This window comes from Streptomyces sp. NPDC005784, assembly GCF_042871525.1.
In the GTDB taxonomy this organism is placed as follows: Bacteria; Actinomycetota; Actinomycetes; order Streptomycetales; family Streptomycetaceae; genus Streptomyces.
On record NZ_JBIAIQ010000014.1, the window covers coordinates 173,015 to 221,208 of the forward strand.

Consider the following 48,194-nt stretch of genomic DNA (forward strand, 5'->3'; position numbering starts at 1 on the left):
GAGGCCCGGCGCGCCTCCGATCGCATCACGACCATCCTGGAGGCCGACAGACTGTGAGGGACGCCCCCTCGCGGGCGCGGCCGCGGGCGGGGCGCCTGTCCGCGCCGCTGCCCAAGAGGTCGGCGGGCCTCGTCGTCCGGTCGTGGCCTCCTGTGCGACCGCGGAGGGAGCCGGACCCGGCGGTCGTACGGGCTGGTCCCTGCCGGAGCGGTGAGACCAACAGGCCTGCGGGAAAGGGCCGTTCGGCCCAGGGGGCACGGTCCTACGGCACCCGGCACGGCGCCCGTCGGGTGGGGAGAGTAGTCGGTGTCGGGTACCAGCCCGGCCTTGTCCTTCTCCCCGAGGGGATCAGCATCATGGCAGTCCACGAGCAGCCTCACCGGCACACAGGGTTCCACTTCCCGTCGCTGCGCGGGACCCGTTCGGCGCAGGCGCCGGGTGAGGCCGTGACCACGTCGGCCACGGCGGTCGGCTCGTACGCCCTCGCGGCTCTGCGGCTGCTGACGGGGTTCGTCTTCCTGTGGGCCTTCCTCGACAAGACCTTCGGGTTCGGTTATGCCACCCCGTCCGGCAAGGGCTGGATCGACGGCGGTTCGCCCACCAAGGGATTCCTCGGCGGGGTCGCGGCCGGGCCGATGGAGTCGACGTTCCACTCCTGGGCCGGCGCCGGCTGGGTCGACTGGCTGTTCATGGCCGGCCTGCTCGGTGTGGGTATCGCCCTGGTCGCCGGTGTCGCCCTGCGGTTGGCCGCGGTCGCGGGCACGGCGATGATGGCGTTCATGTGGCTCGCCGAATGGCCGCCCGCCCGGCACCTGTCCGACGGCTCGCCGAGCATGTCGCCCAACCCCTTCACCGACTACCACGTGATCTACGCGGTCGTCCTGATCGCTCTCGCCGCCGCGGGCGCCGGCGCCACCTGGGGACTCGGGAAGCTCTGGGAGCGACTCCCCTTCGTGAACCGCACCCCCTGGCTCCGATAACCGCAGGAACGGAGATTCCGGAGTCGGCGCCGGACGGCGTCGCCGCGGAGCATCCGTCCGTGGATCCGCGCCGACGGACCGAAGAGGGCACTGCCCGGCGGGTGTTGCCGGACCCCTCCGCCGACGCCGACCCGTTCGTCCTCGGCGCCCACCACCGCGACGGCCACTTCGGACGTCAGCTCGGCCGCGTGGCCCACGCGGCCCCGCACCACTCGGCACGCCCCGGCGCCGTCGTACCGCACCACGCGCCTGCCGAGGCCGCCGAACGAACCGGCGGCTGAAACCCACGCCCGGCAAAGGAGTACAACGTCATGACCGTACGCGTCGGCATCAACGGCTTCGGCCGCATCGGCCGCACCTATTTGCGCGCGGCACTGGAGCGCGCCGAGGCGGGCACCCAGTACGTCGAGGTGGTCGCGATCAACGACATCGCGCCGCCCGCCACCCTGGCCCATCTCCTCGAGTACGACTCGACGTTCGGACGGCTCGGGCGAGAGGTTCTGCACGACGACAGCTCGATCACCGTCGACGGCCGACGCATCGCCGTCACCGCCGTGCCTGAGCCGGCGGCCCTCCAATGGTCCGACAACGGCGCCGACATCGTCATCGAGTCCACAGGCCGCTTCCGCGACCGCGCCGCCGCCGCCGCGCACCTCAAGAGCGGCGCCCACACGGTGCTTCTCTCGGCACCCGGCAAGGACGCGGACGCCACCATCGTGATGGGCGTCAACGACAAGACCTACGACCGTGCCACCGACCACATCGTGTCCGCCGCCTCCTGCACCACCAACTGCGTCGCCCCGATGGTGAAGGTGCTCCACGAGGCGTTCGGTATCGACCGCGGCATGATGACCACCATCCACGGCTACACCAACGACCAGTCCCTGCTGGACGGCCCGCACAAGGATCTGCGCCGTGCCCGCTCCGCGGCGCTCAGCATCATCCCGACCAGCACGGGCGCGGCCCGCGCCGTCGGGCTGGTGGTGCCTGAGCTGGCCGGCGCCCTGGACGGCATCGCGGTCCGGGTGCCCGTCGAGGACGGTTCGCTCACCGACCTCGCGGTGGTGCTGCGCCGCGAGGCGACGGCAGACGAGATCAACGCCGCGTTCGCCGCGGCGGCAGAGGGCCCCCTGAAGGGCATCCTCCGTGTGTCGCAGGCGCCCATCGTCTCCCGCGACGTCATCGGCGACCCGTCGTCCTGCGTCTTCGACCCGGCCCTGACCCAGGCCAACGGAACGCTGGTGAAGGTCTTCGGCTGGTACGACAACGAGTGGGGGGGTACACCAACCGGCTGCTCGACCTCACCGCGCTGGTCGCTGACGACTGACGCGCGCGGAGGTGTTGCCGGTACCGGAGGACGGCCCCATCCGGACGGACGCGGGGATCGGGGCCGACCGGCCCATGGGGCGCACCCGGTCAGCCCATGGGACGGGCCTCCGGATCGCCGGATGCTCGAAGTGTCGACAGGTTTCGAGGAGGCCAGTGATGACGGACGACGACCGCCCCCCGGTGCACGCCTTGCTCCAGGACGGCACCACGGTATGCATACGTTCGGTGCGGCCCGGTGACCACGAGCAACTGCAGGGCCTGTACGAGGAGATGTCCCCGGACAACCTCCGGCTGCGGTTCTTCACCGCGAGCCACCGCTCCGCCGAAATGGCCGCCGACCGGGCATGCGCCCCGACGCGGCCCGGCTACCGGGCGCTGCTCGCCGAGGCCCACGGCCAGGTCATCGGCCTCGCCGAGTACGCCACCAGCGACGGGACCAGCGACGGGACCGGTGACGCGACCGGTGACGCGACCGGTGACGACGTGAGCACGGCCGAGATCTCCATCGCGGTCGCCGACGGGCTGCACCACCGCGGCGTGGGCACCCTGCTCGTCGAGCACCTGGTCTCCGCCGCCCGCGCGGAGGGCGTCCGCACGTTCACCGCCGACGCGCTGTCCGAGAACCACGAGGTTCTGCGGCTCTTCGCCGACCTCGGACTGCGCACGGCCCGGCACTTCGAGGGTCCCGAAGTTCGCTGCACCATCGAACTGGCCGAGGACGACACCTACCTCACGGCCGTCGAGACGCGCGGCCGGGGCGCCGGCGTGGCGAGCCTGGAGCCGCTGCTGCGCCCCGACACCGTGGCCGTGATCGGCGCGGGACGCCGGCCCGGATCGGTGGGCCGGGCCCTCCTGCACCATCTGCACGCGGGCGGCTTCACCCGGCGGCTGTTCGCCGTGAACCCCGGCGTGACGTCGATCCTCGGTGTGCCGTCCTTCCCCTCGGTGAGCGCACTGCCCAGGATTCCCGACCTCGCCGTTCTCGCGGTCCCGGCCGGCGCCGTTCCCGGCATCGCCGAAGAGTGCGGCAAGGCCGGCGTACGGGCGCTGCTGGTCGTGACGGCCGGGCTGGACGCCGGCGAGGCCGAGGGACTGCTGGGCGCGTGCCGCACGTACGGCATGCGACTCGTGGGACCCAACTGCCTCGGCGTCTCCAACACCGACCCGGAACTCGCCCTCGACGCCACCTTCGCCGCCGGCCATCCGCGCCCCGGGACAGCGGGGGTCGCCGTGCAGTCGGGCGGCGTCGGCATAGCCCTGCTCGACGGGCTCTCCCGGCTCGGCATCGGCGTCTCCTCCTTCGTCTCGCTGGGTGACAAGTACGACGTCAGCGGCAACGACATGCTCCAGTGGTGGGAGAGCGACGGCCGCACCGATCTGGCCCTGCTGCACCTGGAGTCGTTCGGAAATCCGCGCGCTTTCTCCCGCACCGCGCGCCGGGTGACCCGCCGCATGCCGGTCCTGACGGTCGACGCGGGCCGCACGGACGCGGGCCGCCGTGCGGCCGCCTCGCACACCGCGGCCGCCGCCACCCCGACGATGACCCGGCAGGCCCTGTTCACCCAGGCGGGTATCACCGCGACCCGTTCGGTGGGCGAACTCATGGAAACGGCCGCCCTGTTGCACGCCCAGCCGCTGCCGGCCGGCGGTCGCGTCGCGATCGTCACCAACGCGGGCGGTGCGGGCGTCCTCTGCGCCGACGCCTGCGCGGAGGCCGGACTCGTCCTGCCGGCCCCGACGGCCGAGCTGACGGACGATCTGCTCGGCGTGCTGCCGGAAGGCGCCGCCGTGGGCAACCCCGTCGATGCCACCGCCGCCGTCGACGAGGACCGGCTCAGGGAGTGCGTGGACCGGATCACCCGGCATCCCGGCATCGACGCCGTCCTGGTGGCGCTCGTCCCCACCGCCGTCGCCGCGGCGACCGGCGACGATCTCGTCCGGGCGCTCACCGGCGGGCCCGCCCGAAGGGAATGTCCGGTCGCCGTCGTACGACTGGAGCAGGCCCTGCCGGTCGAGCTGCTGCCCGCTGTGGACGGCGGAACCATCCCGTCGTACGCCGAACCGGGCGCGGCAGCGCGCGCGTTGGCCCACGCCGTCCACCGCGCGGCCTGGCTGAGCCGGCCCGCCGGGACCATCCCGGACCTGGCGGACATCGACACCGGGCGCGCCCGGACGGTCGCCGAGAACTTCCTCGCCGCGCACCCCGACGGCGGCTGGCTCGACCCCCGCACCTGCGCGGAACTGCTCGCCTGCTACGGCATCCCCCAACTCGACTGGGCCTGGGCCGAGACCGAGGACGACGCCGTCATCGCCGCCGAACGGCTGCGCGGCCCCGACGGCCGTGTCGTCATAAAGGCGCACTGGCCGGGCGTGCTCCACAAGTCCGAACAGCACGCCGTGCATCTCGATCTCCAGGGCGACGCCCAAGTGCGCGCCGCCTTCCGGGACTTCGAAACCCGGTTCGCCGGACTCCTGACCGGAGTGGTCGTCCAGCCGCTCGCCGCGCGCGGCACCGAACTGTTCGCCGGGGTTGTCCAGGACGAGGTCTTCGGACCCCTCGTGCTGTTCGGCCTGGGCGGCACGGCGACAGAGGTGCTGGCCGACCACGCGGCCCGCCTCGCCCCCCTGACCGACCACGACGTCCACGACCTGATCACCTCGCCGCGCTGCGCGCCCCTGCTCTTCGGCGCGCACGGCGGCGGGCCGGTGGACCTGGAAGGTCTGGAACAGGTGCTGCTGCGCCTGTCCCGCATGGCGAGCGATCTTCCACAGCTTGCCGAGGCCGACTTCAACCCCGTCCTCGCGACCCCCGGCGCGGTCGTCGTGCTCGACGCACGCGTCCGCCTGCTGCCGCGCCGCGTCCAGGACCCCTACCTGCGCCGACTGCGCTGAGGAGGAAGGGACATGAAGCACAACAAGGTCGGATCCGTGATGACGACGGAGGTCGTCCGGGCACCGTACGGCGCCCCGTTCAAGGAGGTGGCACGGCTGCTGGCCGACCACCGCATCAGCGGGCTGCCGGTCGTCGACGACGACGAGAAGGTCATCGGGGTGATCTCCGAGTCCGATCTCCTGGTCCGACAGGCACAGACCCCCGATCCGTACGCCCCGAAGCGCCGCTTCCGGCTCGTCCTGCCGACTCGCGGCGCCCGGCGGCAGGTGGCCAAGGCGCGGGCGCGCACGGCCGGGCAGCTGATGTCCGTACCGCCCGTGACCGTCCACGCGGAGAGCACCATCGCCGAGGCCGCCCGGGTGATGGCGCAGAACCGGGTGGAGCGGCTGCCGGTGGTGGACGAGGAGGACCGGCTCGTCGGCATCGTGACCCGCCGCGACCTGCTCCAGGTCTTCCTGCGGCCGGACCGGGAGATCCGCTCCGAGGTGATCGACGAGGTCCTGGTGCGGTCGTTGTGGCTGACACCGCAGGCCGTGGCGGTCAGCGTCTGGGAGGGGGTGGTCACGCTCGACGGCATGCTGGAGCGCCGGAGCGAGGCGGAGATCGCGGTCGCCATGACCCGGCGGATCGACGGCGTCGTAGGTGTCGTCGACAAGCTCACCCATCGCTTCGACGACGCGCACCTGCGCCCCGACCAGCCGGTCGTGCACGGTGTCACCGAGGACTGGCTGCGCAAGCTGTGAGAGGAGGCGTACCACCATGCCGAACAAGATTCTGGTCGCCTATGGAACGACCAACGGATCGACGGCGCGGATCGCGGAGACCGTCGCCGAGGTGCTGTGCAAGGAAGGAATGTCCGCCGAGGCGCTGCCCGCCGGCTCCGTGACGAGCGTCGAACCGTACGACGCCGTGGTGGTCGGCGGCGGCCTGTACGCGGGGCGCTGGCACAAGGACGCCCGCCGCTTCGTGCGTCGGCACCGCCGCGCGCTGGTCGGGCTGCCCTTGTGGTTCTTCAGCAGCGGCCCGCTCGACGCGTCTGCCTCGGAACGGGACATCCCGCCCGTACCCGGCGTGAAGCGGGCCATGGCCCGGCTCGACGTGACGGAACACGTCACGTTCGGCGGGTGCCTCGAAGAGGGGGCGAAGGGATTCATCGCCCGGAAGATCGTCTCCTCCGGCAAGGGCGGCGACTTCCGTGACTTCGAGCGGATCGAGGCGTGGGCGGCCGGTATCGGCGCCGAGTTGACGACACGGGCCCCGAACGGCTGATTCCCGGCCTCGCGCCACCGTCGTGGCGGCGGGCGCTGTCCCGGTCCGACCGTCACGGCCCCGGACGGCGCCGGCAGCCCGGTCCGGGCGGCGAGGTGTTGTCGTGGTGCGCGCGAGCCGTGGCAGGGGCCGCCCGGTACCCCGGTGGGGACCGATCGGCCCAAGCGGGAGGCATCTGCCCCGGTCAGGCTGGAGCTACCAGGTCAAGTCACGACTTGAAGGGGTTGTCATGAAGGCACTCGTGTTCCACGGCCCGGGAAGGTCGGCGTGGGAGGACGTGGCGGATCCCGGTGTCCAGGAGGCAACCGACGCCATCGTGCGCGTGGACACCGTCACCATCTGCGGGACGGACCTGCACATCCTCAAGGGTGACGTACCGGAGGTCGCCCCCGGCACGGTCCTCGGCCACGAGGCCGTCGGCGAGGTCGTCGAGGTGGGCGCCGACGTGCGTACGGTCCGGCCGGGCGATCGTGTCCTGGTCTCCTGCATCACGGCGTGCGGCCGCTGCCGCTTCTGCCGGGAGGGCGCCTACGGCCAGTGCCGCGGCGGCGGTGGCTGGATCCTCGGCCATCTGATCAACGGCACACAGGCCGAATACGTCCGTGTCCCGCACGCCGACCTGTCCACGTATCTTCTGTCCGGGGCCGTGGACAGCAAGGACGCAGTCCTGCTGGCCGATATCTTCCCCACCGCCTACGAGGTGGGCGTGCTCAACGGGCGGGTGCGCCCCGGCGACACCGTCGCCGTCGTCGGAGCGGGACCCATCGGACTCGCCGTGATCGCGACGGCGCGCCTCTACTCGCCGGAGAAGATCATCGCCGTCGATCTCGCCACGGCCCGCCTCGACGCCGCCAAGCGTCTCGGTGCCGACGCGGTCGCCACGGCGGGCGAGGAGGCCGAGCAGCTGGTCTCCGATCTCACCGACGGGCTCGGAGCCGATGTCGTCGTCGAGGCGGTGGGTGTCCCGGAGAGCTTCGAGATGTGCACGCGCATGGTCCGGCCCGGCGGACACGTCGCCAACGTCGGCGTGCACGGCAGGCCCGCGACCCTGCACCTCGAAGACCTGTGGATCAAGAACGTGACGATCACCACCGGCCTGGTCGACACGCACTCCACCCCCACCCTGCTGCGCATGCTGGCCGCAGGCCGGCTCCCGGCCGCCTCGCTGGTCACCCACACGTTCCCGCTGGACCGCATGGAGGAGGCGTACGACGTCTTCGCACGGGCCGCCGACACCGGCGCGCTCAAGGTGGTCCTCGGCGAGCCTCAGCACGACGTCCTGACGGTCAGGACGCCTTGACGGAAGGAAGCCAAGGCCATGTCCGGAAACACGCGAAAGGGCATGCCCGGCGGGACACCGCAGGACGAGGGCGCACCAGGGGCGACGTCCGTCGCGACGCCCGACTTCGGGCGGACGGCCCGGTCGACGGTGTCCACGGCGGCCTCGGCCGCGACAGCACCGGGCGACATCGGACGGCGCATCGCCTCGCGACGCGAGGCGCTCGGCCTGACCCGGGAAGACACTGCCGCCCGCGCGGGCACGGTCGTCGGCTACCTCCAGTACCTGGAAGAACAGTCCACTGCCACGCCGGGGACCAGCGTCCTGATCCGGCTCGCAGACGCCCTCGGTACCAGCGTCGCCGCCCTGCACGGCGGCGAATCCGACCTCCCGCCCGGCCTCGGACAGGCAGCCGACCACTCCGAGCTGATCGAACTCGGTCCCGAGGAGTGTCTGGCACGGATGTCGACGCACGGCGTCGGAAGGATCGCCACCGCCACCGCGGGCGGGCTTGTCATCCTGCCCGTCAACTACAGCGTCGTCGATGGCGCGATCATCTTCAGGACAGCGCCGGGTTCGACGATCGCGGCAGCGGTCGGATCCCACGTCGCGTTCCAGGTCGATCACGTCGACGAGGCCCTCAGCCAGGGCTGGAGCGTACTTGTCCAGGGCAGCGCCCGGGCCGTGACCGACCCCGATGCCAGGCGTCGGCTCGACGCCCTCGCCCACAGCCGGCCCTGGGCCGGCGGCGCGGAGCGCGACCTGTGGGTGCGCGTCGAGCAGGACCGGATCAGCGGACGCCGGATCGCCGTGCGGTGATCCGGGCGACGCGCGCCGACTCGAGGAAGGAGTGACCTTCTCCGTCCGCCGGAGAGCACCGAGGCCGATGGGCCTTGGTCCCGCATGCTGTCTCGCCGCAGGCAGAAGCGTTGCTTGTGGCCGAAGCGCTGTACCGCGTGAGAGTTGGCTCCGCCGATGAATCCTGACGACGGCTTTCGTGAACTCGGCCGGCAGGAGTGCCTGGACCGGCTCGGCGACGCGCTCATCGGCAGGGTCGTCCACACACGGGACGCCCTGCCCGCGGTGCTGCCGGTCAATTTCTGTCTCGACGCCGAGTCCGCCGTCGTGCTGCGGACGTCGGCGGACTCGGAACTGGCCCGCTCCATCGACGGTGTGGTGGTGGCGTTCGAGGCCGACGCGGTGGACGCGGCCGGGCACTCCGGCTGGAGCGTCGTCGTGACGGGCCGCGCCGTGGTGGTGATCGATCCCGCCGAGCACGATCGCCTGACCCGGACAGGACCTCGTTCCTGGGTGGCCTCGCCCCACGACGTCTTCATCAGGATCGCGTCAGAACTGGTCACCGGCCGGGAACTCGTCGGCGGCCGCACGCTGTACGGGGTGGAGCGGCACTCCTGACCTGGGCAGGTGCGGTACTTCCGGAGGTCGGTCTCGGCATCCGGCGGTGGTCGGCCTCACGGAAGAGACACGCTCTGTTCCAGCGGGCAGCTGGTCAGCAGCGTCGCCTGGTCCGCGTCGGCCGGGCGCGGGACGGTGCGGTCCGCGGGCGGACGACCCTCGCCGGCCAGCCATCGTTCCAGCGCCATGAAGGCTGAGTGGTGGCAGGGAACCATCGGTCGGAGCTTGTCGGGGAAGGCGTCGACGAGCGAGTCGGTGTGCGTCCCGTCCTCGATGCGGTAGTAGCGCAGCAGCCCGCCCCGTCCGGCAGCGCGCACCATGCGGGCGTAGACGTCGGAGTCCTGACTGATGGGCAGCAGCACGTCGAGTGTGCCCTGGATGGTGATGAGGGGCTTGCCGATCCGTCCGGTCAGCGCGATGCGGTCGACGGCGCGGTGGACCGCGTCCGGCCGGGTGGCGTAGTCGTAGTCGGCGTCGCAGCCGGGGGTGCCCGAGGCGCAGTACGGCGTTCCCGCCTCGGTCGCGCCGTCGTAATCGGGGTCCAGTTCCTCGCGGTAGATGCGCTGGGTCAGATCCCAGTACACCTTGTGGTGATACGGCCACAGGAACTCCGAGCCGGCCGGGTAGCCCGCGGCGTGCATGGCCTCCTGGGCCTGCTCGGCACCGGCGCCCCCTGCCTCGTACACGGGGTAGTCGCGCAGCGCGGGCGGCAGGAAGGTGAGCAGGCCGGGGCCGTCGGAGCGCCACAGCGTGCCCTCCCAGTCGACTCCTCCGTCGAACAGTTCGGGATGGTTCTCCAGCTGCCAGCGAACGAGGTAGCCGCCGTTGGAGAGGCCGGTGGCGATGGTGCGGGCCGGGGGCCGGTGGTAGCGCTGCCCGACGAAGGAGCGGGCGGCCCGGGCGAGCTGGGTGACGCGCGTGTTCCACTCGGCGATGGCGTCGCCGGGCCGGCGGCCGTCGCGGTAGAAGGCGAGGCCGGTGTTGCCCTTGTCGGTGGCGGCGTAGGCGTAACCGCGGGAGAGCACCCAGTCGGAGATCGCGCGGTCGTTGGCGTACTGCTCGCGGTTGCCCGGTGTTCCCGCGACGACCAGTCCGCCGTTCCAGCGGTCGGGAAGGCGTACGACGAACTGTGAGTCGTGGTTCCAGCCGTGGTTGGTGTCGGTGGTGGAGGTGTCGGGGAAGTAGCCGTCGATCTGGATCCCGGGCACTCCGCCGGGCGTGGGCAGGTCCTTGGGGGTGAGACCCGCGTAGTCGGCCGGGTCCGTGTGGCCCGAGGCCACGGTCCCGGCGGTCGTCAGCTCGTCCAGGCAGTCGGCCCGCTGGAAGGCCGCGCCCGGCACGCGCGGCAGCGGATCGCGTGCGGCGCAGTGCCCGCCCATTGTCCAGTCGCCGGTGACGGCGGGCGCCGCCGTGGCCGGTGCGGGGACGGTCGCGCAGGCGGCGGCGAGGGACAGTGCTCCGAGAGTGACGCGCCATCTCGGCCGTCGTCCGCGGGGCGGGGCGACGGCCGTACGGGGTGAGGGCATCCGGGGCCTCCGGGTCGAGTGGTTCGTGGTGGACGCACCGGAGGCTAGGGGCGCCGTGACTGCTCGGGACATATGTCGGCCCACCATGGTGGCGGCCCCGATAGGGTCGCCGGCCACCATGGTGGGCCTGTCACCTCGCCGGATCAGGGATCTGCGGGCCCGGTCAGGGGCAGTCACCGTCGGCGATGGTGTAGTAGCCGGTGGGTGACTCCTTCAGGGTGTGCGTGACGAAGGTGTTGTACAGGCCCATGTTCTGGTCGGAGCCTTTGGCGTACGTATAGCCACCGCTGGTGGTGGCCCGTCCCGCCTGGACGTGGCCGTAGTTGCTGCCCGTCCAGCAGGCGGCGGTGGCACCGGTGGTGGTCGCGGTGATCGTCCCCGAGCCGGATCCCGCCGTGCCGCCGGCGTCCCGGGCGGCGACCGCGTACGTGTGCGAGGTGCCCGCCTGCAGCCCGGTGTCCGTGTACGACGTGCCGCTCGGTGTGCCGACCGGGGTGCCGTCGCGGCGGACGACGTAGTCCGTGGCGCCGCTGACGGCGTTCCAGCTCAGACCGATGCTCGTGTCGGTGGCTCCGGTCGCCGTCAGTCCGGTGGGCGCGGGCAATGAGCCCGTTCCGGTCCCGGAGCCGCCGAGGCCGAAGAACTCGGCGATCCAGTGGCTGGAGCAGATCGAACCCAGGAAGTACGGGGCGCCCGTGCCGCCGCACTGCTGGGCGCCGGTGCCCGGGTCGACCGGGGTGCCGTGACCGATGCCGGGAACCCGGTCGACCTCGACGGCGACCGTGCCGTCCGCGGCCAGGTACTCGTCGTGCCGGGTGGAGTCGGGCCCGATGGTGGTGGTGCGGGTGGGGGTCTGAGAGAGCCCCTGCAGTGCCGTCCACTGGTCGCGCAGCTCACCGGCGTTGATCGGCGCGACCGTCGTGTCCTGATCGCCGTACCAGATGGCCGTGCGCGGCCACGGGCCGGTGTACGACGGGTACGCGTCGCGCACCCGCTGGGCCCAGTCGCCCGGGCCGAGGTCGACCCCGGGGTTCATGCACGTGTAGGGGCTGTTGTCCTTCGTGCAGTTGTAGGGCAGGCCCGCGACGACGGCGCCGGCGGAGAAGACGTCGGGGTAGGTGGCGAGCATGACCGCGGTCATGGCGCCGCCCGCGGACAGACCGGTGACGTAGACGCGCCGGGCGTCCGCTCCCTGGACGGATACGGCGTTGCTCACCATCTGCCTGATGGAGAGGGCTTCGCCCTGACCCCGCTGGTTGTCGCTCGACTGGAACCAGTTGAAACACTTGTTGAGGTTGTTCGAGGAGGTGGTCTCCGCGAGCACGAGCAGGAACTTGTCCCGGTCCGCGAGCTGGGGCAGCCCGGAGTTGTCCGCGTAGACCTGGGCGCTCTGGGTGCACCCGTGCAGCGCGACGACCACGGGCGGGTTCGCGGGCAGGGACGCCGGCCGGTACACGTACATGTTCAAGGCACCCGGATTGGAGCCGAAGTTGTCGACGCGCGCGAGTGCGACGGCGGCGTGGGCGGGCGCGGGACCGGTCAGCGCGGCGCCCAGGACGAGGGCGACGACGGTGAGGAGACGAGGCAGGGCGCGGACCCACCGGCTCCGGTGGCGTGCTTGGGCTGAGGGGGATCGCATCGGCGGCTCCTTCGTCGAATGCCCGGTGCTCATGCGGCCGTCGGCGCATCACTGGGCGCCGGGCACACCGAGGCGTTGCGGAACCCTAGAAGCAGGCGTGCGGCGCCGACATGGCGCCGGGCACCACAGCCGGCCTCGCCTCAGCCGACCTCACACGGATTGCCCACCCGCCACCGGATCTGATACTGAACTCAAGAAATCAGCCCGTCTTGTGGTCCCATCGCGGTCCCACCAGGTCCCATTCATCGCCCCATCCGTCGATACGGCGCCGGTCCAATTGGTGCCGGGCCACGGCTCCGCCGCCGAAGACGATGCCGGCGAGGCCGACGGCCGCCGTGATGCCCAGGAAGCCGGACTCGACGGCTGCCGCCGAGGAGCTGGGGGGCGCGAGGGTGAGTCGGCCCTGTCGGTCCTGCCAGACCGAGACCCCGGCTCCGGCCTTGAGCCCGGTGCTCACCTGGGTCCGGCCCGTGCGGGTGGAGCCATTGGGTGCCGTCCACCGCACCGATGCCGTCCGGTGGTCGGTGGTCGTGCCGATCGCGGTGACGCTGCGTGGCGTGTCGCTCAGCAGCACGGCTTCGACGGGCTGCCGCTCGGCCCGCTGCTGCGCGAACACCTCATCTCCGGCGAGGGCCGTCACCAGCCCGGCGACGGTGCCGCCCACCGCGACGATCCCCCACACGGCCAGTACGATCCAGGCTTCCACGATGTCGTCGCGTCGCCGCAGTGGATTCTTCTTCCACCGCCAGAGCCATTTCCTCGTGTGCTCTCCCGGGGCCATCGGTCTGCACCTCCTCCTCGTCGTGGGGACAGGTTCGACGGTGACAGCCAGGACGGTGCCGGGACATGGGCCGACCAGGTACCACCGCGGGGCCGCTCGGGTGCAACTCGGCCCCCGGGGAGGGCCGTTGAGCCCAAGGCGCGGCAATCGCGGCACTCCTCGCACGTGACGGAGGGGTGCCCTCGGGTGATCCGGAGGGATCAGACCTTCTGCGGTACGACGGCCACCGGGCAGGCGGCGTGATGCAGCAGGGTGTGGCTCACCCGGCCGAGCTGGAGACCGAAGTGACCGGACCTGCGCCGTGCCCCGAGCACCACCAGGTCGGCGGCGGCCGAGCGGTTGACGAGCACCTTGCGGGCTGATCCCTCGATCGTCGTCCTGCGCAGTCGCACGTCGGGATGCTCCGCCGACGCGTCGGCGACAAGCGTGTCGAGCAATGCGGCGGCCTGCTTCTCGTGTTGATGTGCTGGATCCTCGACCAGCGCCGGATCGTCGGCCGTCTCGCGCGCCGGGCAGCGCCAGGCGCGGACGACGTCCAGCTCACACCCGCGTGCCTCGGCTTCCTGGAACGCGAACCGGACGGCCTCACGGTTCGTGTCGGGGTCTCCGGCACCGAGCAGGATGCGCCCGTGCGCGCCGTTCAGAGCGGCCTTGTCGCCCCTGACCACGATGACCGGACAGTACGCGCGGGCCGCGACGGCCAGACTCACCGAACCGAGCAGAGTCCCCGCCAGCTCTCCGCGGCCTCGTGAACCGGTGACCAGGGCGACGGCATTCCTGCCTTCGTCCAGGAGCGCGTACACGGCTTCGGCGGGCAGCGTTTCCGTGGTGACCCTGAGATCGGGGTTGTGCCGTCGGACGCGTTCCTCCGCTGAACCGACAATGTGCTCCGCCAGCACCTTCTCGGAGGAACGCTCCCGGCTCATCGCGGGCAACGCTCCCTCGTACCGCTCCCACAGTGATGCGTGGACCAGCCGCAGCGGAAGCCCCTTACGAGTGGCCTCGTCCGCCGCCCAGTCGATGGCCACGAGGCTGCCGTCCGATCCGTCGACGCCCACGACGAGGGGGAATGTCATTGTCTCCACCGCCTTCTCTCTTGCTGCCGTGTCGTGCGGTATGGGATACCACCTCTCACGCTTGTCCCCGGCGTCCGGCGGTGGCAGGGGCCGACCAGCCCTTTCCCGGGACCTACGGCCCTGTCGCCCGGGTCCGGACGGCGGTGACCGGGGCTTTCTCCTGGGGGGCGGAACGACGCTTCCCAGGGACCGCGGTCGCGCCGACGTGGCGGCCGGTCCTCGGCTTACCGGTCCCGGTCGGGGAGGGCTACCGTGGATGGGTCCCCCTGCGTGCGGGGCCCGCGCGCCGACCTGGACGCACAGAGAGGCCGGGACGAGCAGCGTGGAAACCCCGGACGAGCGCCGCGGACCCCTGCCGCAGCTGAAGCTCGACGAGCTGCTGGACGAATTGCAGGCCAGGCTCGACGCGGCCCGGAGCACGCGCGACCGTGTGCGGAGCCTGCTGGAAGCGGTCCTCTCCGTCGGCCGGGAACTGGACCTGGAACAGGCCCTGCGCTCCATCGTCGGGGCGGCCGCGACCCTGGTCGACGCCGAGTACGCGGCGCTCGGCGTCATCGGACCCGACGGCACGACCCTGTCTGCGTTCCACACCGTCGGCGTCAGCGAGCGGCAGATCGCCGAGATCGGCTCCTTTCCCGAAGGCCACGGCATCCTCGGCGAACTGATCCGGCACCCGGAACCCCTGCGCCTGGAGAAACTCTCGGAGCACTCCGCCTCGTACGGCTTCCCGCCCGAACACCCGCCTATGAGCAGCTTCCTGGGTGTTCCGATCCGCGTACGCGACCAGGTCTTCGGCAACCTGTATCTGACCGAGAAGCGCGGCGGGGCGCAGTTCGACGAGGAGGACGAGTCGTTGCTGTCCACGCTGGCCGTCGCGGCCGGTGTGGCGATCGACAACGCCCGCCTGTACGAGGACTCACGACTGCGCGAGCGCTGGCTGAAGGCGAACGCGGAGATCAGCCACAGCCTGATGTCCGGCAGCGAGCGCGCCGAGGCGCTGCACCTGATTGCCGGACACGCCCGGGACATCTCGTGCTCGGCATTGGCGGCGGTCGCCATGCCCGTGGAAGGCAGCAGGTCGCTCAGTGTGGAGATCGCCGTCGGAGTGGACGCGGAGGCGCACCGGGGACTGGTGCTGCCCCTGAAGGAAACCCTGGTGGGACTGGCGTTCTCCTCCGCTGCTCCCGTCAACAGTGACGACGTCACGCAGGATGAACGGATCTCTCCGGAACCGCCGCGTTTCCAGGGGCTCGGTCCAGCAGTGGCCGTCCCCATCGGCACCGGCGCGGGCGACGTGCGGGGGGTGGTGCTGCTGGCTCGTGAGACCGGCCGACCGGTCTTCTCCGGCAGGGAGACCGCGATGCTGCAGGGGTTCGCCGTGCAGGCCGCGATCGCGATGGAGCTCGCGGAGCGGCGGCAGGACGCCGAGCGGATCGCCGTGCTTCAAGACCGCGACCGGATCGCGCGTGACCTGCACGACCTGGCCATCCAAAGGCTGTTCGCCACCGGGATGACGCTGCAGAGCGCGGGCCGGTTCATCACCCACCCCGAGGCCTCCGAGCGGGTGCTGCGAGCCGTGGACGACCTGGACGAGACCATCAAGATCATCAGGGCGACCATTTTCGGCCTTCGCGTCCGCGAGAACGACGCCACCGGCAGCGGACTGCGGGCCGACGTCGCCCGGGTGGCCGGCGAGGCCAGGCCGGGGCTGGGCTTCGCGCCCAGCGTGCGTATGGAGGGCCTGCTCGACACCGACGTGCCGCGCGAGATCGCCGACCATGTCGTGGCGGTACTCATCGAGGCCCTGGCCAACGTCGCCCGGCACGCCCACGCGGGCCGGGCCGACGTGGCGTTGACGACCGACGGCCGTGAGGTACGCCTGAAGGTCTCCGACGACGGTGTGGGCATTCCGGCGGACGGCCGTCGCAGCGGGCTGCGCAACATGGCTGAACGGGCCGAACAGCTCGGCGGGCTGCTGGAGGTGGCCGGTTCCAGCAGCGGTGGCGCCCTGGTCGACTGGCACGTCCCGCTGCCGGTGAAGTAGGGAGTGCCCAGCGGCGCGGGCCCAGGACAGCATGGGCCGAACGGCCCCGACAAGGGTCCAACCGCCCCTTCTCCCCACCGTCCGACGATGCGACGGTGACAACGGACCCCCTCAGCTACGCGCATCTGTGCGTCCTGGCGAAAGGCGGTGCGGAGATGGGGCTCCGCGTTGTCGCGGGTGTCGACCGATCGGATGGGAGCCCTTCCACCGTTGACTCGGCGGTGGAGGAGCCGGCGAGCCACAGGGGCGGTACGTGCAGGACCAAGCAGCAACGCCGAGGTCACGAAACCAGCAGGTGTCCGCAGGACGGTTCCCCCGACTCCGGGGGCCGGGGAAGGCGAGCCTCCTTACTCCGGCGCAACCGCCCGCGCCCGCACAGGGGGTGGTGTCCGCTGCGAGTCTTCCGGCGGACGACGTCCTTCGGGCGCTCGACGTCGTCGCCGGAGAAGGCCTGGGCGGCGAGGAGGTTCTGCGACGACAGGCGAGGTTCGGACCCAACGCGGTGGCTTCTCACCGTGCCCGCGTGTTCCCCGTCCTGTGGCATCAACTCCGTTCACCGCTGCTCGGGCTGCTGGCGGCAGCCGCTGTCGTGTCCTTCCTGGTGGGGGAGCGGAGCGACGCGGTGATCATCGGGCTGATCGTGAGCGCGTCGGTGGGACTGGGCTTCGTCAACGAATACCGGGCCGAAAGGGCGGCCGAGGCCCTGCACTCCCAGATCCGCCATCAGACCGTGGCACTGCGTGACGGCCGGGCCGTGCTCGTCGATGTCACGGCGCTGGTCCCCGGTGATCTGGTGGAACTGCGTCTGGGTGACGTCGTGCCGGCCGACCTGCGGCTGACTTCGGTCACCGGTTTGCAGTGCGACGAATCGGTGCTGACCGGAGAGTCGCTTCCGGTGGACAAGAGCCTGGCCGCGGTCGCGGCCGGGACGCCACTGGCAGAATTGTCCGGGTGCGCTCTGATGGGCACGGTCGTTCGTACCGGCGCCGCCCGTGGGGTGGTCGTGGCCACCGGGGCACGCACCGAGTTCGGCAAGATCGCTGCCGGGCTCGACACCCATCCCCTCGACACCGAGTTCCAAGTCGGCCTGCGGCGCTTCTCCATGCTGTTGGTCTACGTCGCGGGCGCTTTGACGACCTCGATCTTCGTGATCAATGTGGCCCTGCACAAGCCGATCATCGACGCGCTGCTGTTCTCGCTGGCCATCGCCGTGGGTATCACCCCGCAGCTTCTGCCCGCCGTCGTGTCGACCAGTCTGGCCGCCGGTTCGCGGCGGATGAGCCGGCGCAAGGTGCTGGTCAAACGCCTGGTGTGCATCGAGGACCTGGGCGATGTCGATGTCCTGTTCACCGACAAGACGGGCACGCTCACCACGGGCCGCATCGAGTACGCGCGTGCCGTGCCGGTCGACGGCCAACGCGTCGAGACGGTGGTGCGGTGGGGACTGCTCGGTACGGAGAACCAGACGCGCGACGGGCAGGACATCGGAGGGAACCCGCTGGACCAGGCCCTGTGGCGATCCCCGGCCACCGCAGGCGAGCGGGCCGCTCTGGACGGGTACACGCAGGTCGCCGTGTTGCCGTTCGACCATGAACGACGCATGGTGTCCGTCCTGTTGAGGGACGGGGACGGCGGTTCGAGCATGGTCACCAAGGGCGCTCCGGAGACCGTCCTGGACCGGTGCGTCGACGTCCCGCCTGGAGCCCGTGACGCGCTGGCGGCGGAGTTCTCCGCAGGGAATCGGGTGGTCGCCGTCGCCACCCGGACCGTCTCCAGCGCAACGCGAGATGTCGGGCCCGAGGATGAGCGAGGGCTGACCCTCGCCGGCCTGCTGGTGTTCATCGACCCGCCCAAGCCCGACGCCGCCGCGGCACTGCGCAGGCTCTCCGGCCTCGGCATCGCGGTGAAGGTCGTCACCGGCGACAACGCCGCGGTCGCCGCCAAGGTCTGCCATGACCTGGGGCTCCCCGACCGGCGCGTGATGACGGGTGCCGAGGTCGACGCCCTGGACGACGCGCAACTGGCCGACGCGATCGACGGCACCACCGTCTTCGCACGGGTGAGTCCCGAGGCCAAGGCCCGTATCGTGCACGCGCAACGGCTCAGCCGCGGCGGCGTGGCATTCCTCGGCGACGGGGTCAACGACGCACTTGCTCTGCACGCGGCCGACGTGGGCATCTCTGTCGACTCGGCCACCGATGTCGCCAAGGACGCGGCCGACGTCATCCTGCTGGAGAAGGACCTCGACGTCCTCGCCGACGGTGTGGGTGAGGGCCGCCGGATCTTCGCCAACACCATCAAGTATGTATTGATGGGCACTTCGAGCAATTTCGGCAACATGGCTTCCGCCGCGGGCGCTTCGCTGTTCCTCTCGTTCCTGCCGATGCTCCCCTCGCAGATCCTGCTGAACAACCTTCTCTACGACAGCAGTCAACTGGCCATTCCGACGGACAACGTGGACGAGGAGCAACTGCGGAAGCCCTCGCACTGGGACATCGCCTTCATCCGCCGATTCATGTTCTCCTTCGGACCGCTCAGCTCGGTGTTCGACTTCGCCACCTTCGGCGTCATGCTCTGGGTCTTCCACTCCGGTCCGGCTCAGTTCCGGACGGGCTGGTTCGTCGAATCGCTGGCCACACAGACCCTGGTGATCTTCGCCATCCGAACGCGCCGCATCCCGTTCTTCCGCAGCCACCCCAGCCTGCCGCTGACTCTGGCCGCGCTGGGCGTCGTCATGATCGGCGCGGTGTTGCCGGCCACCGCTCTCGCCCACACGCTGGGCTTCCAGCCACTTCCCAAGGCGTTCTTCGCCACCCTGGTCGGCATGATCGTCGCCTACCTGGCCCTCATCGAAGTCGGCAAACGGCTGTTCTACGGGGCCGCGGTCACTGCCGCGCCGACCCCCGGGCACTACGCCGTTCGCAGGCATCTCCGGCGCCGCGCGGCCCACTTCAGCACGGCCGACGCCGTGGTCAGGGACAGCGCGAAGCGGCCCTCCTCGTAACCGGCTGATGGACTACGTGGTCGACCGGCCCGCTCGTTCGGCCTCTGTTCGCAACCTGTGAGCTCGCTCGGCCGGGTCGTAGTCCGGTCCGACGCCCTCGATCAGCAGCAAGTCGCCCTCGACGTGGTCGGTACGCAGACTCAGGATGGCCCGGTAGGCGGGAGAGTCGTACCAGGCGCGGGCTTCGGCAAGGCCGGGGAACTCGATCAGCACCATGCTGCCGGGCCACGTACCCTCTACGACTTCGGTCGGCGGACCGTGGATGACGAAACGGCCCGCGAAGGGGTCGAGGGTCGCCTGGATGCGTTCCAGGTACTCGATGACGTCGGGGTGATCCCGGCGGTCGCGGAGATGAGCGAAGCCGAAAGCGGACACCGTGGGGCTCCTTCGTTCCGGGGGTGTTGGCGGTGACGTGAACGTAGCTGAGGGTGGTTGGGCGGTGCGATTACTCCGGAGGTAATCGCACCGCGACATCGAGGAACGGTCCACGAGTTCGGACGGCAGGCCGGAGAGGGGCACTGGCACCCGACGGGTCCGGCGCTCGCGCCGTCGAGGCGCGTCCTGAGGAGCAGGGGATTACAGCCCGACGTCGCGGCGGCTCATGTCGTCAAGCGACTCACGCCGTACGAGCACGCGGGCGACGCCGTCGGAGACCGCGACCACCGGGGGTCGGCCGACGAGGTTGTAGCCCGAGGCCATGGAGAGGTGGTAGGCGCCGGCCGCGGGGACGGCGAGGAGGTCGCCGGGGCGTACGTCGCCGGGGAGCGCGACTTCGTCGGCGAGGATGTCGCCCGCCTCGCAGTGCCGGCCCACGACGGTGACGAGGCGGGGCGGTGCGCAGGACGCGCGCCCGATGAGGCGGGGCGAGTACCGCACGCCGTACAGCGCGGGCCTGGGGTTGTCGCTCATGCCGCCGTCGACGGCGACGAAGGTGTGCTCGCCGGTGCGCTTGACGGCGAGGACCCGGTAGACGGCGACTCCGGCGGGGCCGACGATCGCTCGCCCGGGTTCGAGGGTGAGCCGGGGCACGGGCAGTCCGGCGCGGGCGCAGCCGTCCTCGAGTTCTGCGCGGACCCTCCCGGCCAGGACGGAGATGTTGAGGTGTTTCTCGCCGGGGCGGTAGGCGATGGCGTGGCCGCCGCCGATGTTCAGCTGGGGGAGGGCGATGCCGTGCTGGCCGTGGATGCGGGCCATCAGTCCGACCAGGCGCCGTACCGCTGCGACGTACGGCTTCACGGTGGTGACCTGGGAGCCGAGGTGGCAGTGCAGGCCGACGAGTTCGAGGTGCGGCTGGTCGAGTATCCGGGTGACGGCGTGCTGCGCGGAGCCGTCCGTGAGCGACAGGCCGAACTTCTGGTCGTCCGTGCCGGTGCGCACCTTGACGTGTCCGCCGGCGGCGATGCCGGGCACCACCCGCACCAAGACCTTCTGGCGGGTGTCGGAGGGGGTGATCGCCGCCAGTCGGGTGATCTCCGAGGTGCTGTCCACGACGATGCGTCCGACACCGAGCCGCAGGGCTGTACCGAGGTCCTCGGGGCTCTTGGCGTTGCCGTGCAGCACGATCCTCTCCGGCGGGAAGCCGGTGGTGACGGCGAGTGCGAGTTCTCCGGCGGAGCAGACGTCCAGACCGAGGCCCTCTTCCTGGACCCAGTGGGCGATGGCCCGGCACAGGAACGCCTTGGCCGCGTAGACGATGTCGGCGTCGGGGAACGCCGTGCGGTAGGCGCGACAGCGTTCCCGGACCTCCTGCTCGTCGAGGACGTACACGGGGGTGCCGAAGCGGTCGGCGGCCTCGGCGAGGGAGACCCCGCCCACGCGGACATCGCCGGCGGCGGCGGGGCGGGCTGAACGGGGCCAGACGGACAGGCCGTCGGCGTCCCTGGCGTCGGCAGCGGCGACGGTGCCCAGTGGGCGAGGCAGGTCCCGAAGGGGGGCGTCCTGGATGGACATGATGTCTCCTCAGCCGATCAGCAGGTTCAGGCACGCGACGACGACGGCGGCGCCGGTCACCCGCGGGGCGCCGGCGTGTTCGGGATGCCGGCGGCGCCACGAGTTCTCGCGCTCACGCTCCGTGGCCCTGGTGCGGTCGGCCGCGGGGGCGGAGAACTGCGGGTCGACGGTGAGGACCGTGACGCCCAGGGGCTCGGCGAGCGCGCGCAGCGCCGGTTCGGAGAGCCTGATGCAGGTTTGTTCGGTGCCCAGTGTGGCGGTGAGCTTCGCCGCCGAGGTGAATCCGACGGCCGTACGGCCGCCCAGGGGAGTGCGGAAGAACCGGGCCGTAGAGCCGGCGGGCCCCGACCGGACAGGGACGAAGAGAAGTCCGGCCGGGAAGGGTTCAGAGGGCTCGGGGTCCTCGGAATACTCGACTGGAGACATGGTGCTGCTCCTCGAAGAAGGCGACGTGCGCCGCCCGGTCGGATCGACCGGGCGCTGCGATGAAGCTATGCCCGAGCACCAGTGCCCGGCCCCCTCGCTGACGAATGCTTGACGGGAAGCCCGGTACCCATGACGCGCCGCTGACGGCCGCGGGAACACCTGGTCGGCACGGCGGCAGAGTCACGCAGAGTCATCGGCCAGGACATGCCGTCGCCCCGGTCGGTCAGGATCTGCCGTCCGTCAGCTCCCGGGCATCGAGCGACCGTCGCAGGCTGATCCGACGGTGCACGGAGACGAGTTCGCTCTGCAGGGGCGAAGGCGGTACCGCCAGCACAGGGCAGGCGGCGTGGGCGACGCAGTACCGGGTGACCGACGGGAACAGAGCGCGCATCCCGCCCCGGGATCCCGCGCCGATCACCAGGAGGTCGTCGGCCCGGTCGGCGGTCTCCACCAGCACACGCCCCGCCGTACCCCGTACGACCAGGCCCTGGAACGGAACCCCGGGTCCCGCGTCGCCGAAGGCCGCGGCGAGAGCGGCGAGGAGTCGTTCGCCCGCGTCCCGTCGGAGGTCCGCCACGGGTGACGGGAACATCGCTCGCCGGTGGGCGAGTTCACCGCCTGGCGGTTCCCAGGCCAGTACGGCCAGCAACTCGGCATCGGTTCGACGGGCCTCGTCCACCGCCCGGTGCAGGGCCGCCAGGCTCCCCAGCGAACCGCTCACTCCGACCACCGCGCGCCGTCGCCGGCCGTCATTCATCGTCGCTCACTCCTTGGCGTACACCCTCGTGGACATGCGTGTCCCATCGAAGGCCCGGACGAGGCCGGCGGACCGCACTGTTGGCGTTCGCCTGACGTGGGTGGTCCGGTTCATAACGCGACTCTGACGCCGTTCACGCCGGCCGTTGCGGCGGAGGATTCTCGGCGGAGCCGACCCGGCGTCGGCGGGCGCGGCGCGTCTGCGACCGCGTCACGAGCATCCTGGCGGCCGACGGCGCGTGAGGGACGCTCGGGGGCCCGGTGGCCGACCGCGGGTCCCGTCGAAGCGGTCTCCGAGGTGAGCCGTTCCACCTCGGAGACCCTTCAGGCAGTACCCCGGAGTTCCGGCAGGCCCTAGACCGCCGTGCTCAGGGACAGGGCGAAGCGGCCCTCCGTGTCCGTCCACCAGTGGGTCAGGCCGAAGCCCGCCGCGGCCAGTTCGCCGCGGATGCCGTCCTCGCGGAACTTCGCCGAGATCTCGGTCCGCAGTTCCTCGCCCTGTGCGAAGTGGACGGCGAGGTCGAGGGCGGGGATCTTCACGGTCTGCTCGATCCGCGACCGCAGCCGCATCTCGATCCACTCGTGCTCGGCGTCCCAGAGCGCGACATGCTCGAACGCGTCGGGGTCGAAGTCGGCGCCGAGTTCGCGGTCGACGACGCTCAGCACGTTCTTGTTGAACTCGGCGGTCACGCCGGCCGCGTCGTCGTAGGCGGGCACGAGCACCGACTCGGCCTTCACCAGGTCGGTACCGAGCAGCAGGGTGTCGCCGGGCGACAGCAGTGCCCGTACGGACGCCAGGAACGTCGCGCGTTCGGCGGGCAGCAGATTGCCGATCGTGCCGCCGAGGAAGGCCACGAGCCGCGGCCCCGGGGTGCTCGGGAGCGTGAGACCGCCGGTGAAGTCGGCGATCAGCGCGTGCACGTTCAGGCCCGGCCGCTCGGCGATCAGCGCGTGCCCGGCCTGGGTGAGCGCGCTCTCGCTGACATCCACCGGCACATAGGTGTGCAGATCCGGCAGGGCGTCGAGCAGATGACGGGTCTTCTCCGACGAGCCGGAACCGAGCTCGACGAGAGTGCGCGCACCGCTCGCCGCGGCGATCTCCCCGGCCCGCGCGAGCAGGATCTCGCGTTCGGCGCGCGTCGGGTAGTACTCCGGGAGTTCGGTGATCTTCTCGAAGAGCTCGCTGCCGAGGGCGTCGTAGAACCACTTCGGCGGCAGCGTCTTGGGCAGGTGTCCGAGGCCGTGCAGGACGTCGGCGCGCAGGGCCGCGTCCGTGGCGTCCTCGGGAAGGGTGCGGGTCAGCAGGAACGGACTCACGTACGGGGCTCCTTGCGCTGTGCGGATGCCATGTCGTCGCTCATGTCCTTGAGCGGGGTGAGGAGTACCTCGGTGCGGCCGGCGGTGAGGAGGGTGTGGTCGGGGACCTCCCGCCAGCGCGGGTCGTCGTCGTGCGGCTCGGAGGCCACGACGGTGCGGGCGCCCGGTTCGAGGAGGTACCAGAGGGTGTCGCCCCAGGCGGTCGCCGTGATCGTCTCGCCGTCGGTGAGCAGCAGGCTGAGCCGGGACCCGGGGGCCGCCTCGGCGACCTCCACGACCGTGTCGGCCAGCGCCTGGCCCGCCTCGTCACCGGCGCGCAGCCGGTGCAGGACCAGCGCCCACACGAACGCCGAGTCGCACCGGGCCTCCAGCGACAGCAACTCGGCCGCGGGCAGGCCCGATACGAGAGGGGCGAGCGCGTCCGGCCACCCGGCGACCGCGCCGTTGTGGCTGAACAGCCAGGGGCCCGCGGCGAACGGCGCCGCCGCGGCCTCCCCGTCCGCGCCCGCCACGGTCGCGTCACGCACCGCGGCGAGCAGCGCCCGCGTCCCGACCACCCGGGCCAGGTCCGCGAACGACTGGTCGCCCCAGATGGGCCCGGTGCGCCGGTACCTGGCCGGTACCGGGTCCCCCTCGGCGTACCAACCCACCCCGAAACCATCGGCGTTGACCGTCCCGTGCCGTTGCCGCCGGGGTGCCCACGACTGCCGGAACAGGCTGTGCTCCGGCTCCACGAGGAGGGCGCCGAGCCTCTCCTCGCCTCCCAGGAACGCCAGATGACGGCACATCAGGTATCCCCGTCGCGGGCCGTGCGGAACCCGGAGAAGATCTGCCGCCGGATCGGGTAGTCCCAGTTGCGGAACGTGCCCCGGCAGGCCACCTGGTCCACCGCGAACGAACCACCGCGCAGCACCTTGTACTCCGGGCCGAAGAACACCTCCGAGTACTCCCGGTAGGGGAAGGCGACGAAACCGGGGTAGGGCTCCAGATCACTCGACGTCCACTCCCACACGTCGCCGATCAACTGCCGTACGCCGAGCGGCGAGGCGCCCGCCGGGTAGCTTCCCGCCGGAGCCGGGCGCAGATGGCGCTGGCCCAGGTTGGCGTGCGCCGGGGAGGGGTCCTCGTCGCCCCACGGGTAGCGCGTGGAACGGCCGGACACCGGGTCGTGGCGGGCCGCCTTCTCCCACTCGGCCTCGGTGGGCAGCCGCCGCCCCGCCCAGCGCGCGTACGCGTCCGCCTCGTACCAGCACACGTGCAGGACCGGCTCGTTCGGCGGCACGGCCTCGGTGACACCGAAGCGGCGCCGCAGCCACTGCCCGCCCTCGCGCCGCCAGAACAGCGGCGCCTCGATGCCGTGCTCGCGGATGTGGTCCCAGCCATCGGGGGTCCACCAGCGCGGCTCGCCGTAGCCGCCGTCCTCGATGAAGGCCTGGTACGCGGCGTTCGTGACGGGAGTGGTGTCGATGAAGAACGACGGGACCGTACGCCGGTGTGCGGGGCGCTCGTTGTCGAGGGCCCACGGCTCGGTGGAGGTGCCCATCACGAACGGGCCCCCGGGCACCAGGACTTCGGCGGGACCGTTGAACGGCGGCGCGGGCGCGGGGTCCGGCGCCGTGAGGGCGGCAGGTCCCCGGCGGAGCTGATGGGTGATCAGCATGGTCTCGTCGTGCTGCTGTTCGTGCTGCGCGATCATGCCGAAGGCGAATCCCGACTCGGTCAGCCGGGTGCCCTGGAACGCCGCCTTCTCCAGGACGTCCAGCGCCCGGCCGCGCACCTCGGCCGCGTACGTACGGGCCTCGGCGGGCGGCAGCAGCGGCAACGAGGGCCGTTCGGCGCGTGAATGCTCGAACGCGTCGTACAGCCCGTCGATCTCGGGCCGCATGGCCTCACACCCCGCGACCCCCCGCAGCAGCCACAGCTCCTCCTGGTTGCCGATGTGCGCGAGGTCCCACACCAGCGGGGACATCAACGGCGAGTGCTGCGCGGTCAGATCGGGGTCCTCCACGCACGAGGTGAGGAGGACGGTGCGGTCGCGGGCGGTGGTGAGCGCGTCCAGCGCGCGCTGCCTGAGCGACTCCGGATCCGTGAGCGGATCGCGGGCGGTCGTGCCGGTCATGAGCTGATGTCCTTCCCGTCGGACCGACCGTGCGGGCGGCCGGCGGAGCGGCGCCCGGATCGACCGTCGTGCTGAGAACGGATCACACCGACCAGGTCGTCGGCGGGGCAGCGGCCACGTGCCACATAGCGGTCGGTGAACTCCGCCACCGCGTCGAGGACCTCGGTGGTGGCACCGAGCCGGGGCAGCGCCTCGGACGCCGCCGCGAAACAGATCGCCGCGGCCTCGCGCAGCTCCGGATCGGCGAGCCCGAACCGCGCCGCGTCCCGCCACAGCGGGTTGCGCGGCGCCGGACCCGGGCCCGCGCGCTCCGCGAGCGGCTTGACGGTCCGGTAGGCGACCTCGGCCGCGTCCGGGTCGTCGAAGAGCGCCGCCGTCACCGCGAGCGGCACGATCCAGCCGTTCTCGCCCGGCTGTGCGTCGATCATGCGGAGTTCCAGATGACCGCGCGGCCGCACCGGCGGGAACAGCGTCGTCAGGTGGTAGTCGAGGTCCGCCCGGCCCGGAGGCGCGCCGGACCGGGTCCAGGCCCGGAAGCTCAGGTCCTCCGGGACGTCCCAGGGTCCTTCGGGCGCCCGTACGCACATCACCGGCGAGTCCAGCACGTGCCGGGCCCAGGCCGCACGGGGATCGCCGCGCAGAGCCGGCGCGTCGGTGCGCCCGGGGTCCATCGACGCCCACAGCGACTGCCGCGTGGAACGCCAGCCGGTGTGCCGTCCCCGGGCCATCGGGGAGTGCGCGAACGCGGCCACCAGGACCGCGCCGAGCTGGTGGGCCAGCCACCAGCGGCGCCCGTGCCCGAGCGGGCCCGGCTCCTCGTAGCCGGCGTCCAGGCACACCTGGACCGACGCCGACGTGCACATCATGGCGCGGCCCTCGGGTCCCGCGCGGTCGAGGTAGCGCTCCATGGCGTCGTACCTGGGCTCATGGAGATAGCGGCTCGGGGGGTTCCAGGGGTCCTGGCCGTAACCACTGAGGCCGAGACCCGCCTCGCGCAAGGTCGCGCGTACGGCGTCGAGGTCGGCCGAGACGGACCCCACGCACTCCATCAGGGAGCCGGCGGGAGCGGAGCTGAGCTCCAGCTGTCCACCGGGTTCGACGGTGAGCGCCGAACGCAGGGGCAGGGTCCGCAGTGCGGCATATGCCGCTTCCAGTCGTTCAGGTGGTACGGGGAGCCGCGGCCTGCGCAGCTCGTGGACGAGCCATTCAACTTCGACACCGAGGAGGCGGGGCGGACCGGTCTTGAAGCAGATGCCGCGGACCAGCGCCTCCACCTCGGCCTCGGTGACGGCGGAGCGTCGTCGCTCCGTACAGTCACTCACCGAATCGGACATGTAGGGATCCTCCTGAGATTCCAGCATGCCGCCGGCCCGGGGTCTGGTGGGTCGGGCCGACAATCACCTGTCCACCCAAGACCCTCTCGGCGGTTCGCACAAGGGTGCAAATGCTCGCTTCCGGGACCGGGAAGCACTGTTTGCGGGGCCGCGAAACTCTGTTGCGCCGCACGACCAGCATCGCTCACGATGCGTTCATGGGCACGACGGGGGAGCGCACGCAGGCCGCGCCCGTGGCGCGTACGGGGGTCGCGCCATGAGCGCGCGCCTGCGTGCGATCGCGCGGGAGACCGAGGAGATCGTGGCGGCGGGCGGCTATCGCGCCCCTTCCGGGGGCACGGTGTCCATCGCCGCTGCCCTCGAGAGCGCGCGGAACGGGACGCGGCTGTACGGCCCGGAGCCGGTGGAGACACCGTCGGTGACCCCGGTCGGGACATCGTTCGAGGTCACGGGCGAGAGCAGCCTGGAGGCGGCCCACCGGCTGACCACCCTGGGCGGGGATCCGGTCGCCGTGCTGAACTTCTCCTCGGCGCGCAATCCCGGCGGCGGCTATCTGAACGGCGCCCAGGCCCAGGAGGAGGCCCTGTGCCGGGCCTCCGCGCTGTACACCTGCCTGCTGCGGGCCCGGGGTTTCTACGACCATCACCGCGCCCACCGCGACGCCTTCTACACGGACCGTGTCATTCACTCACCCGGCGTACCCGTCTTCCGGGACGACCGCGGCCGGCTCCTCGACGAGCCGTTTCCGGCCGGATTCCTGACCTCGGCCGCTCCGAACGCGGGAGTGGTCCTGCGCACCGCCCCGCAGCGCGCGGCCGACCTGCCGGGCGCGCTCGCGATCCGCGCCGGACGTGTCCTGGAGACGGCCGCCGCGCACGGCTACCGTCGCCTGGTCCTCGGGGCCTGGGGCTGCGGGGTGTTCCAGAACGATCCGGCGCAGGTGGCCCAGGCCTTCCGCGGGCTGCTGGTCGAGGGCCGCTTCGAGGGGTACTTCGACCACGTGGTGTTCGGGATCCTGGACCGCACCCCGGGCCGGACCACATACCTCGCATTCGAGCAGGCGTTCGCATTCGAGCTCAGGGGAGCGTGACGCGCCGTCGCCGGGTCGCCTCGGCGCGGCGCGGCCATCACCGGCAGGGGGTCAGCGCCAGCCGTACCGCTCCCGCAGTCGGTGCACCACCGAGTTGAACCGCATCCGGTCCAGCGCGCACGCCTCCCGTCGCATCCCCTCCTCGTGCAGCCGGAGCACGCGGTCCACGTCCACCCATGAGTCCCGCCCGGTCCGGTCCCACGGACCGCTCCCGATCGCCACCCACTCGCGGTCCCCGTCGTGCCGCTTGCTGGAGAGCTGAACGGCGAGCAGCGTGCCCGCGGCCTCCCGGGCCACGACCAGCACCGGGCGGTCCTTGCCCCGGCCGTCGTTCTCCTCGAAGGGCACCCACGTCCAGACGATCTCGCCGGGATCGGGGTCGCCGTCGTGCGCGGGGGAGTACTCGGTCTTCATGGGGCCGACCTCGCGGGGCTCGGCCTCGGAGGTCGCGGAGGGGCCGTAGCGGCCGGGAACGTCGTCTTCGGTAAAGGCAGTCACGCGGGCCACGGTAGAGCCTGCGCGCGTCGCCGCGGCGGGCGGGTCCGCGGCCGTACGGCATCGGGGTCGCGGGGGTCGCGGGCCAACTCCCCCGCAACTCCAGCCGCACGGCGTCGGGCGTACCGGAGCTGTGGCCCAACTCCCGTACGCCCGAGCCTCATTGTTCAGAACCACTGACGCCTGTGCGCCTCAGCGCGCCGACCTCACCCCTTGTCCCTCTCCACGGGCACCCTCTCGCTGACCGGCGACACGACCCCGTTGAGCTCCGCCGCCGGGTTCTTGGCCGTGCTCCCCTCCGGGTTCATCGTCGAGAGCAACTGGCGTGCCAGGCCGAGGCCGGTGCCGCCCATGGTGAGCGCCTTGGCGAACATCTCCGACATGCCGTCGGCCCCGTTGAGCAGCACCATGTGATCCACGTTGCCGAACGCGCTCGCGCCCGCCTGCACGATCTCCGGCCAGTTCTCGGCGAGTTGCTGGGCGACCACCGCTTCCTGGTTCTCGGCGAGCGCGGCGGCCCGCGCCTTGATGGTCTCCGCCTCCGCGAGACCCTGTGCCCGGGTCGCCTCGGCGGCGGCGAGCCCCTTGGCCTGGGCCGCTGCCGCCTCGGCCTCACCGGTGGCCCTGGTGGCCATCGCAGCGGCCGCACCCCGGGCCTTCGTCGCCTCGGCCTCCGCGGTGGCGGCCGTCTTGACCCGGTTCGCCTCGGCCGTGGCCGCGAGCTCGGTCTCCTTGGCCTTGGCCTGTGCCGCCGAGATCCGCGCGTCACGTTCGGCCTCGGCACGGGCCCGCGTCTCGTACGCCTGGGCGTCCGCCGGCTTGCGGACGTCCGCCTGGAGCTGCTGCTCGCGACGGAGAGCGTCGAGCTCGGCGATCCGGGTCTCCTGCACGACGACGTCCTGCCGGGCGGCGGCGTCCGCGAGCGGTCCGGCCTGCCGGGCCTTCGCCGCCGCCTTGTCGCGCTCCGCCTGGTAGCCGGCCTGGAGGATCTCGCTGTCCCGGGTCGCCTCCGACATCCGTGCCGCGGCCTTCTGTTCGGCCTCGGTGGCGAGACGGTTCGCCTCCGCCTGCGCGATGCGCGCGTCCCGCTGTACGGCGGCGGCGTGCGGCATCGCGAGGTTCTTGATGTACCCGGTCGGGTCCTCGATCTCGTGGATCTGCAGCGAGTCGACGATCAGACCGAGCTTCTCCATCTCCGTACCGCACGCGGCCCGGGTCTGGCCGGTCAGCTTCTCCCGGTCGCGGATCATGTCCTCGACGGTCAACCCGCCGACGATGGACCGCAGATGACCGGCGAACACGTTGTGCACCCGCTCGGCCATCATCTTCTGCTGGTCGAGGAATCGGCGGCCCGCGTTGGCGATCGACACGAAGTCGTCGCCCACCTTGAAGATGACCACACCCCGCACCTTCAGCGGAATGCCCTGGGTGGTCACGCAGTCCACGTGCAGCTCGGTCTCGTTGAGGTCGAGCGAGATCTTCCGCACCGCCTGCACACCCGGCAGCACCAGCGTGCCGCGCCCCGTCACGATGCGGAAACCCATGCCCTCTTCGAGGCCCTCGGTCCGATGCTTCGAACCGGAGATGATCAACGCTTCGTTGGGCTCCGCGACACGCCACATGAGCTTGAAGACCACAACGATGAAGATCAGTGCGAGGACAACCGCCCCCGCTACGACGCCGACAATCATCGGCATACGCCCCCTTTTGATGGTGCCCTATCGGCACCGAACGAAGGGAGTGTGCTCCTCGCCGACACCGGGGTACAGAGGTGGGGGAATCCTTGTTGCGTTCTTGACGCATACGGCTCTCACCTGGGACGAGGGCAGCTCAACTGTCGTATGAACGGCGCGAGTCGGCCGCGGTCCCGCGGTTCCGCGGGCGCCGTGCCGTAGCAACGTCGGGCGCAGTTCCGCCGAGCCGTCGGGAGCCGTCGGGAGCCGTCGGGAGCCGTCGGGAGCCGTTGCGCGGGCAGCCCGCGGGTATGCCGCGGCCGAGCCACGACCTGCGCGGGAGAGGGCCGCGAGTGCTGCCGGCCGCCCGAGGGTGGGGATCGCGCGTCGTCCCGGCGCGCCGTCAGCTGTCGTACGCCGCCGAGACGTACACCGTGCGCGGCGGCAGGTACTCCACCACCATCACCACCGTGCCCCGCTCGATACGGTCCTGCGCGGCGGCCGCGTACGCGAGGAAGTGCTCGGCGCCGCCGCGCACCCGGACGATCACCTCGCCGACGAGCCCGGGTCCGACCGTGCCGGTGACCCGTCCCATCAAACCGACCATCGACGCATCGTCCATGGTCACAGCGTAAGGCCGGAACTCCCCTATGCGGCCGGGGAGTCCGCGACGGCTTCGCCCGACGGCCACTCCTCGTGCCAGCGCCGGTCCGCCTCCAACTGTGCGGCCAGCGACACGAGCAACGGCTCGCTGTCGGCCGGCCCCAGCAACTGCGCGCCGACCGGGAGCCCTTCGCCGACGAAGCCGGCGGGGACGTTCACGCCCGGCCAGCCGAGGATGTTCCACGGCCAGGCGTACGGGCAGGCGGCGATCATGGCCCGATCGGTGCGGAAGCCGCTCAGGCCGAGCATCGCGCCGATCCGCGGCGGGGGAGCGGCGGTCGTCGGCGCGAGCAGCACGTCGTAGGTGTCGAAGAGCGCGCCGACGCGCCGTTGCAGTGCGGGCTCGGCCCGGCGGGCCGCCCGCAGCGGCGCCCCGCCGAGCAGCCGGCCAAGGCGCGCGGCGGCGTGCGTGCGGCGGTCGAGGAGCTCGGGGAACGGCGTGTCGCGCACGCGTTCCGCGATGCCGGCCGTGGCGCGCGGGACGAACGCGAGCCCGATCTGCCCGTAGCGCGGCTCGGCCTCCTCCACCGTGTGGCCGAGCCCGGCGAGCCGCTCCGCCAGCGCGAGGACCTTCGCCCGTACGGCGGGGTCGAGCCGGGCGGGCACCGCCGTGAAGGGCGGCTTCAGCGACAGCGCGATGCGCAGCCGGCCCGGATCGCGGCCCACGGCGTCACGGACGCGCAGCGCGGCGGGCCGGTGCAGATCGCCGGCGTGGCTGCCGCTCGCCGCGTCCAGCAGCAGGGCCGCGTCCGCGACCGTGCGGGCGAGCGTGCCGTTGACCGTGATGCCGTGGAAGGACTCCGGGCGCGGCCACGTCGAGATCCGGCCGCGCTGCGGCTTGATGCCGACCAGATGGGTCCAGGCGGCCGGGATGCGCACGGAACCCGCGCCGTCCGAGCCCAGTGCGGCGGGCACCAGACCCGCGGCGACGGCGGCCGCGGAGCCTCCCGACGAGCCGCCCGGAGTGTGTCCGTGGTGCCAGGGGTTGCGGGTCGCGCCGAAGGCCGGGCCCTCGGTGAAGGGCCACTGGCCCAGCTCGCAGGTGTTGGTCTTGCCGATCACGACGGCACCGGCCGCGCGCAGCCGGCGTACCGCCTCGCCGTCCTCGGCCACCGGCGGGAAGTCGCCCGGGCAGCCGAACGCGGTCGGCTCGCCCGCCACGTCCATGTCGTCCTTGACCGCCAGCGGCACCCCGAGCAGTGGCCGCCGGGAACCCGCCGCCAGCTCCTTGTCCGCCGCGTCGGCCTCCGCGAGGGCGGCCTCGGCGCGCACCAGCCGGAAGGCGTTCACCGTGGGCCGGGCCGCCTCGATCCGGGCGAGCGTCCGTTCGACCAGCTCACGCGAGCTCACCTCGCCGGCGGCCAGCGCACGCACGCTCTCCGTCAGCCCTGGGGCACGGTCGGGAGCCATTCGTTCACCTCCGAAGACGTTGTCTACCGAACGGTAACCTCTGGAGGTGTCTGCCGGTACGGAACACGCAACCTCCTTTGCGGAAGCGGTAGTTCCGCGATACGGAAAGCTGACCGGGCGGCCCCGGCACACAGCGGCGCCCGGGCCCCTGCAAGGATGCGGTACGTCATGGTGCAGATACCGAAGCAGTCCGCCCATCCGGCGCCCGCACAGCGACCCGTGCCGACCAGTGCCGATGTGGCACGCCTCGCGGGTGTCTCGCGCGCGACCGTCTCGTACGTCCTGAACAACACCAGCGCCGTCCGGATCAGCGAACCCACCCGGCTCCGGGTCCGCGAGGCCGCCGAGGAACTCGGGTACGTCCCGCACGCGGCCGCCCGCAGTCTGCGCGCCGGGCACAGCCGGATGGTCCTGATGCCCGCCCCGACCGTGCCGGTGGGCCCGCTCTACCACCGGTTCTTCACCGAACTCCAGTCGGCCCTCGGCCGGCTCGACTACACCGTCGTGCAGTACGGCAGCGTCGGCCTGCGCGGCGACGAGGCCGCCCGCGCCTGGGCCGAACTGCGGCCCGTCGCCGTCCTGGTGCCCGGCAGCGGGCTCGGCCCGCAGGGCGTCGCGGTCCTCAAGCGGGCCGGTGCCCGTGCCGTGGTCACGCTGGGCCCCGAACAGGTCGAGGGCGCCCACGCGCTGCTCATGGACCACGACCGGGTCGGTCACTGCGCGGGCGTCCATCTGCTGTCCGGGGGCCGCCGCCGCATCGGTGTGGTGATGCCCGAGGAGGCCGGCCTGGAGATCTTCTCCCGGCCCCGGCTCGACGGCGTACGACGGGCCCTGCGCGGCACGGACGCGACCGTGACCGAACTGCCCCTGGCGTACGAGGAGGAGGCCGCCGCCCAACTCGCGGCGCGCTGGCGTCCGCTGGGACTCGACGCCGTGTTCGCGTACAACGACGAGTACGCGATGCTCCTCATGCGCGCCCTTCAGGACGAAGGCGTCGCCGTCCCGGACGAGACCGCCGTCGTCGGCGCCGACGACCTCATGCTCGGCCGGCTGCTGCGGCCCCGGCTGAGCACCGTCCACATCGAGCTGCCGTCCGGCCGCGACCTCGCCGACCTGGTCGACCGCGCGGTCCGCGAACCGGGAGCCGAGCCCGAGACGCACGAGGTGCTGGGAGCACGAGTGGTGCACCGCGCGTCGAGCTGAGAGAGGCTGGGCCTGTTCGCCCGGCCCGTGCGCGGTCGGGCCGGTCCCCGTGCCGGAGCTTCGGTCCCGGCGGCATCGGACACCGGAGGCGCGTCATGCGGACCACGGTCGGCATCATCGGCGGCGGCCCGGCAGGGCTTCTGCTGGCCCGGCTGCTGCACCGGACGGGAATCGACTGTGTCGTCCTGGAGAGCAGGTCACGCGCGTACGTGGAGCGGCGCCAGCGGGCCGGGATGCTGGAGCAGGGCACGGTCGACGCGCTGCGCGCGTGCGGAGCGGGCGAGCGGCTGGACGCCGAGGGCCTGGTCCACCACGGTATCGAGCTGCGCTTCGAGGGTGAGCGCCACCACATCGACTTTCCCGGGCTCACGGGCGGCCGGACCGTCACGATCTACGCACAGACGGAGATCGTGAAGGATCTCGTCGCCCTCCAACTCGACGGCGGGCCACCCCTGTTGTTCGAGGCCGAGGCACTTGCCGTGGAGAAGCCGGAGAGCGGCACGCCCGTCGTGCGGTTCGTGCACGAGGGACGCGAGCGGACGCTGAGCTGCGACTGGGTGGTGGGCTGCGACGGCTCCCACGGCATCGCGCGGGCCGCGTTCCCGGCCGGGACGAGCCGCTCGTACGCCCACGACTACCCGTACTCCTGGCTCGGCATCCTCGCCGATGTGCCGCCCTCCTGCGAGGAGTTGATCTACGCGCGGGGCGCCACCGGATTCGCCCTGCACAGCATGCGCTCGCCTTCGGTGTCCCGGCTGTACCTCCAGGTCCCGAATGGCACCGACATCGCCGACTGGCCCGACGAGCGCGTCTGGGACGAACTGGCCGCGCGCTTCGCGGTCGACGGGGACTGGCGGCTGGAACGCGGCCCCGTCACCGCCAAGTCGGTCACTCCGATGCGTAGTTGGGTGCACGAGCCGATGCGCCACGGGCGGCTGCTCCTCGCCGGGGACGCCGCCCACATCGTGCCGCCGACCGGCGCCAAGGGGCTCAACCTCGCGGTGTCCGACGTACGGGTCCTGGCGCGCTGCTTCGCCGAGCTGCATCGCACCGGGTCGGCCGAACTCATGGACGGCTACTCGGAGTTGGCCCTTGAACGGGTGTGGCAGGCGACGCGCTTCTCGTACGACATGACTAGGATGTTGCACGCTCAACCAGATGGGGATGCCTTCGAACACCGGATGCAGCTCGCGCGACTGCGCCGGATCACGGCATCCCGTCCCGCCGCCGCCGAACTGGCCGCGAACTACACGGGACTTCCGCTCGCCCCGAGCCGTACGGGCCCGCTGAGTCCCGCTGGTGATCAGTGAACGATCGGAGAGCCGACATGCCGTTGCTCGACCCCACGACCTGGCAGTCCCGCCCGCTCTCGGGCGATGCGTACACCGTCACCGAGCCCGCCACCGGCGAGAGCCTCGGCACCGTCACGCTCGCCGCCGCCGAGGACATCGCGACGGCCGCGCGGACCTCCGGCGGCGTACAGGCCGAGTGGGCCAGGACCCCGCACTTCGTGCGCGCCGCCGTACTGCGCAGGGCGGGGGACCTCTTCGCCGCGCACGCCGACGAACTGCGCGACTGGATCGTGCGGGAGTCCGGCTCCATCCCCGGCAAGGCGGACTTCGAGCTGCACGTCGCCGCCCAGGAGTGCTACGAGGCGGCCGCTCTCGCCTCACGCCCGACGGGTCAGGTGCTGCCCTCGGAGGCGCCGCGTCTGTCCTACACGCGCCGGGTCCCGGTCGGTGTCGTGGGCGTGATCGCGCCCTTCAACGCGCCGCTGATCCTCTCGATCCGCTCGGTCGCCCCGGCGCTCGCGCTCGGCAACGGCGTCGTCCTGAAGCCGGATCCGCGTACGGCCGTGTGCGGCGGCCTCGCGCTCGCCGCCGTCTTCGCCGAGGCCGGACTTCCCGACGGGCTGCTGCAGGTTCTGCCCGGCGGCCCGGAGGCCGGCCGCGCCCTGGTCACCGACCCGCTGGTCCCGGTCATCTCCTTCACCGGCTCGACCGCCGCGGGGCGGGCGGTCGGTGAGGCGGCCGGCCGTCATCTCAAGCGCGCGCACCTGGAGTTGGGCGGGAACTCCGCCCTGGTCGTCCTCGAGGACGCCGATCTCGACGCGGTCATCTCCACGGCGGCCTGGGGCTCGTTCTTCCACCAGGGCCAGATCTGCATGACGACGGGCCGCCACCTGGTCCACGCCTCGCTGTACGAGGAGTACGTCGAACGGCTCGCCGCCAAGGCCGACTCGCTGGCCGTCGGCGACCCGCACCGCGAACAGGTACACCTCGGCCCCATCATCGACGAGGCCCAACTCGCCAAGATCCGGGGGCTGGTGCAGGCCAGCACGGCCGGCGGCGCGAAGCTGGCGGCAGGGGGCACGCACGACCGGCTCTTCTACCGGCCGACGGTGCTCGCCGGAGTCGACGACGCGACCCCCGCGTACGCGGAGGAGGTCTTCGGCCCGGTCGCGCCGGTCCGCTCCTTCGGCACCCTCGACGAGGCGGCGGCCCTCGCGTCCGCGGGACCCTACGGACTCTCCCTGGGCATCGTCACCCGGGACACCGCACGCGGCCTGGACCTCGCCGAGCGCATCCCGACCGGTATCGCCCACATCAACGATCAGACGGTCAACGACGAGGCCGTCGCGCCCTTCGGCGGTACCGCCGCCTCCGGCACCGGCGCCCGCTTCGGCGGCGAGGCCAATCTGGAGGCCTTCACCGACCTGCGGTGGACGACGGTGCGCGGGGACGTGGCGGCGTACCCGTTCTAGCAACTCGCGGCGCGGACGCACCAGGCCCCGGGAGGCTCCGACGCACCCGCCCCGGGCCCGGGCGTATGCGGTCCGGGGCCTACTCGGCGCCGTCGGCCTGTTCGGTGCCCCGGGCCTGTTCGGCGGCCTTGGCCTGCTGGGCGGCGACCGACTTGCGGACCTCGTCCATGTCCAGCTTCCGGGCCTGCCCGATGACGTCCTCCAGGGCGGCGGCGGGCAACGCCCCGGGCTGGGCGAAGATCGCGACCTGGTCGCGCACGATCATCAGGGTCGGAATCGACTGGATCTCGAAGGCGGCTGCCAGCTCCGGCTGCGCCTCCGTGTCGACCTTGGCGAAGACCAGGTCCGGGTTGGCCTCGGCGGCCTTCTCGTAGACCGGGGCGAACTGACGGCACGGCCCGCACCAGGCTGCCCAGAAGTCGATCAGGACGAACTCGTTGTCCGTGACCGTCTGGTCGAAGTTCTCCTTGGTGAGCTCAACGGTGCTGCTCATTCCTTGTCCTTCTTCCTCACGTCCGGGTCATGCCGGTTTGCACAACGCCACCCACCGGGGGCGTATTCCGCGCCCGTACCCGTGTGGCCACGGGGCACACCAGCAACCAGACTGGCCCCATGACGGAAACGGAATCCATCGCCTACGACGTCGTGGTGCTCGGTGCCGGACCCGTGGGGGAGAACGTCGCGGACCGCGCCCGCGCCGCCGGCCTCTCCTCCGCGGTCGTGGAGAGCGAACTGGTCGGCGGCGAGTGCTCGTACTGGGCGTGCATGCCGAGCAAGGCACTCCTGCGCCCGGTCATCGCCCGCGCCGACGCCCGCCGGGTACCCGGCCTCTCCCAAGCGGTGCAGGGTCCACTCGACGCCCCCGCGGTGCTCGCCCACCGCGACTACTACACCTCGAACTGGAAGGACGACGGCCAGCTCGCCTGGCTGGACGGCATCGGAGCCGACTTCTACCGCGGACACGGCCGACTCGCCGGATCGCGCACTGTGACGGTCGACGGGCCCGACGGCGAGCGCCGTGTCCTGACCGCCCGGCACGCGGTCGCCGTCTGCACCGGCACCCGCGCCCTGCTCCCCGATCTGCCGGGCCTCGCGCAGGTCAAGCCGTGGACCAGCCGCGACGCCACCAGCGCGCACGCCGTGCCCGGACGGCTGATCGTGGTGGGCGGCGGTGTGGTCGCCGCCGAGATGGCCACGGCCTGGCAGGCCCTCGGCTCCCAGGTCACTCTGCTGGTCCGCGGCAAGGGCCTGCTGCCCCGCATGGAGCCCTTCGCCGGGGAACTGGTCGCCGAGGCGCTGACCGAGGCGGGTGCGGACGTGCGCACCGGGACCTCGGTGACCGCGGTCTCGCGCGAGGGCTCGACCGTGGTCGCCCTCACGGACACCGGCGACCGCATCGAGGCCGACGAGATCCTGTTCGCCACCGGCCGCGCGCCCCGCACCGACGACCTCGGCCTCGACACGGTCGGCCTGGAGCCGGGCAAGTGGATCGAGGTCGACGACAGCCTCCGGGTCATCGGCAGTCAGTGGCTGTACGCGGTCGGCGACGTCAACCACCGCGCCCTGCTCACCCATCAGGGCAAGTACCAGGCCAGGATCGCGGGTGCCGCCATCGCCGCCCGCGCCGCGGGGGTGCCGCTGCTGGAGACGGACCCCTGGGGCGCGCACTCCGCGACCGCCGACCACGCGGCCGTACCGCAGTGCGTCTTCACCGACCCGGAGGCGGCGGCCGTGGGTCTCTCCCTCGCGGAGGCGGAGCAGGCGGGCCACCGGGTCCGGGCCGTGGACGTCGACATGGCCTCGGTGGCCGGCGCAGGCCTGTACGCGGACGGCTACCGCGGCAGGGCCCGCATGGTCGTCGACCTCGACCGCGAGATCCTCCTCGGTCTCACCCTGGTCGGCCCCGGCGTCGGCGAACTGATCCACTCCGCGACCGTCGCCGTCGTCGGCCAGGTCCCGATCGACCGCCTGTGGCACGCCGTCCCGTCCTACCCGACGGTCAGCGAGGTGTGGCTGAGGCTCCTGGAGGCGTACCGGGACGCCTGACGTGCCGGGCGGCACGCCGGGCCCGGTCGCGGCGCGCGGCCCCGAGCGGGACACCCTCTCCTGCGGTAGCAGTGCGCGCGCACGCTACGGCCAGCGCGCCCAGGGCCTTCGGGGTGCAGGCGGCGGGCTGGTCAGCAGCAGGGTCGCCCATGGCGCATCTCCTCGGTGAGGTCGGTGAACGGGATGGGGCAGCACGAGCTGGTGGCGCAGAGGGTCAGGTCGTCGCAGCCCGCCGCGACCGCGGCCGTGAGGGCTTCGCGGATGGTGGTGAGGTCGGTGATCTTGGCGTCGACCTCGGCGAGTTTGGCCTGCGCGCGTTCCTGCAGCCCGGGAACGGGGCGGCCGTGGCATTGGCGGCCGTTCTCCAGCAGCTCGGCGGCCTCCTCCAGGGAGAAGCCCAGGCGCAGTGCGGCCTTGATGAGCCGCCGCGCGGTCACCGCGTCCTCGTCGTACAGGCGGTGGCCGCCCGGGGAGAGGTCGGGCTCGGCCAGCAGGCCGCGCCGCTCGTAGTAGCGCAACGTCTGGACGTTCACCCCGGCCGCCTCGGCGACCTGCCCGGAGCGCAGGCCCTCCCCGCTCACCCGCAGGCCGCCCTCGGCCGAAGCTCCGACCCGCGGTGCCTCCAGCACCCCCTCGTGCGGCGGGTCGACCTCGACGTCCAGGTGCACGTCGCCGCCGGTGGCCGGGGTGACGGTGAAGGTGAAGGTGAAGAACGAGCAGCATCCGCTCTCGCGGGCCGCCAGGTCGCGCACCCGCCCCTCGACGCCCTCCCCGGAGGCAAGCACCAGGTGCAGTCGCAGCGGGAGCGGGCGGGTCAGCGCGGTCAGGCGCTCGGCGAACAACGTGTCCGACTCGGCCACCCGCAGCGGCTGCTGTTCGGTGGGCAGGGTGCAGGACGTCGGAACCCAGCTCAGCCGGTCATGGCCCACTCCCATCCGTCCCCCCGCAGCGTGCGGGCGGGGACGTCCTCGACCATAAACCTGTACCTGGGAACAGGTTGCAAGCCCGGGTGCCGCCCTGGCCTGCGGAACCTGCGCCGGGATCAGAGTCCGAAGGCGCCGCCTTCGATGAGGATGAGCAGGCCGATGGCGATCAGGACGACAGGCAGCAGGATGTGGCCCCAACGGGCGAGGGCCTTCGCGACGACGGGTCGGGTGGCGAAGAACCTGCCCGCGAAGCACCACACAGCGACCAGGACCAGGAAGACCACGGCGTACACGCTCATACCGCCGATGCCCGCGGTGGCGAACACGGGGACGTAGACGCCGATGTTGTCGCCGCCGTTGGCGAAGGTCACCGCGGCGACCTCCAGGGGAGAGGGACCACCCTGCTTGACCTCGTCCGCGTCGTCGCTGTCGCCTCGGTGCTTCCACGCCTGCCACGCGGCCTTGAGGCCGAGAGCGAGCGGCAGCAGGCCCAGGTAGGGGATGACGGATTCGGGCAGGAACGTGGCGCCAAAGGCGGCGGCGACGGACACCGCCAGGATTGCCGCAAAGCCGAGGTACTGGCCGGTCACGATGCGCCGGGTCGAGCCGCGGTGACCGGCGCCCTGGGCGAAGAACAGCGACAGGATCAGGATGTCGTCGATGTTGGTGACGGCGAACAGTCCGGCGGCCTGCCCGATGATGCCTGCGTTCACGGGGCTCCCACTCTCTCTCTGCAGGATGTCCCGCGACGCTATCGGGCGCCCTTGGTCGCAGCTGTCCTCCGGGGTGGTCTGACGCGCGGTCAGCAGCGGGCGGATCCCGGGGCCAGCAGGCTGGTCAGCTCGGCGATGGCCTCAGGCGAGTGGCATCGAGTCCGCCTCCGAATCGCCGCCGCCTCCGCAGGCGCGGTCAGAAGAGAGGAGAGGGCGACCAGGGCGGCCACGAGCACGGTCAGGATCCTCGACCCTGTCTGCAGTCCTTCATCATCATGACCACTCCCTTGCGCCACCGAACGTCACTGCGACGTCCTCGGAGGGTCTCACCATATGCCCGAGTCAAAAGGGGTCAAGGGGACGTCAATTCCCTTTGGTTCAGGCGGTGTTGCAACGAAAAGCGTTGACATGACCATGCCTGCACAGCAGAGTGTCGACGTCCCTCAGCACGTCCTGCACGATGTTCGGTTCGGCCGGGCTCCGCCCGCCCTCACGGTGCGGACGTGTACGAGGCATGCTCCCGACCCCACTTCACGACGCACCGATGCCGGACGTGCCCCTTCTGTGAAAGGGAACGGATCATGTTCCTGGCATCCCTGCTCCAGCGCCTGGCGAGACCCGGTCTGGTGACGGTGGCCCTCGCGGCCGGCGCGCTGGCCCTGTCGACGACCACCGCCAGCGCCGCGCCCGCCCTCACCCAGATCAGCACCGACCCCTACACCAACTCCACCAGCCAGCACGCCACCGAGGTCGAGCCGGACACCTTCTCCTACGGCTCCACGGTCGTCTCCGCCTTCCAGGTCGGCCGGTTCAACGACGGCGGCGCCTCCAACGTCGGCTTCGCCACCTCGACCAACGGCGGCGCCACCTGGACCAAGGGCTTCCTGCCGGGGATCACCACACAGGCGGGCGGCACCTTCCAGAGGGTCAGCGACGCGTCGGTGACCTACGACGCCAAGCACAACGCCTGGCTGATCTCCACCATCCCCATCACCTCGTCCGTCACCGTGCCCGACGTCTACACCAGCCGCTCGACCGACGGCGGACTGACCTGGAGCAACCCCGTGGTCACCGCGACCGGTTCGAGCCTCGACAAGAACTGGATCGTCTGCGACAACACCGCCACGAGCGCCTTCTACGGCAACTGCTACACCGAGTACGACAACAACGGCGACGGTGACCGCATCAAGATGACCACCTCCTCCGACGGAGGACTCACCTGGGGTGCCTCGAAGAACACCGGCAACAACGCCACCGGTCTGGGCGGACAGCCGGTTGTCCAGCCCAACGGCACCGTGGTGGTCCCGATCGCCAACGCCTCGGAGACCGCGATCCGCGCCTTCACCTCCACCAACGGCGGCAGCTCCTGGACCAACGCCACCACCGTGGCCACCGTCAGTACGTTCACCGTGCACGGAGGCCTGCGCAGCGGGCCGCTGCCCTCCGCCGAGATCGACGCCGCCGGCAAGGTGTATGTCGTCTGGCAGGACTGCCGCTTCCGCGCCAGCGGGGGCTCCTGCACGTCCAACGACATCGTGTTGGCGACGAGCGCAAACGGCACCACCTGGTCGTCGGTGACCCGCATCCCGATCGACGCGACGACCAGCACCGTCGACCACTTCATCCCCGGCCTCGCCGTCGACCCGGCCACCTCGGGCAGCACCGCGCACCTGGCGCTGACGTACTACTACCACCCGGCCGCCAACTGCACTGCTGCCACCTGCCAGTTGGACGTCGGGTATATCTCCTCGACCAACGCCGGCAGCACCTGGACTGCGCCGACCCAGCTGGCCGGTCCGATGACCCACTCTTGGCTGGCGAGTACCACGCAGGGCACCATGGTCGGCGACTACATCTCGACGTCCTTTTCCGGCGGAACGGCACACCCGGTGTTCGCCGTCGCCTCGGCCCCCAGCGGGTCGGTCTTCAACGAGGCGATGTACACGCCGACTTCAGGTCTCACCGCGGCCACCGGCACCATCGCCGTCACGACCGCCACCGCACGTGACAACGCCTTCTCGGCCCGCCTGGCCGCCATCGCCTACGCGCAATGGCTGGCCAACGGCGGCACCGGGGGCGGCGAGGACAGCCCCTGATCGACAGACCCCGATCGCAACAGCCGCCCCGGCGAACTTGCCGGGGCGGCTCCGCGCCAGGTCTCGTTCCGGCCGGAGGACCATGATCGGGACGTGGCTGCCACCGAGTTGGCGACGGACCCTCGGGCCAGACCGCCACCACGCGTGCGGGCACTCCCCCGGCCGACCACTTGCCGCGCCCAAGGGCAGGCGGAGGGCGTCAGCGGATGCCCGAACCGAAGGGGATGGCGACCGTGGTGAACCGTCGCTCCTGGACGGTGACAGGCACCGGCCGGGCGATCAGGGCAACTGCGCCGGTGAGATTGTCCGGGCGGAAGATATCGGCGCCCGGCGGCAGCGGGATGCGGAAGTGGCCGTCGACGTCGCTGGCACTGAGGTTCCATCAGCCAACGCGGATGGCGGCAGTCACGCGCTGCCGGCTGCCGGCGGACGCAGCCCGCCGCACCGTTGGACGGCGCAGCGCGCCCAGCACGGGCCCGAACGGTGTGTTGACCCTTCAGAAACCGTTCGATTACAGCGAATTCACCGTTCAACATCTACCCGCGTAGCGCGCCATGGGATGTCATGGACACGACTCCGACGATCGTCGCCGGGTCAGTCCTCCCGGGAGACCCCATGCGTTCCATCACCCGAATATCCGCCGTCGGCGGCTCCGTCCTCGCGCTCACCCTCAGCGGCCTCATCGTCGGCGTCAGCGCCGGCACGGCCAACGCCAGCACCTGCTCCCACGCGTACCTGCCACTGCCCGACTCCGGCTGCACCCCCGGCGCCTACAACCCGGATGTCACCCAGTCCACCATCGGCAGCACCATCTGCGTGTCCGGCTGGACCTCCACCGTCCGCCCGCCCACCTCCTACACAAACCCGCTCAAGGCCCAGGGCATCATCGACTACGGCTACGCCGACACCAGCATGTCGTCTTACGAGGAGGACCACCTCGTGCCCCTGGAACTCGGCGGGTCCCCCCGCGACCCGGGCAACCTGTGGCCGGAGCCGTACTCCGGGACAAAGACCGCCTACACCAAGGACGGCACCGAGACCAAACTCAAGAACGCCGTCTGCAACGGCACCATCACCCTGTCCGCCGCACGCAGCGCCATCAAGACCAACTGGACCACCGCCCTCCAGGTCACCGGCATCGGCTGAGAACAACGCACGGCAGCTGGTCACGCCAGCACCGGGCGTCACTGGCCAGTGCCACATCCGGGGCACTGGCCGGTCACTCATGCTGGCCAAGCCGACGACGCAAGGCAAGGTTCGCCCCGCGGGGACTGGAAGAAGAACAGACAGTCCTTAGAGTCGAACCTCCTACGCGATGTGGCCGCCGGTGGTGAGGACGTAGTCGCCAACCAGGTCACCGATCAGTACGACACACCAGCTCCCGGTACTCCTCGCTCCACAGGTCCTCGTCCGCGTCCGGGAGCAGCAGCACCCGGTCCGGGCGCAGGGCGTCGATGGCTCCCCCGTCGTGGGTGACCATGACGAGCGCGCCCGGATACGTGGCCACCGCGGCCAGGACCTCGGCGCGGGAGGCCGGGTCGAGGTTGTTGGTGGGCTCGTCCAGGAGGAGTACGTTCGCGCCGGAGTGGACGAGCCCCGCCAGGGCGAGCCTGGTCTTCTCGCCCCCGGAGAGGACCCCGACCCGCTTGTCGGCGTCGTCGCCCGTGAACAGGAACGAGCCGAGCACCCGCCGCACCTCGCCGTCGGTGAGATGCGGTGCGGCGGCGGCCAGTTGGCCGCGGACCGTGCCGGCCGGGTCGAGCGTGTCGTGCTCCTGCGCGAAGTAGCCGAGGCGCAGACCGTGCCCGCGCACCACCCGCCCGCCGTCCGGGCTGTCGTGACCGGCGAGCAGCCGCAGCAGCGTGGTCTTGCCCGAGCCGTTCGGGCCGAGGACCACCAGGCGGCTGCCCCGGTCGACGGCGAGGTCGACGCCGCGAAGGACGCGCAGATCGCCGTACGACTTGGTCAGGGCGACCGCGCCGAGCGGCATCCGTCCGCACGGGGCGGGTTCCGGCAGTCGGATCCGGGCCACCTTCTCCGCCTGCCGGACCGGCTCCAGCCCGGTGAGCAGGCGGTCGGCACGGCGGGCCATGTTCTTCGCCGCCACGGCCGTCGACACATGGGCGCGCATCTTGTCGGCCTGCGCGTGCAGCGCCGCCGCCTTCCGTTCGGCGTTCGCCCGCTCCCGGGCCCGCCGCCGCTCATCGGCGTCACGCTGGGCGAGGTAGGCCGTCCAGCCGGTGTTGTGGACGTCGAGCGTGGCGCGGTGCGGGTCCAGGTGGAAGACGCGGTTGACGACGTCGGCCAGCAGGGAGGTGTCGTGGCTGATGAGGACGAGGCCCGACTGATGGCCGGTCAGGAACCCGCGCAGCCAGGCGATCGAGTCGGCGTCCAGATGGTTCGTCGGCTCGTCGAGAAGCAGCGTGCCGTCGTCCGCGAACAGGATGCGGGCCAGTTCGACTCGGCGTCGCTGTCCGCCGGACAGGGTGCCGATCGGCTGGTCCATCACCCGGTCGGGCAGCCCGAGGCCCGCGGCGACCCGCGCCGCCTCGGCCTCGGCCGCGTACCCGCCGCGCGCCTGGAACTCGGCCTCGGCACGCGCATAGGCGTTCATCGCGCGCTCGGATCCGTCGGCCATCTCGGTCTCGGCCGCCCGCAGCGCGCGTACGGCACGGTCGAGGCCCCGGGCCGACAGGATCCGGTCGGTGACGGTGACCGCCGGGTCCACCGCGCGCGGGTCCTGGGGCAGGTAACCGACCGCGCCGGTACGGGAGACGGACCCGGCGGCGGGACGCTGCTGCCCCGCGAGGGTGCTCAGGAGGGTGGTCTTGCCGGCGCCGTTACGGCCGACGAGGCCGATGCGGTCGCCGGGGGAGACGTGGAAGGAGAGGCCGGACAGCAGCAGACGGGCGCCGACGCGCACGTCGACACCGCGAACGGTGATCATGGGAAAACGCTCCAGAAGTCAATCGGCTCAAGGACACACGGGTGGCGTGGAAGCGGGTCCTTGAGCTAAGAGACGCGGGGCGTGGACATGCCCCCAGGCTAACCAGCCCGACGGCGGGACGCCTCCGATTTACCGGCCGGGAGACTCCGGCGAGCACCTGCCGGGCGACGTTGCCGCTATACCTGCTGGTGGCTGTGGCTGTGGCTGTGGCTGTGGCTGTGGCTGTGGCTGGTGGCCCGCGCCCCGGGTCGTCCGGCAGCCGGGTGGGGGTCCGGTGCTCGGCAGCACGACAGCCCGGCAGCGGCGCCGGCTTGATGGTGTGACGGCCCCCGTTGGTCCGGCAGTCCGGCAGTCCGGCAGTCCGGCGGTTTGCGCGGGCCGGTCGTCAGACGGGCCGGGCGGCCGGCGGCATTCGCCCATTGGCCGGGCGATGTCCCCCAGTGGGCCGGTGAGGCCCGCCAGGGCGCAGGCCCGGCAGCGTGCAGCCGAGCTGACGCCCGCCCGGGATGTCGGCCCGGCAGGGGGAAGCCGAGCTGACGCCCGCCCGGGATGTCAGCCCGGCAGGGGGAAGCCGAGCGCCTCGGCTGCCGACTGCGGCGTCGGCTGGGCCCAGAGGTCCGCTGTCGCCTGGTTCGAGGACAGTGAGCGCAGCTCCGCGTGGTCGAGATAGAGCGTGCCGTCCAAGTGGTCCGTCTCGTGCTGGACGATGCGCGCGGGCCAGCCGCTGAACACCTCGTCCACGGCCCGCCCGTGCTCGTCCAGCGCCGTCAGCCGCACCTCGGTGTGCCGGGCCACCACGGCCTGCCAGCCCGGAACGCTCAGGCAGCCCTCGAAGAACGCGACCCGCCCCGGACCGATCCCGACGTACGACGGATTGACCAGCACCCGGAACGGCTGCGGCACTCGCCCGCGTACGACGCGCACTTCGTCCGACACCGGCGCCGGGTCCTCGATGACGGCGATCCGCAGCGGCACGCCGACCTGCGGCGCGGCGAGGCCGACCCCCGGCGCCGCGTGCATCGTGGCGCGCAGGGCGGCGACGAACCGGGCCAGCAGCCCCGGATCCAGCTGCCCGTCGAACGGCTCCGCGCCCCGGCGCAGCACGGGGTCACCGGCCGCGACGATCGGCAACGGACCCTCGTGGCCGAGGAGTTCCTCGACCAGGTCGCTCAGAGTGATGCGCGAGGCGCTGCGGTCACGTTCGGATGCCATCGCGCCAGCATGCCAAGCCGGATCGAGCCGATCGAGGCGGCGCAGGGCGAGTCCCGCGACTTTCCGCGTGTGACGCAGGCCACATGTAGGCCCGGGAACTCGCCGCTGCCGCGCCCCGACTACTGGACCGCCACCGGCGACGGGAGCCCAACTCCCCGGCCCACGGCTCCTTTCCGTCCCCTGCCCGACCGGAGAACACCGCCGATGTCCACCACTCCCTCCGCGGCGACGGACGCGTCGCCGCGGCCCGCCGCCCCCGTACCGGCCCGAAGTGTCCGGTCCGCCCTGCGCCCGCTGATCCTGCGCCTGCACTTCTACGCGGGCGTGCTCGTCGCGCCGTTCCTGCTGGTGGCCGCCGCGACCGGCCTGCTGTACGCCGCCTCGTTCCAGGCCGAGAAGATCGTGTACGCGCATGAACTGACCGTCCCCGCCGGTGACCACAAGCTGCCGCTGTCCGAGCAGGTCGCGGCGGCCCGCACGGCCCACCCTGAGGGCAAGGTCTCGGTCGTCCGTCCCTCCCCGGAGGCGGACGCCACCACGCGGGTCCTGCTCTCCGGCGTCCCGGGTGTCGACCCCGACCACACCCTCGCGGTGTTCGTCGACCCGTACACCGCGAAGGTGCGCGGCTCGCTGGAGCAGTACGGCTCCACCGGGGCGCTGCCGCTGCGCACCTGGCTCGACGGGCTGCACGGCAATCTCCGGTTGGGCGAGAGCGGCCGGCTGTACAGCGAGCTCGCCGCGAGCTGGCTCTGGGTGATCGCGGGCGGCGGCCTCCTGCTGTGGTTCGGCCGCCGCCGGGACCGACGCACGGTGCGCGGAACCAGCGGCCGCCGCCGCACCCTCGGACTGCACGGCACGCTCGGTGTCTGGGCGGCCGCCGGATTCCTCTTCCTCTCCGCGACGGGTCTGACCTGGTCGACGTACGCCGGGGCCAACATCGACACCCTGCGGACCTCGCTCCACCAGGCGACCCCCGCGATCTCGGCGGCGACCGGCGGCGACCACGCGGGTCACAGCGGTTCGGGAACCGGCGCCGGAAAGGAGGCAACCCCGCAGGGCCTCGACGCGATCCTCGCGGCGGCCCGCGCCAGGGGCCTCGGAGACCCTGTCGAGATCGTCCCGCCCGCCGACGCGTCCTCGGCGTACGTCGTGAAGCAGATCCAGCGCAGCTGGCCCGAGAAGCAGGACGCGGTGGCCGTGGACCCGGCGAGCGGCAAGGTCGTCGACGAACTCCGCTTCGCCGACTACCCGTTGCTCGCCAAACTGACCCGCTGGGGTATCGACGCCCACACCGGAACGCTCTTCGGCCTGGTCAACCAGATCGCCCTGATGGCGCTCGCGCTCGCCCTGATCCTGCTCGTCGTGTGGGGCTACCGCATGTGGTGGCTGCGCGGTCGTGCCTCCGCGTTCGGCCGGCCGATCCCGCGCGGAGCCTGGCAGCACGTGCCGCCGCAGATCCTGGTGCCGGCGCTCGCGGCCGTCGCCGTCCTCGGCTACTTCGTCCCGCTGCTCGGCATCCCGCTCGCCGTGTTCCTCGCCGTCGACGTGCTCCTCGGCGAGATCGCGCACCGGAGGGGCAGGCGCACGGGGGCGGCCGGATAGCGTGATCCGGCACGCGGCAACGCCTGTTCGGTCCGGTTAGCACCTGCCGCGGTGACGCTTCGTTCGGTCCGGCTCGTACCTGCTGCGGTGACGGGCCCTTCGGCCCCGCCTGCACCCGTGGCGGTGACGGGCCCTTCGGCCCCGCCTGCACCCGTGGCGGTGACGGGCCCTTCGGCCCCGCCTGCACCCGTGGCGGTGACGGGCCCTTCGGCCCCG

40 protein-coding genes and 1 pseudogene (1 of these 41 cut by a window edge) are annotated in these 48,194 nt (G+C 71.9%); 20 read left to right on the forward strand and 21 right to left on the reverse strand.

Annotation, left to right across the window (positions count from 1 at the left end; translation table 11 throughout):
* The 10 genes and pseudogenes from ACFYR3_RS23070 to ACFYR3_RS23115 all read left to right on the forward strand — a co-directional run.
* Positions 1-57, forward strand: the final stretch of a protein-coding gene (locus ACFYR3_RS23070) for an extracellular solute-binding protein (RefSeq protein ID WP_389284620.1). The gene continues 1,206 nt to the left of window position 1, outside the view; 57 of the gene's 1,263 nt are visible here — the last part of the coding sequence; its start codon lies beyond the left edge, outside the window; it ends in the stop codon at positions 55-57.
* Between the two features lie 299 nt (positions 58-356).
* Positions 357-980 (forward strand): hypothetical protein, encoded by a 624-nt coding sequence (locus ACFYR3_RS23075; protein WP_389284621.1) that lies wholly within the window; start codon positions 357-359, stop codon positions 978-980.
* A 59-nt stretch (positions 981-1,039) separates the two neighbouring features.
* Positions 1,040-1,261, forward strand: a complete 222-nt coding sequence (locus ACFYR3_RS23080; RefSeq protein ID WP_355858700.1) for a hypothetical protein — start codon at positions 1,040-1,042, stop codon at positions 1,259-1,261.
* 30 nt (positions 1,262-1,291) lie between these two features.
* Positions 1,292-2,307 (forward strand): annotated as a pseudogene (gap, locus tag ACFYR3_RS23085) (type I glyceraldehyde-3-phosphate dehydrogenase).
* Positions 2,308-2,465: 158 nt separating this feature from the next.
* Positions 2,466-5,201, forward strand: coding sequence for a GNAT family N-acetyltransferase (locus tag ACFYR3_RS23090; protein ID WP_389284623.1), 2,736 nt, complete (start codon positions 2,466-2,468; stop codon positions 5,199-5,201).
* A gap of 12 nt (positions 5,202-5,213) precedes the next feature.
* Entirely contained in the window at positions 5,214-5,945 is a 732-nt protein-coding gene (locus ACFYR3_RS23095) for a CBS domain-containing protein (RefSeq protein WP_355858691.1), read from the forward strand.
* Between the two features lie 16 nt (positions 5,946-5,961).
* On the forward strand, positions 5,962-6,471 hold the full coding sequence (locus tag ACFYR3_RS23100) for a flavodoxin domain-containing protein (protein WP_355858688.1): 510 nt from the start codon (positions 5,962-5,964) through the stop codon (positions 6,469-6,471).
* 229 nt (positions 6,472-6,700) lie between these two features.
* Positions 6,701-7,771 (forward strand): zinc-dependent alcohol dehydrogenase family protein, encoded by a 1,071-nt coding sequence (locus ACFYR3_RS23105; RefSeq protein WP_389284628.1) that lies wholly within the window; start codon positions 6,701-6,703, stop codon positions 7,769-7,771.
* Positions 7,772-7,789: 18 nt separating this feature from the next.
* Complete coding sequence (locus tag ACFYR3_RS23110; RefSeq protein WP_355858685.1) at positions 7,790-8,569, forward strand: pyridoxamine 5'-phosphate oxidase family protein; 780 nt, start codon at positions 7,790-7,792, stop codon at positions 8,567-8,569.
* A gap of 156 nt (positions 8,570-8,725) precedes the next feature.
* Positions 8,726-9,166, forward strand: coding sequence for a pyridoxamine 5'-phosphate oxidase family protein (locus ACFYR3_RS23115; protein ID WP_389284630.1), 441 nt, complete (start codon positions 8,726-8,728; stop codon positions 9,164-9,166).
* Between the two features lie 56 nt (positions 9,167-9,222).
* Here the strand turns inward: ACFYR3_RS23115 and ACFYR3_RS23120 are convergent, their stop codons facing one another.
* From ACFYR3_RS23120 to ACFYR3_RS23135, 4 genes are all read right to left on the reverse strand, one after another.
* Complete coding sequence (locus ACFYR3_RS23120; RefSeq protein WP_389284631.1) at positions 9,223-10,692, reverse strand: 3-hydroxybutyrate oligomer hydrolase family protein; 1,470 nt, start codon at positions 10,690-10,692, stop codon at positions 9,223-9,225.
* 163 nt (positions 10,693-10,855) lie between these two features.
* Positions 10,856-12,331 (reverse strand): PHB depolymerase family esterase, encoded by a 1,476-nt coding sequence (locus ACFYR3_RS23125; protein WP_355840635.1) that lies wholly within the window; start codon positions 12,329-12,331, stop codon positions 10,856-10,858.
* A gap of 199 nt (positions 12,332-12,530) precedes the next feature.
* The gene (locus ACFYR3_RS23130; protein ID WP_356786111.1) at positions 12,531-13,112 is read right to left on the reverse strand and encodes a hypothetical protein; all 582 of its coding nucleotides are present in this window, start codon (positions 13,110-13,112) and stop codon (positions 12,531-12,533) included.
* Between the two features lie 200 nt (positions 13,113-13,312).
* Complete coding sequence (locus tag ACFYR3_RS23135; RefSeq protein ID WP_389284632.1) at positions 13,313-14,188, reverse strand: universal stress protein; 876 nt, start codon at positions 14,186-14,188, stop codon at positions 13,313-13,315.
* Positions 14,189-14,510: 322 nt separating this feature from the next.
* On the opposite strand from ACFYR3_RS23135, the gene ACFYR3_RS23140 reads away from it, so the two are divergent.
* Both ACFYR3_RS23140 and mgtA read left to right on the forward strand, forming a co-directional pair.
* A complete protein-coding gene (locus ACFYR3_RS23140) occupies positions 14,511-16,232 on the forward strand; it encodes a GAF domain-containing protein (RefSeq protein WP_389284633.1) in 1,722 nt (573 codons plus the stop codon).
* Between the two features lie 385 nt (positions 16,233-16,617).
* The gene (gene mgtA / locus ACFYR3_RS23145; protein WP_389284634.1) at positions 16,618-19,236 is read left to right on the forward strand and encodes a magnesium-translocating P-type ATPase; all 2,619 of its coding nucleotides are present in this window, start codon (positions 16,618-16,620) and stop codon (positions 19,234-19,236) included.
* Between the two features lie 12 nt (positions 19,237-19,248).
* On the opposite strand, the gene ACFYR3_RS23150 is transcribed toward mgtA, so the two are convergent.
* The 8 genes from ACFYR3_RS23150 to egtA form a co-directional block, all read right to left on the reverse strand.
* Positions 19,249-19,611 carry a DUF1330 domain-containing protein gene (locus ACFYR3_RS23150; protein WP_355840630.1) on the reverse strand — a complete coding sequence of 121 codons (363 nt, stop codon included), beginning with the start codon at positions 19,609-19,611 and terminating at the stop codon, positions 19,249-19,251.
* 201 nt (positions 19,612-19,812) lie between these two features.
* Positions 19,813-21,186, reverse strand: a complete 1,374-nt coding sequence (lysA, locus tag ACFYR3_RS23155) for a diaminopimelate decarboxylase (protein ID WP_389284635.1) — start codon at positions 21,184-21,186, stop codon at positions 19,813-19,815.
* 9 nt (positions 21,187-21,195) lie between these two features.
* A complete protein-coding gene (locus ACFYR3_RS23160; RefSeq protein WP_356786105.1) occupies positions 21,196-21,612 on the reverse strand; it encodes an SAV_915 family protein in 417 nt (138 codons plus the stop codon).
* A 223-nt stretch (positions 21,613-21,835) separates the two neighbouring features.
* A complete protein-coding gene (locus tag ACFYR3_RS23165) occupies positions 21,836-22,369 on the reverse strand; it encodes a universal stress protein (protein ID WP_355840627.1) in 534 nt (177 codons plus the stop codon).
* Between the two features lie 353 nt (positions 22,370-22,722).
* Positions 22,723-23,685: an L-histidine N(alpha)-methyltransferase gene (egtD, locus tag ACFYR3_RS23170; protein ID WP_356786103.1), complete on the reverse strand. Its 963-nt coding sequence runs from the start codon at positions 23,683-23,685 to the stop codon at positions 22,723-22,725.
* Positions 23,682-24,473 (reverse strand): ergothioneine biosynthesis protein EgtC, encoded by a 792-nt coding sequence (egtC, locus tag ACFYR3_RS23175; protein WP_389284636.1) that lies wholly within the window; start codon positions 24,471-24,473, stop codon positions 23,682-23,684. Before egtC ends, egtD begins: the two co-directional genes overlap by 4 nt.
* Complete coding sequence (gene egtB, locus ACFYR3_RS23180) at positions 24,473-25,804, reverse strand: ergothioneine biosynthesis protein EgtB (protein ID WP_355840624.1); 1,332 nt, start codon at positions 25,802-25,804, stop codon at positions 24,473-24,475. Before egtB ends, egtC begins: the two co-directional genes overlap by 1 nt.
* Positions 25,801-27,138 carry an ergothioneine biosynthesis glutamate--cysteine ligase EgtA gene (gene egtA, locus ACFYR3_RS23185; RefSeq protein WP_356786101.1) on the reverse strand — a complete coding sequence of 446 codons (1,338 nt, stop codon included), beginning with the start codon at positions 27,136-27,138 and terminating at the stop codon, positions 25,801-25,803. Before egtA ends, egtB begins: the two co-directional genes overlap by 4 nt.
* A 256-nt stretch (positions 27,139-27,394) precedes the next feature.
* Here egtA and ACFYR3_RS23190 point away from each other — a divergent pair, with 256 nt between their 5' ends.
* The gene (locus tag ACFYR3_RS23190; protein ID WP_389284637.1) at positions 27,395-28,228 is read left to right on the forward strand and encodes a TIGR02452 family protein; all 834 of its coding nucleotides are present in this window, start codon (positions 27,395-27,397) and stop codon (positions 28,226-28,228) included.
* A gap of 51 nt (positions 28,229-28,279) precedes the next feature.
* Here the strand turns inward: ACFYR3_RS23190 and ACFYR3_RS23195 are convergent, their stop codons facing one another.
* The 4 genes from ACFYR3_RS23195 to ACFYR3_RS23210 form a co-directional block, all read right to left on the reverse strand.
* Positions 28,280-28,726: a type II toxin-antitoxin system PemK/MazF family toxin gene (locus ACFYR3_RS23195; protein WP_355840621.1), complete on the reverse strand. Its 447-nt coding sequence runs from the start codon at positions 28,724-28,726 to the stop codon at positions 28,280-28,282.
* A gap of 203 nt (positions 28,727-28,929) precedes the next feature.
* Positions 28,930-30,420: a flotillin family protein gene (locus ACFYR3_RS23200; protein WP_389284638.1), complete on the reverse strand. Its 1,491-nt coding sequence runs from the start codon at positions 30,418-30,420 to the stop codon at positions 28,930-28,932.
* A gap of 379 nt (positions 30,421-30,799) precedes the next feature.
* The gene (locus ACFYR3_RS23205; RefSeq protein ID WP_261707599.1) at positions 30,800-31,018 is read right to left on the reverse strand and encodes a hypothetical protein; all 219 of its coding nucleotides are present in this window, start codon (positions 31,016-31,018) and stop codon (positions 30,800-30,802) included.
* 26 nt (positions 31,019-31,044) lie between these two features.
* Positions 31,045-32,469 carry an amidase gene (locus tag ACFYR3_RS23210; RefSeq protein ID WP_355840618.1) on the reverse strand — a complete coding sequence of 475 codons (1,425 nt, stop codon included), beginning with the start codon at positions 32,467-32,469 and terminating at the stop codon, positions 31,045-31,047.
* Between the two features lie 168 nt (positions 32,470-32,637).
* Here ACFYR3_RS23210 and ACFYR3_RS23215 point away from each other — a divergent pair, with 168 nt between their 5' ends.
* The 3 genes from ACFYR3_RS23215 (at position 32,638) to ACFYR3_RS23225 (ending at position 36,436) form a co-directional block, all read left to right on the forward strand.
* Positions 32,638-33,672 (forward strand): LacI family DNA-binding transcriptional regulator, encoded by a 1,035-nt coding sequence (locus tag ACFYR3_RS23215; RefSeq protein WP_355840617.1) that lies wholly within the window; start codon positions 32,638-32,640, stop codon positions 33,670-33,672.
* A 95-nt stretch (positions 33,673-33,767) separates the two neighbouring features.
* Entirely contained in the window at positions 33,768-34,982 is a 1,215-nt protein-coding gene (locus ACFYR3_RS23220; protein ID WP_389284639.1) for a 4-hydroxybenzoate 3-monooxygenase, read from the forward strand.
* Between the two features lie 17 nt (positions 34,983-34,999).
* The gene (locus ACFYR3_RS23225) at positions 35,000-36,436 is read left to right on the forward strand and encodes an aldehyde dehydrogenase family protein (RefSeq protein ID WP_389284640.1); all 1,437 of its coding nucleotides are present in this window, start codon (positions 35,000-35,002) and stop codon (positions 36,434-36,436) included.
* 79 nt (positions 36,437-36,515) lie between these two features.
* Here ACFYR3_RS23225 and trxA read toward each other — a convergent pair whose 3' ends face one another.
* Positions 36,516-36,929 (reverse strand): thioredoxin, encoded by a 414-nt coding sequence (trxA, locus tag ACFYR3_RS23230; protein ID WP_355840614.1) that lies wholly within the window; start codon positions 36,927-36,929, stop codon positions 36,516-36,518.
* A gap of 119 nt (positions 36,930-37,048) precedes the next feature.
* On the opposite strand from trxA, the gene ACFYR3_RS23235 reads away from it, so the two are divergent.
* A complete protein-coding gene (locus ACFYR3_RS23235; protein ID WP_355840613.1) occupies positions 37,049-38,482 on the forward strand; it encodes an NAD(P)/FAD-dependent oxidoreductase in 1,434 nt (477 codons plus the stop codon).
* Positions 38,483-38,613: 131 nt separating this feature from the next.
* On the opposite strand, the gene ACFYR3_RS23240 is transcribed toward ACFYR3_RS23235, so the two are convergent.
* Both ACFYR3_RS23240 and ACFYR3_RS23245 read right to left on the reverse strand, forming a co-directional pair.
* A complete protein-coding gene (locus tag ACFYR3_RS23240) occupies positions 38,614-39,417 on the reverse strand; it encodes a MerR family transcriptional regulator (RefSeq protein WP_389284641.1) in 804 nt (267 codons plus the stop codon).
* Positions 39,418-39,524: 107 nt separating this feature from the next.
* A complete protein-coding gene (locus ACFYR3_RS23245) occupies positions 39,525-40,121 on the reverse strand; it encodes a cadmium resistance transporter (protein ID WP_389284642.1) in 597 nt (198 codons plus the stop codon).
* A 581-nt stretch (positions 40,122-40,702) separates the two neighbouring features.
* On the opposite strand from ACFYR3_RS23245, the gene ACFYR3_RS23250 reads away from it, so the two are divergent.
* Positions 40,703-42,217, forward strand: coding sequence for an exo-alpha-sialidase (locus ACFYR3_RS23250; protein ID WP_389284643.1), 1,515 nt, complete (start codon positions 40,703-40,705; stop codon positions 42,215-42,217).
* A 615-nt stretch (positions 42,218-42,832) separates the two neighbouring features.
* Positions 42,833-43,363 carry a hypothetical protein gene (locus ACFYR3_RS23255; RefSeq protein ID WP_355840609.1) on the forward strand — a complete coding sequence of 177 codons (531 nt, stop codon included), beginning with the start codon at positions 42,833-42,835 and terminating at the stop codon, positions 43,361-43,363.
* A gap of 208 nt (positions 43,364-43,571) precedes the next feature.
* Here the strand turns inward: ACFYR3_RS23255 and ACFYR3_RS23260 are convergent, their stop codons facing one another.
* Both ACFYR3_RS23260 and ACFYR3_RS23265 read right to left on the reverse strand, forming a co-directional pair.
* Positions 43,572-45,164 (reverse strand): ABC-F family ATP-binding cassette domain-containing protein, encoded by a 1,593-nt coding sequence (locus ACFYR3_RS23260; protein WP_389284644.1) that lies wholly within the window; start codon positions 45,162-45,164, stop codon positions 43,572-43,574.
* A 552-nt stretch (positions 45,165-45,716) separates the two neighbouring features.
* Entirely contained in the window at positions 45,717-46,376 is a 660-nt protein-coding gene (locus tag ACFYR3_RS23265) for a peptide deformylase (RefSeq protein ID WP_389284645.1), read from the reverse strand.
* Between the two features lie 204 nt (positions 46,377-46,580).
* Here ACFYR3_RS23265 and ACFYR3_RS23270 point away from each other — a divergent pair, with 204 nt between their 5' ends.
* On the forward strand, positions 46,581-47,978 hold the full coding sequence (locus ACFYR3_RS23270; RefSeq protein ID WP_389284646.1) for a PepSY-associated TM helix domain-containing protein: 1,398 nt from the start codon (positions 46,581-46,583) through the stop codon (positions 47,976-47,978).
* The last annotated feature ends 216 nt before the right edge of the window (positions 47,979-48,194 follow it).

Excerpts from the sequence above, each read along its gene's own strand:
- ACFYR3_RS23225 (WP_389284640.1), top strand. The coding sequence starts at position 35,000 with ATGCCGTTGCTCGACCCCACGACCTGGCAGTCCCGCCCGCTCTCGGGC.
- ACFYR3_RS23190 (WP_389284637.1), top strand. The coding sequence starts at position 27,395 with ATGAGCGCGCGCCTGCGTGCGATCGCGCGGGAGACCGAGGAGATCGTG.
- ACFYR3_RS23120 (WP_389284631.1), bottom strand. The coding sequence starts at position 10,692 with ATGCCCTCACCCCGTACGGCCGTCGCCCCGCCCCGCGGACGACGGCCG.
- ACFYR3_RS23125 (WP_355840635.1), bottom strand. The coding sequence starts at position 12,331 with ATGCGATCCCCCTCAGCCCAAGCACGCCACCGGAGCCGGTGGGTCCGC.
- ACFYR3_RS23265 (WP_389284645.1), bottom strand. The coding sequence starts at position 46,376 with ATGGCATCCGAACGTGACCGCAGCGCCTCGCGCATCACTCTGAGCGAC.
- egtA (WP_356786101.1), bottom strand. The coding sequence starts at position 27,138 with ATGTCCGATTCGGTGAGTGACTGTACGGAGCGACGACGCTCCGCCGTC.
- ACFYR3_RS23090 (WP_389284623.1), top strand. The coding sequence starts at position 2,466 with ATGACGGACGACGACCGCCCCCCGGTGCACGCCTTGCTCCAGGACGGC.
- ACFYR3_RS23205 (WP_261707599.1), bottom strand. The coding sequence starts at position 31,018 with ATGGACGATGCGTCGATGGTCGGTTTGATGGGACGGGTCACCGGCACG.
- ACFYR3_RS23160 (WP_356786105.1), bottom strand. The coding sequence starts at position 21,612 with ATGTCTCCAGTCGAGTATTCCGAGGACCCCGAGCCCTCTGAACCCTTC.
- trxA (WP_355840614.1), bottom strand. The coding sequence starts at position 36,929 with ATGAGCAGCACCGTTGAGCTCACCAAGGAGAACTTCGACCAGACGGTC.
- ACFYR3_RS23105 (WP_389284628.1), top strand. The coding sequence starts at position 6,701 with ATGAAGGCACTCGTGTTCCACGGCCCGGGAAGGTCGGCGTGGGAGGAC.
- ACFYR3_RS23210 (WP_355840618.1), bottom strand. The coding sequence starts at position 32,469 with ATGGCTCCCGACCGTGCCCCAGGGCTGACGGAGAGCGTGCGTGCGCTG.
- ACFYR3_RS23215 (WP_355840617.1), top strand. The coding sequence starts at position 32,638 with ATGGTGCAGATACCGAAGCAGTCCGCCCATCCGGCGCCCGCACAGCGA.
- lysA (WP_389284635.1), bottom strand. The coding sequence starts at position 21,186 with ATGTCCATCCAGGACGCCCCCCTTCGGGACCTGCCTCGCCCACTGGGC.
- ACFYR3_RS23110 (WP_355858685.1), top strand. The coding sequence starts at position 7,790 with ATGTCCGGAAACACGCGAAAGGGCATGCCCGGCGGGACACCGCAGGAC.
- ACFYR3_RS23200 (WP_389284638.1), bottom strand. The coding sequence starts at position 30,420 with ATGCCGATGATTGTCGGCGTCGTAGCGGGGGCGGTTGTCCTCGCACTG.
- egtB (WP_355840624.1), bottom strand. The coding sequence starts at position 25,804 with ATGACCGGCACGACCGCCCGCGATCCGCTCACGGATCCGGAGTCGCTC.
- ACFYR3_RS23255 (WP_355840609.1), top strand. The coding sequence starts at position 42,833 with ATGCGTTCCATCACCCGAATATCCGCCGTCGGCGGCTCCGTCCTCGCG.
- ACFYR3_RS23250 (WP_389284643.1), top strand. The coding sequence starts at position 40,703 with ATGTTCCTGGCATCCCTGCTCCAGCGCCTGGCGAGACCCGGTCTGGTG.
- ACFYR3_RS23165 (WP_355840627.1), bottom strand. The coding sequence starts at position 22,369 with ATGAATGACGGCCGGCGACGGCGCGCGGTGGTCGGAGTGAGCGGTTCG.
- ACFYR3_RS23115 (WP_389284630.1), top strand. The coding sequence starts at position 8,726 with ATGAATCCTGACGACGGCTTTCGTGAACTCGGCCGGCAGGAGTGCCTG.
- ACFYR3_RS23135 (WP_389284632.1), bottom strand. The coding sequence starts at position 14,188 with ATGACATTCCCCCTCGTCGTGGGCGTCGACGGATCGGACGGCAGCCTC.
- egtC (WP_389284636.1), bottom strand. The coding sequence starts at position 24,473 with ATGTGCCGTCATCTGGCGTTCCTGGGAGGCGAGGAGAGGCTCGGCGCC.
- ACFYR3_RS23240 (WP_389284641.1), bottom strand. The coding sequence starts at position 39,417 with ATGGGAGTGGGCCATGACCGGCTGAGCTGGGTTCCGACGTCCTGCACC.
- ACFYR3_RS23270 (WP_389284646.1), top strand. The coding sequence starts at position 46,581 with ATGTCCACCACTCCCTCCGCGGCGACGGACGCGTCGCCGCGGCCCGCC.
- ACFYR3_RS23095 (WP_355858691.1), top strand. The coding sequence starts at position 5,214 with ATGAAGCACAACAAGGTCGGATCCGTGATGACGACGGAGGTCGTCCGG.
- ACFYR3_RS23075 (WP_389284621.1), top strand. The coding sequence starts at position 357 with ATGGCAGTCCACGAGCAGCCTCACCGGCACACAGGGTTCCACTTCCCG.
- ACFYR3_RS23220 (WP_389284639.1), top strand. The coding sequence starts at position 33,768 with ATGCGGACCACGGTCGGCATCATCGGCGGCGGCCCGGCAGGGCTTCTG.
- ACFYR3_RS23100 (WP_355858688.1), top strand. The coding sequence starts at position 5,962 with ATGCCGAACAAGATTCTGGTCGCCTATGGAACGACCAACGGATCGACG.
- ACFYR3_RS23260 (WP_389284644.1), bottom strand. The coding sequence starts at position 45,164 with ATGATCACCGTTCGCGGTGTCGACGTGCGCGTCGGCGCCCGTCTGCTG.
- ACFYR3_RS23130 (WP_356786111.1), bottom strand. The coding sequence starts at position 13,112 with ATGGCCCCGGGAGAGCACACGAGGAAATGGCTCTGGCGGTGGAAGAAG.
- ACFYR3_RS23235 (WP_355840613.1), top strand. The coding sequence starts at position 37,049 with ATGACGGAAACGGAATCCATCGCCTACGACGTCGTGGTGCTCGGTGCC.